Consider the following 54736-nt stretch of genomic DNA (forward strand, 5'->3'; position numbering starts at 1 on the left):
ACCGGGATGCGGTGGTTGGTGAGACCTGGAACCGCTCGGCGGCCCGCCGCACGCTCCAGCCGTCCTCAACGACGCAGCGGGCCAGACGCAGACGACCGGTCTCGGTCAGCGGGGCATTACGGTGGTGCATGAGGGCCTTCTGATCGCTCGGTGGAGATGTCGCAATCCACACCGAACCCGGAAGGCCCTCACCCGTTCAAGAACCCCAGCCGAGACCTACATCACCGTCCACAACCTCCCGAGACAGAACACCTAGGGCGGCCGTGGCCCGCCGGACGGGAAGTCCGGCGGGCCACGGGCCGCAGGGGCGGCGGCGTTGGGGCCCCCGGCACCGTGATAGCCTTACGGCACAACGACGCGGGGTGGAGCAGCTCGGTAGCTCGCTGGGCTCATAACCCAGAGGTCGCAGGTTCAAATCCTGTCCCCGCTACCAACTCAGGCCCGGCTTCCCCAGGGAAGCCGGGCCTGAACGCGTGCGCAGACCTGGACGCGTCATCCGGGACGGCGCCGCCGAGGTTCCTGACGCGGCCTCACGGGGCGGCCGGAGCGGATGTGTCGGGCGTGTGTTCTTGAGGTCATTGTTTTGGGGGTTGTGGACGTGACAAGGTTTGATGAGTCGTTGTGTCGGGAAGTCGACAAACCGCTGAAGTGACCTTCCTGGCTGCGGTATACCAGGTGTACGCGGGTTGCAGGTGGTGCGACGATGGACCTCATGGGGGACGAGGCAAGGGTGTTGGACGCCCGTAGGACAGGGGGCACCGGTGGCCAGGAGCGCAAGGCTCCCGCCGCCGCCGGTGAGTTGAGCGCTGCCCGCGGCCAGGATCCGGCCGTGGCACAGCTCAGCGCGCAGGGCGCCGCCCTGCTGCGCAAGGGGGATCTTGACGGCGCGGAGCCGGTGTTGCGCGCCGCGACCGCCGAGGGCGACCGGGCGGCGGCGAACAACCTCGGCGTGCTGCTCTACCAGCGCGGCCAGGTGGACGAGGCGGCCGGCTGGTGGCGTATCGCCGCGGTCGGGGGCTCGCCCGCCGCCGCGCACGCGCTGGGGCGCTACTACCGGGAGAACGGCGACGAGCCCGGCGCCGAGTACTGGCTGCGCCAGTCCGCCGAGGCCGGGCACGCGCTGGGCGCGTACGCGCTCGCCGACCTGCTGGAGCACCGCAGCGACGTGGGCGCGGAGCGCTGGTTCCGGATCGCCGCGGACAAGGGCCACCGCGAGGCGGCGTACCGCCTGGCACGCATCCTCGACACCGGTACCCGGGCGCGGTCCGGCAGCGGCGTCGAGACGGGTACGCGGCTGGCGCCGCCGGCGTCGCGGGGTGCGGTGAGCCTCGTCCGCGGCGTGGCCGGTGCCGGCGACGACCCGGTCGCCGAGGCCGAGCAGTGGTACCGGCAGGCCGCGGCGCGCGGGCACGTGCGCGCCGCGCTGCACCTCGGCACGCTCCTGGAGGAGCGTGCCGAGGTGCAGGAGGCCGGCCGGTGGTACGTGATCTCGGCGCGGGGCGGTGAGCCGCGTGCGGCCTGCGCGCTGGGCTTCCTGTTGCGCGACGCCGGCGACGACGCCAGCGCGGCCGTGTGGTGGCGCCAGGCGGCCAAGGAGGGCGACGGCAACGCGGCGAACGCGCTCGGCGCGCTGTACGCGGACCGCGGCGAGCCGCAGGAGGCGGAGCGGTGGTACCGCGCGGCGCTCGACGCGGGCGACGTCAACGGTGCGTACAACCTCGCGCTGCTGTGTGCCGGCGGGAACCGGATGGAGCAGGCCGAGCAGTGGTACCGGCAGGCCGCGTACACCGGGCACTGCGAGGCGGCCAACGCGCTGGCCGTGCTGCTGCTGCAGCGCGGCGACGCCGCGGGCGCCGAGCCGTGGTTCTCGAAGGCCGCGGAGGCGGGAAGCGTCGACGCGGCGTTCAACCTCGGCATCATTCACGCGGGCCGGGAGGACGAGACGGGCGCGCGGCAGTGGTACGAGCGCGCCGCGTCGGCCGGGCACGTGGAGGCCGCGCTGCAGGTGGGCATCGCGCTGCTGCGCGACGGCGAGGAGAAGGAGGCGGAGCACCGGCTGCGGACGGCCGCCGAGGGCGGCAGCCCCGAGGGGGCGTTCCGGCTGGCGGCGCTGCTGGACGACCGGCGGCCCGGGCCCGGAGCAGGGCCGGACGCCGCGGGGCCGCGCAGTGCGCGGGCGTGGGGCGACGCGGGGTCCGCGGGGTCCGCGGGTTCCGCCGGCGGTCCGGGCGGGTCCGACGCCGACGCCGAGTGCGAGCGGTGGTACGAGCAGGCCGCGCGGCAGGGGCATCGGCGTGCCCAGGTGCGGCTGGGCATGCGCGCGGCCGGCCGGGGCGACACGGAGGCCGCCCGCCGGTGGTACCAGGCCGCCGCGGAGGCGGGCAGCCGCAACGGCGCGTTCAACCTGGGCCTGCTGCTGGCCCGGGAGGGCAGCGCCCCGGAGGCGGCGATCTGGTGGCGCCGGGCAGCGGAGCACGGCCACGGCCGTGCGGCGCTGCGGCTCGCGCTGCTCGCGGCCCGGCGGGGCGACCTGCCGGAGAGCCAGCACTGGTCGTCGCGGGCGGTGGAGCTGGGCCCCGCCGAGGTCGCCGAGCGCGCGGCGCGGCTGCGTGACGCGCTCGCGCAGGAACTCACCGCCTGAGCGGCACGGGCGCCGCCCGCGATACGTCCGGGCCGGCGTCCGTGCCCCTGCCGGCGGCACGGGCGCCGGCCGCACGCGAGGACGAGGGGCAGCGGACGGGGAGCCGCGGAGCGAGCGGTGCCGGGGCCGGCCGGGACCCGCGCGCCCGGGAAAGACGACGACAGAGGCCCGGACCATGTGGTCCGGGCCTCTGTCACTGGTAGCGGGGACAGGATTTGAACCTGCGACCTCTGGGTTATGAGCCCAGCGAGCTACCGAGCTGCTCCACCCCGCGTCGGTGAAACCAACACTACCCCCGGCCGATCGACCAGCGCAAATTACTTCCCGCGGCGTTCCGCGCAGTCCGGGCAGATGCCGCGATACGTGACCTCCGCGCCGGAGACCCGGAAGCCGAAGCGCTCTCCCTCGGGCAGTGTCGACACCAGGTCCCCCTCGGGGCGCACGTCGCGGATGGAGCCGCAGACGCTGCACACCAGGTGCTGGTGCGCACTGTGCGCGTTCGGGTCATAGCGCTTGGCGCGGCCGTCCGTGCTCACTTCGAGCACTTCGCCGAGCGCGACCAGTTCGCCCAGCGTGTTGTAGACCGTCGCCCGGGAGATCTCGGGGAGCCGGGCGGTGGCACGCGCGAGTACTTCGTCGGCGGTGTAGTGCACGTGGTCGCCGTCCAGGACCTCGGCCACGACTCGCCGCTGTGCGGTGAGCCGGAAGCCACGGCCGCGCAGTCGCTCCAGGAGGTCACTCATGCATTCAGGGTAGCAGCGCACGGCTCTATGGCCAGAACCTATACGAACTTCATGTGGATCTTGACTTGGACTATGTCTAATGTAGTCTTCCCCCGAAGACTGCGGTGATCGGTCCCGGGGTGGCACTCCAGGCCCTGTGCGGCCACGGGTCGGTTGCCGTGTACGGACAGGGGGGTCGGGGTGCCGGTCGGGCCCCCGGCCCCTCTGGTGCGTCCGGTGGCGCTACGCGAGGGCTGTCTCGCGGCGCTCCGGCTCCTGCCGCTCCGTGGTCCAGCAGCGGATGATGTCGCGCACGGATACGACGCCGACCGGCTCCGCGTCGTCGAGGACGATCAGATGGCGGAAGCTGCCGCGGGTCATGGCGCCGGCGGCGTCGTCGAGGGTCCAGCCGGGTGCGGCGAAGACGACGTCCGTGGTCGTGTGGGCGTCGGCCTTCTCCCGGTCCGGATCCTGGCCGGCGCCGACCGAGTCGAGGATGTCGCGCTCGGTCAGGATGCCGAGCCCGCTGGTGTCGGGGTCGAGGACGATCGCCGCCCCGACGCGCCGCGCCGACATCAGCCGGGCGGCCTGGCGGAGGGTGTGAGCGGGGCCGATGGTGAGGACCACCGTGCTCATGGCGTCACGGACGAGCATGGGGTGGAGCCACCTCCTAGGCGTTACGGGCCCCTTGTGCACCTGTGAAGAGTTTCACAAATTCACAAGGTCTGTCTCTGTCAGACTGGCACGCTCAGGAGAGAGCAACAAGGGGCGCGTGAAGCCCGGGCCTCGGCGGCCGCGCCCCGGGACGCGGGTTTCCGCCGGGCCGGCATGCGCGCGGCTACGGGCCGAGGTACTTCAGCAGTTCCTGGTGGAGCAGCCCGTTGGACGCCGCCGCGTTGCCGCTGTGCGGCCCGGGCTCGCCGTCCAGGCCCGTGAACGTGCCGCCGGCCTCCGCCACGATCGCCGCGCAGGCCGCCATGTCCCACAGCGACAGCTCCGGCTCGGCGCAGATGTCGACCGTCCCCTCGGCGACCATCATGTACGGCCAGAAGTCCCCGTACCCCCGGCTGCGCCAGCAGTCGCGGGTCAGGTGCAGGAAGCCGTCGAGCCTGCCGCGCTCGTCCCAGCCGTGCAGTGAGGAGTACGCGAACGAGGCGTCCTCGATGCGGTGCACGCCCGACACCCGCAGGGGGGTCGCCTTCGCCAGGCTGCGGCCGGTGTACGCGCCGCCGCCCTGCACCGCCCACCACCGGCGGCCGAGGGCCGGCGCCGACACCACGCCGACGACCGGCTGGTTGCCCTCCGCGCCCGGTGCCATCAGCGCGATGAGCGTCGCCCAGACGGGGACGCCGCGGACGTAGTTCTTCGTGCCGTCGATGGGGTCGATGATCCAGCGCCGCGGGCCGGTGCCGTCGGTGCCGTACTCCTCGCCCATCACGGCATCGCGTGGCCGGGCGCGCCGCAGTGAGGAGCGGATCAGCTCCTCCGCCGATCTGTCCGCCTCCGACACCGGAGTCAGGTCCGGCTTCGTCTCGACCTTCAGGTCGAGGGCCTTGAACCGCTCCATCGTGGTGGCGTCGGCGGCGTCCGCCAGGACGTGGGCGAGACGCAGATCATCATGAAAACCGGCCATGCAACGAACAGTAACCCCAAAGGTGCACCGCCAACCTTCCTCCGCGCCCGTGGCGGTCTGCGGGCCCCTCGTACGGACCCTTGACAGCACCTGGCGGTGCGTCAATTCTGAGCGCACGGTCGCCCTCTGGAGGCCACGATGCCTACAGCGCGAGAAGGACTCCTCGACGCCGCCTTCGCGGCGCTCAGGAGCCGGCCCTGGGCAGCGGTGCGGATGGTCGACGTCGCCGCCGCGGCCGGCGTGTCCCGCCAGACTCTCTACAACGAGTTCGGCAGCAAGGAGGGCCTCGCCCAGGCCCTCGTCAGACGCGAGATCGACGGCTATCTCGCGGGCGTGGAACGGACGCTGGCCGGCGCCCGCAGATCCGGTGCCGACGCCGGCGGCCGGCTGCTCGCCCTGGTCGCCTGGACACTGCGCGCCGCGCGCGGCAACCCGCTGGTGCGCGCCGCGCTCAGCGGGTGCTGGGGGGAGCACTTGCCGACCCCCGCGACGCGCGCGCCCGCCCGAGGCGGGGCGCCGGGGACGCGGCGCGCGGACCCGCGCGTGGAGTCGCCGGCGGAGCTGGTCGAGGAGGTACGCGACCGGGTACTGCGGGCGCTGGAGGAGCAGTTGCCGGGGTCGGCGGGGGAGCGCCGCCGGGTCTGCGAGGCGGTGACCCGGCTGACGCTGTCGTACGTGGTCGCGCCCGCGGCGCAGGGCGAGGACATGGAGCGGACGGTCCGCGGACTGCTGGCGGTCACTGCGCCGAGCCGGACAACTGCAGGCCGATGACGCCGACGATCACCAGCGAGATGGAGACGATCTTCAGCGTGGAGACCACGTCGCCGAGGAAGACCATGCCGTAGACCGCGGTGCCCGCGGCACCGATGCCCGTCCACACCGCGTACGCCGGGCCGACGTCCAGCCTCTTCAGCGACAGCGTCAGCAGGCCGAAGCTGCCGAGTGCGAAGACGCAGAAGGCGACCGTCGGCCAGAGCCGGGAGAAGCCGTGGGAGAGCTTGAGGCAGACGGCGAAGCCGGTTTCGAGGAATCCGGCCACGACGACCAGCAGCCACGCCATCGTGTAGTGCCTCCCGTTCGGTTGACGCTCCAGCGATTATGCCCAACGCCCGTCCGAGGGGGGCGGTGGACGTCGCCGGACCGCTTCGGCCCGTGATCCGAGCCCCCGTCAGTCTCCCTCGCGGCGCTCGCGGGTGGCGAGCAGGCGGCGCAGCGAAGCGAGGCGCGCGGGGTCGGCGTGTCCCTCGGTGACCCAGGCGTCGAGGGCACAGTCCGGCTCGTCGTGGCTGCAGCTGCGCGGGCACTCCGCCGTCCCGGGTTCCAGGTCGGGGAAGGCGTGGATGACGCGCGACGGGTCGACGTGCGCCAGGCCGAACGACCGCACGCCCGGGGTGTCGATGACCCAGCCCTTGTCGTCGGGCAGCGGCAGGGCGAGCGCGGACGTCGTGGTGTGCCGGCCGCGGCCGGTGACGAGGTTCACCTCGCCCGTGGCCCGCTGGCGCTCCGGCACGAGCGCGTTGACCAGGGTGGTCTTGCCCACGCCGCTGTGGCCCACGAAGGCGGTGACACGGTCGGTCAGCAGATCCAGCACGCGGGCGGCGCCCGCGCCGGTGGCCAGCTCGTCCCGGTTGCAGGCGACGGCCCGGACGCCCAGCGGGGCGTACGACTCCAGCAGCTCGTCCGCGGGCGCCAGGTCCGACTTCGTCAGCACCAGCAGCGGGTCGAGCCCGCCGTCGTAGGCGGCGACCAGGCAGCGGTCCACCAGCCGGGGGCGGGGCGGGGGGTCGGCGAGGGCGGTGACGATGGCCAACTGGTCGGCGTTGGCCACGACCACACGCTCGTACGGATCGTCGTCGTCCGCCGTCCGGCGCAACACGGACGTGCGCTCCTCGACCCGGACGATGCGCGCCAGCGTCCCGGGGTCGCCGGAGACGTCCCCCACGACGGCGACCCGGTCGCCGACGACGATGCCCTTGCGGCCCAGCTCACGCGCCTTCATGGCGGTGACCGTGCGCTCCCCCACCAGGCAGGTGATGCGGCCGCGGTCGACGGTCAGGACGAAGCCCTCGGTGGCGTCCTCGTGCTTGGGCCGGTTACGGCTGCGCGGCCGGCTGCCCCGGCGGTCCGGGCGCACGCGGACGTCGTCCTCGTCGGGGTTCTTGCCGTAGCGCCGCATCCGCGGATCAGTCTCTCCGGACGGCGGCGGGCGTGCCGGCTCCGGGCCCGCTCTCCGCTCCGGCGAGGAGGCCGGTCCACATCCGGGGGAAGCCGGGCAGGGTCTTGGCGGTCGTCTCCACGTTCTCCACCGCAACACCCTTCACCAGCAGGCCCAGGACCGCGCCCGCGGTGGCCATCCGGTGGTCGTCGTACGTGTGGAAGACGCCGCCGTGCAGCGGGCGCGGGCGGATCTCCAGCCCGTCCTCGGTCTCGGTGACGTCGCCCCCCAGTCCGTTGATCTCCTCGGTCAGCGCGGCGAGCCGGTCCGTCTCGTGCAGCCGCAGGTGGCCGACGCCGCGCAGCCGGGACGGCGAATCCGCCAGCGCCGCCACCGCGGCGATGCCGGGCGTCAGCTCACCCACCTCGGAGAGGTCGATGTCGATGCCGCGGACGCCCCCGCCCGGGGAGCCGGCGGAGGCGCCGGTGAAGACCAGGTCCGTGCCCTCCTCGGTGGTCACCAGCTCGCAGGAGCCGCCCATCTCCGTGAAGATCGCGCGCAGCGCGTCCCCGGGCTGTGTCGTCCGCAGGGGCCAGTCACGGATCGTGACCCGGCCGCCGGTGAGGAGCGCGGCGGCCAGGAACGGCTGTGCGTTCGACAGGTCCGGCTCCACCGTCAGCTCCCGGCCCCGCAGGGCGCCCGGCGCCACCCGCCACACGTGCGGCTCGCCGCCGTCCTCCGGCGCGTCCACCGCGGCGCCGGCCGCGCGCAGCATCTCCACGGTCATCCGGATGTGCGGCAGCGAGGGCAGCCGGTGGCCCGTGTGGCGCAGCTCCACGCCCTTGTCGAAGCGCGGTGCGGACAGCAGCAGCGCGCTGACGAACTGGGACGACGAGGAGGCGTCGACCTCGACCGGGCCGCCGCGCAGCGCGCCCGTGCCGTACACCGTCAGGGGCAGGGCGCCGTGGCTGCCCTGCGCGGTGTCGTCGATCCGGGCGCCGAGCGTGCGGAGCGCGTCGATGACGCCGTGCAGCGGGCGCTCGTGGCTGCGCGGGTCGCCGTCGAAGCGGACCGGGCCGTCGGCGACGGCCGCGACGGGAGGCAGGAAGCGCATGACCGTCCCCGCGTTGCCCACGTCCACCGCGGCGTCGCCCCGCAGCCCGCCGCCGGGGGTGACGCGCCACACCTCGGCGCCGTCCGGGCCCGCGCCCTCCTCGATGCCGACGCCCAGGGCCCGCAGGCCCCCGGCCATCAGGGCGCTGTCACGCGAGCGCAGCGGCCGGCGCAGCCGGCCGGGCTCCGCGGCGAGCGCGGCGAGCACCAGCGCCCGGTTTGTGACCGACTTCGAGCCGGGCACGGTGACGGCACCGCTCACCGGGCCGGAGGCGGTCGGCGCGGGCCAGGGGCTGCTCTGCGAAGCGGTCATGGCCCTCACCCTATGCGGGCCGGGCCGTCCCTCGCAGGGTCCGCCCGCCGCCCTGTGGACAACCCGCGGACAGTGGCCGCCCGGGGCGGAGCGCACGGGCCGAAGGCGCAGTACCGGGCGGTCCGGCGAGTGGGCGGATCAGAGGTCGAGCAGCCAGCGGCCGCCGCCGGCGAGGGCGCAGAGCGCGACGACGTAGAACAGGAACACCCACAGGCCGGCGGGGGTGTGCGTCAGCCGCCCCAGCTGGTCGGCGTCGGACTGCGGCGCCTGGCCGCGGCGCCGCTTGCGCTGCAGCTCGAAGACCGGCCGTACCCCGCCGAGCAGCAGGAACCACACCGCCCCGTACGCGAACGCCGCCTGCACCTCCGGCTCGGTCAGCCAGGAGACCAGGAAGAACGCGGCCCCGGTCAGGACCACGGTCAGCACCCCGTAGGCGTTCCGGATCATCAGCAGCATCGCCGCGAGCAGGGCTATCGCGCCCCACAGCGCCGCCGTGATGCGGCCGTCGGCCAGCAGCCAGGCACCGGCGAGGCCGAGCAGCGGCGGGGCGGTGTAGCCGGAGGCGGCGGTGAGGACCATGCCGAGGCCGGAGGGCTTGCCGCGGCTGACGGTCAGGCCCGAGGTGTCGGAATGCAGCCGTATGCCCTCCAGACGGCGCCCGGTCAGCACTGCGACGAGGCCGTGGCCGCCCTCGTGCGCGATGGTGACGGCGTTGCGCGCCACCCGCCATATGCCCCAGGGCAGCACGGCGGAGAGCGCCACGAGCCCCGTCACCGCGACCAGCCACTGAGAGGGGTCCGGCTGCGTGCCGACGACGCGGTCCCACAGTTCGCCGAGGCTGGTTCCTTCCATGTGCCCTCCCGGTGCTCGGACGAGCAGGGTAGCCAAGGAGGCGTGTGCGGACTGTCAGAGGGGCGTGGCAGGCTTGTCACCCATGTGCGGACGGTACGCGGCGAGCAGGAAACCCGAGGACCTCGTCGACCTCTTCGAGGTGGAGAAGTGGGACGCGGAGGAGACCCTCGCGCCCGACTACAACGTGGCGCCGACGAAGAACGTGTACGCGGTCCTGGAGCGCCCCGAGCGGGACTCCGACGACCCCCGGCCGGTCCGGCAGTTGCGCGCGCTGCGCTGGGGCCTCGTGCCGTCCTGGGCGAAGAACCCCGACCTCGGCGTGAAGTTGATCAATGCCAGGGCCGAGACCGTCCACGAGAAGCCGGCCTACCGCCGTGCGTTCGCCTCCCGGCGCTGCCTGCTGCCGGCCGACGGCTACTTCGAGTGGCTGACGTTCAGGGGCGAGCGGCAGCTCGAGGAGCAGGGCAGGAAGAAGCGGCCCCGCAAGCAGCCGTACTTCGTCACCCCCGCGGACGGCTCGGTCTTCGCGATGGCCGGGCTTTTCGAGTTCTGGCGGGACAAGACCCTGCCGGACGACGATCCGCGCGCGTGGTGGGTGACGTGCACGGTGGTGACGACGGAGGCGGAGACCACGGAGCTCGCGGGCGGTCCCGCGGGGGAGTCGGGACCGCACACCCTCTCCGAGATCCACCCGCGGATGCCGCTGATGCTCACCCCCGACCGCTGGGACGCCTGGCTCGACCCGGCCGCCAAGGACCCGGAGGCGCTGCGCGAGCTGCTGACGCCGCCGCCCGCGGGGCTGCTGCGGGCGTTCCCTGTGTCGACGAAGGTGAGCGACGTGCGGAACAACGGCGCCGAGCTGGTGGAGGAGATGGCGGCACCGGAAGAGGAGACGCTGTTCTAGGGATCCGCGGGTCCTGCGCGCGGGGTGCGGGCCGGCGCCTGTCGCTCGCCTAGATTGAGGCGTGTGAAGCCCACCACCGAGACCGTCGCCACCCCGCCCGGCGACGCCCGCATCACCTGGCACTGGGCCGCCCGCCCCCGGCTCGTGCTCGCCCTGAGCCACGGCGCCGGCGGCGGCATCGAGGCCCGCGACCTGCGGGCGCTGGCCGACGCACTGCCCGCCCGGCAGGTCACCGTCGCGCTCGTCGAGCAGCCCTGGCGGGTCGCCGGACGCAAGCTGGCGCCCGCGCCCAGGACGCTCGACGCCGGCTGGACGGCGCTGTGGCCCGCCCTGGAGAAGCCCGGCGTGCCGGTCGTCGCGGGCGGCCGGAGCGCCGGCGCACGGGTGGCGTGCCGTACGGCGAGGGCGCTCGGGGCCCGGGCGGTTCTCGCCCTGGCCTTCCCCCTGCATCCGCCGGGCAAGCCGGAGAAGTCGCGGCTGACGGAGCTGCTGGACGCCGGGGTGCCGACCCGGGTGGTGCAGGGTGAGCGTGACCCCTTCGGCGCTCCCGCGGAGTTCCCCGGGGACGTCGACGTCGTGCCCGTGCCGTACGCGGACCACGGCTTCGCCGTGGCCAAGAGCGCGCCGGCCGACGACGCGGGGACCGCCGCGACGATCACCGCCGCGGCGGCCGACTGGCTCGCCGGCCTGCGCTGACGCCCCGGCACGGCGCGTCCCGCGCCGCGGCGGCCCCGCGGGCGGGCGGGGGAATGCGGCACCCGGGGCGTGCGTTCTCCACGATGTACGTACGTGCGATCGACGAAGGGACACGCATGACCGGGGTTGCATGCCCGTCGCGCCCGCAGCCGGCGGCAGCGGAGAAGTACTGGGCGGCGGATGTGCACGGACGTCGTCTATCCTCCGAACCGTACGGGGCCACCGGAGGCTCCACCACGGTGCTGGAGGAGGTGGGTCTCGTCACTGGGACCGACACGGGCAAGGGCGGGCCGGCGGAGGAGCCGGCGGCGCCCGAGGAGACGTCCACCGAGCGGAACGCACGCTTCGAGCGTGACGCGCTCCAGTTCCTCGATCAGATGTACTCGGCCGCGCTGCGCATGACGCGCAACCCCGCCGACGCGGAGGACCTGGTGCAGGAGACCTATGCCAAGGCGTACGCCTCCTTCCACCAGTTCCGCGAGGGTACGAACCTGAAGGCATGGCTCTACCGCATCCTCACGAACACGTTCATCAACTCGTACCGCAAGAAGCAGCGTGAGCCGCAGCGCAGCGCGGCGGAGGAGATCGAGGACTGGCAGCTCGCGCGCGCCGAGTCGCACATGTCGACCGGTCTGCGCTCCGCCGAGGCCCAGGCGCTCGACCACCTGCCGGACTCGGACGTGAAGGAAGCCCTCCAGGCGATCCCGGAGGAGTTCCGCATCGCGGTCTATCTGGCGGATGTCGAGGGCTTTGCCTATAAGGAGATCGCGGACATCATGGGGACACCGATCGGTACGGTCATGTCCCGGCTGCACCGCGGTCGCCGCCAGTTGCGCGGTCTCCTGGAGGACTACGCGCAGGAGCGGGGCCTGATGCCGGCGGGAGCCGGACCGGAGTCGGCCGGGTCGCACACGGGAAAGGGTTCGGGATCATGAGCTGCGGAGAGCCGCACGAGACGGATTGCTCAGAGGTCCTCGACCACCTCTACGAGTATCTCGACAAGGAGATGCCGGAGGGTGACTGCGAGAAGTTCCAGGTGCACTTCGACGAGTGCAGCCCGTGCCTGGAGAAGTACGGCCTGGAGCAGGCGGTGAAGAAGCTCGTCAAGCGCTGCTGCGGACAGGACGACGTGCCGTCGGACCTGCGCGCGAAGGTGATGGGCCGGATCGACACCATCAGGTCCGGCGAGGAGGTACCGGAGCAGCCGGTGCTCGACGGCGGGGACGAGGGCCGCCCCACATCACTCGAAGGTGCGAATCCACCCGGCTCGTAGTGTTCTTTTTCGTCACTGAGCCCCATTCGGCCGTAGGTGCGGCCCTATGCTCCCCAACTCGTACGGAGTACAGCGCGGACGAGGAGCGTGGGGCCGATGGGGCAGGTGGCGCGAGTCTCTGCGGCCGGGCGCGTCTGTCTGCTCTCCGCCCTGCTCGCCACGGCGGCGTGTGCCGCTCCGGCGCTGCGGCCCGGTGCGGCGACTCCGTGGGCGGCGCTGGCGCTGCTCGCCGCCGTCTACGCGGCCGGTGAACACCTCTGGCGTGTCCCGCCGCTCGCCGGCGGGCTGCCCGGCGGCATCGGCGCGTTCTTCCCGCTCCTGCTTGCAGGAGCGTTTCTGCTGCCGCCCTCCGCGGCGGCCCTCGTCCCCCTTCCGGGCGCGCTGACGGCCCGGATCGCCGAGCAGCCCGCCCTCCCGCGGCGGCTGTGGCGGGCCGCGGAACTGGCGCTCGCCGGCTGGGCGGCCGCGTACGCCGCCGGGCACGTGCCCGGCGGCGCCGGGCTCGGCGAGGCCGGATTCCCCGAGCTGCTGCCCGCCGCGCTGGTCGCGGTCGCGGCCTTCTGGACCGTGCTCACCTGCCTGGGCGCCCTGATGCAGGCCGCCGCGGAGCGCCGCCCGCCGCGCGCGGCGCTCGCCGGAGCGCCCGCGGCGGCGGGCACGTACCTCGTCCACGGTCTCGCCGGGCTCATGATGGCGATGCTCTGGCACAGCCCGCACGGCCCCGCCAGCGGGCTGCTCGTGCTGCTGCCGATGGCCATGTCCTGCTGGGCGTTCGCCCAGGCCAACCGCGAACGCGCGGCGCACCAGGCGACGATCCGCGCGCTGGTGCAGGCCGTCGACATCAAGGACCGGTACACCCGCGGGCACAGCGAACGGGTCGGCCGCGCCTCGGTGCTCATCGCGCGCGAACTGGGCATGAACGAGCGGCGGCAGGAGGTGCTGCGGTTCGCCGGGATCCTGCACGACGTGGGCAAGCTCGGCGTGCCGACGCGCATCCTGCGCAAGGAGGGGCCGCTGACGCCGGAGGAGCGGCGGGTCATCGAACTGCACCCGGAGTACGGGCACGAGATCGTCCGCGGCATCGGCTTCCTGGAGGAGGTGCGTTCGGCGATCCTGCACCACCACGAGCGGATGGACGGCCGCGGTTACCCGTACGGTCTCACCGGCGAGCGGATTCCGGAATACGCCCGGGTGGTGGCGGTGGCCGACGCCTTCGACGCCATGACGTCGACCCGCTCCTACCGCCGCGCGCGCGAGGTGCCCGCGGCGCTGGCGGAGCTGCGGCGGTGCGCGGGCACGCAGTTCGATCCCCGGATGGTGCGCGCGCTGACCGGTGCGGTCGAGCGCCGCGGCTGGCACGCCGAGGTCACCGCGGACGAGCCCGTGACGGTCCCCGCGCCGCTGCGCGGCGGGGCGGCGGACGGTACGGCCGCCGCCGAGGCCGTCGTACGCAGCGGCGGCGCCCCGTGAGCGAATCGGTTCTCCGCTCCCGGCACCCGGCCCCGCCCGAGGTGCGCGTGGCGGTCGGGACCGCGGGGGCGGTGACCGCGGCCGGGTTCTGCTGGACGCTGTGGCACGGCCTCGCCCAGCCCGGGGCCGCGCTCGCCTTCGGCCTGCTCATCGTGGTCGGCGAAGTGGCGGGCGACCACCGGGCGGGCGCCTCCCCGCGCATCCCCGCGCCGCTGGCGACCGCCGGTGCGCTCGGGTACGCGCTGCTCTGCATCCCCGCGGACACCGCGGGCGGCGCCGTACTGGAGATCGCCGCCGTATCCTTCACCGCCACCGTCGTCGGCACCGTCCCGCACGTCGCCCGGGGCTGCGGTCCCACCGCGGAGCACCTGGTCCGCCGGGTCCTCGGCACCGCCTTCGCCGCCGCCTGCTGCCGCCCCCTGTGCGCCGGCGCCCCCGACGACCGCGCCGGCGGCCCGGTCGCCGGCCTCTCCGCGGGCCCCGGCTACGTTCTGGCGCTGCTCGGCGTCCTGGCCCTGACCGCGCTCTGTGACGCCGCGCTCGCCGCCTGTCTCGCCCGGGCCCGCACCGGCTGGCCGTACGGCCCTCTGCTGCGCGAAGAACTGCGTGCGCTGCCCGGCGTCGGCTCCGCGATGTGCGCCACCGGCGTCGTCATCGCGCTCGCCGCCCAGGTGACCGGGCCGTGGGCGCTGCCCGTGCTGAGCCTGCCGCTGCTCCTCACCCAGGTCTCCTTCCGCCGCTACGCCGCCGTACGGCGCACGTACCGCCAGACCATCGCCTCCCTGGCCCGCGCCACCGAGATGGCCGGGTACCACCCCCAGGGGCACGCCCACCGCGTCGCCTCCCTCAGCCGCGCGACCGGCCGGGTGCTCGGGCTCTCCGAGCGGGAGCTGGACGTGCTGGAGCAGGCGGCGCTCATGCGCGACCTCGGCAAGCTGTCGCTGGCCGACCCCGTGCCGGCCGGCGGCACCTCGGAGCCGGCGGGATCGGCCGGCCTCGCCGACCGGCGGCGCATCGCCCTGCTGGGCGGTGCCGTGGTGCGGCAGACCGGCGTGGCCGCCGAGGTGGCGGTCGTCGTGGAGCGGCAGGCGGAGCCGTACCGTGACCAGCCGGTCGCTGCCCGTATCGTGCGCGTGGCGGCTGCATACGACGTACTGGTGACGGGGAACGCGAAGGGTGAGGGCGCGGAAGCCGCCGGGCCGCTCGCTGCCCTGGAGCGGCTGCGGCTGGCGACCGCGGAGGAGTACGACCCGGCCGTGGTGGACGCGCTGCGGGAGGTGCTGGCGAGTGGCGTGTGCGCGAACTGACCGGTAAGAAGCGGGTGTACGGCACCGCGTGGTTGGATGCGGGCATAGCCCGGCACCCGAGCGGACAGGAAGTTGCGGGGAGCAACGGCACCCCCGGGAGAGCACGCCGTGCGGACGGGCCGCACAGTGGTCATCCTGGAGTCAAAGACGGCAGGCAGGAATCGTGAAGATCTTCGGCAGAACACGGCATCGGCCCTCCGCCTCGTGGCGGCAGGCGACCGACCGCGCGTTCACGTTGATCGGCGACGGCCGGTACGACGACGCGGGCGCGCTGCTCACCCGTGCCGCGGGCCTGGAGCCCTGGCTGTCGGAGTCGTGGTTCAACCTTGCGCTGCTGCACAAGTTCCGGCACGACTGGGAGCAGGCGCGCACCGCGGGGCTGCGGGCCGTCGCGCTGCTCGACCGCGAGGCGGGCGCGCCGGACTGGTGGAACGTCGGCATCGCCGCCACCGCGCTGCAGGACTGGCCGCTGGCGCGGCGGGCCTGGCAGGCGTACGGGCTGAACGTGCCCGGAGGCGCCACGCACCAGGGGGCGGGCGACCCGCCGGAGGACATGGAGCTGGGCAGCGCCGCGGTGCGGCTGTCACCCGAGGGCGAGGCGGAGGTCGTCTGGGGCCGTCGCCTGGACCCGGCGCGGATCGAGGTGCAGAGCATCCCGCTGCCGTCGTCGGGGCGGCGCTGGGGCGAGGTGGTGCTGCACGACGGGGTGCCGCACGGCGAGCGGGCGACGCTTGCGGGCCCCTCGTACCCGGTCTTCGACGAGATAGAACTGTGGGCGCCGTCGCCGGTGCCGACGTGGGTGGTGCTGCTGGAGGCGGCCACCGAGGCGGACCGGGACGCCGTCGAGCTGCTGGCCGCCGAGGCGGGGTACGCGGCCGAGGACTGGTCGTCGTCGGTGCGGCTGCTCTGCCGCACCTGCTCGGAGAGCTGCATGCCCAGCGCCGAGGGCTCGCTGCAGGCGACCCTCGACCCGCACGACCACAGCGAGCCGGGTCAGCCGGGGCCGCTGGTGCACCGCACCGAGGACGGTCTGTGGGTGCCGGAGCGGGAGTGCGGGATAGCCGCGCCCGCGTCGCTGGTGCGCGGCCTGCTGGAGAGCTGGGCCGCGGACAGCCCGGACACCCGGGACTGGCGGGATCTGGAAGAAGTCGTCTGAGGCTGTCGCCGCCTGGCCGTACCCTGGACTCCGGTCTTGACGCAAAGCTCGTGTGGGCGGGAACCAGGAAGGCGTACGGCGAGGATGACGCAGCAGGCGGAACAGCAGCAGGTGGGGCGGGAAGCGGAGTCGCCGGACGTGTTCCTCGACGACGTGACGGACGCCGAGGCGCGTGAGCGGGCGGCCCGCGAGCGGGGGACGGTCAGGCCGATCACGGTGGTGGGCAATCCGGTGCTGCACCGCGAGTGCCAGGACGTCACCGAGTTCGACGACACGCTGCGGCAGCTCGTGGACGACATGTTCGCCAGCCAGCGGGCGGCGGAGGGCGTGGGACTGGCGGCCAACCAGATCGGCGTGGACCTCAAGGTCTTCGTCTACGACTGCCCGGACGACGACGGCGTACGACACGTGGGCGCCCTGTGCAACCCCGTGCTGGAGGAGCTGCCCGCCGACCGCCGCCAGCTCGACGACGGCAACGAGGGGTGCCTGTCCGTGCCCGGTGCGTACATGTCGCTGGCGCGCCCGGACTACGCGGTGGTGAGCGGCCGCGACCTCGACGGCAACTCCGTCCGCGTGCACGGCACGGGCTACTTCGCCCGCTGCCTGCAGCACGAGACGGACCATCTGCACGGGCGGCTCTACATCGACCGGCTCTCCAAGCGCGAGCGCAAGGACGTCATGCAGCAGATGGCGGAGAACACCCCGCGCTACGAGACGGTCCCGAACGACTGACGCCCCCGGCCTGCCGGGCAGGCCGCCGGCCGGCGCGCCACTGCCGTCACCGCCGCCCCTTGCGCGGCGGTTACGGCAGTGGTCGAGACCACTGGCGCCCGGACAGCGCGTTGACCGCGCGCCCGGCGCACGCGAGGCTCGGAGCCCCCCATTCGTACGGTACGGAGGCCCGATGCTCAGACGTACGGTCAGACTCATCCTCAGCATTGCCATGATCGCGGCGGCAGGTGTCGTCGGCACGGTCGCGACCGCCGGCACCGCGCAGGCGGACTCGTGCTACACCTGGAACCGCACGCTCTCGGAAGGCGCGTCCGGCTCCGACGTCACCCAGTTGCAGATCCGGGTGGCGGGCCACGTGACGTCCGGTGAGACCCTCGCCATCGACGGCAACTTCGGCCCCCGCACCAAGGCCGCCGTCGCCAAGTTCCAAAGTGCGTACGGGCTCGCCTCGGACGGCGTCGCGGGCCCCAACACGTTCAGCAAGATCTACAGCCTGCAGGACGCCGACTGCACGCCGGTGCACTTCACCTTCCCCGAACTGAACAAGTGCAACTCCACCTGGGGCGGTGGTGCGGTCTCCGCGGCGACGGCCAAGGAGAACGCCAAGCGCACCATGTGGAAGCTGGAGGCGATGCGGCACGCCCTGGGCGACGTGCCGATCAACATCAGCAGCGGCTTCCGTTCCGTCTCGTGCAACAACGCGGTCGGTGGCGCCTCGAACAGCCAGCATCTGTACGGCACGGCGGCCGACCTCGTCGGCTCCCCGTCGTTCTGCAGGCTCGCCCAGCAGGCGCGTACCCACGGCTTCGGCGGGATCCTCGGTCCCGGCTACCCGGGCCACAACGACCACACGCACGTGGACGGCCGGTCTTCGCGCTACTGGTCCGCTCCCTCCTGCGGCATCTGACCGCCGGAGACCGCAGCAGCGCGGCAACGGCGCCGCAGCAGCGGGCAGTCGCCGGCCGGATCCGCCCCGCGGGTCCGGCCGGCGCGCTGCGTCCCGGGAGGCCGTCTCCCCGAAGACCGCCCCTACTCCAGGCCGTCGTCTCAGAACTCGTCGTCGAAGGCGACCGAGCCCTCCACCGCCACCTGGTACGCGGACGGGCGGCGCTCGAAGAAGTTCGTCAGCTCCTGCACGTCCTGCAGCTCCATGAACGCGAACGGGTTCTGCGATCCGTACACGGGCGCGAAGCCCAGCCGGACGAGCCGCTGGTCGGCCACGCACTCCAGATACGCGCGCATCGAGTCGGTGTTCATCCCCGGCAGGCCCTCGCCGCACAGGTCCCGCGCGAACTGCAGCTCCGCCCGCACCGCCTCGTCGAGCATGTCGCGCACCTGCCGTCCCAGCTCCTCGTCGAAGAGGCCGGGCTCCTCCTCGCGGACCGTGTCGACCACGGAGAAGGCGAAGTTCATGTGCATGCTCTCGTCCCGGAACACCCAGTTGGTGCCGGTCGCGAGACCGTGCAGCAGGCCGCGGGAGCGCAGCCAGTAGACGTAGGCGAACGCGCCGTAGAAGAACAGGCCCTCGATGCAGGCGGCGAAGCAGATGAGGTTGAGCAGGAAGCGGCGGCGGTCCTCCCTGGTCTCCAGCCGCTCGATGTTCTCCACGGAGTCCATCCAGCGGAAGCAGAACTGCGCCTTCTCACGGATCGACGGGATGTTCTCCACGGCGGCGAAGGCCGCGGCCCGCTCGTCCGGGTCGGGGAGGTAGGTGTCGAGCAGCGTCAGATAGAACTGGACGTGCACGGCCTCCTCGAAGAGCTGGCGGGAGAGGTAGAGGCGGGCCTCCGGCGAGTTGATGTGCTTGTAGAGCGTGAGCACCAGGTTGTTCGCCACGATCGAGTCGCCGGTCGCGAAGAACGCCACCAGCCGGCCGATGAGGTGCTGTTCGCCCGGAGAGAGCTTGGCGAGGTCGGAGACGTCGGAGTGGAGGTCGACCTCCTCGACGGTCCAGGTGTTCTTGATGGCGTCCCGGTAGCGCTCGTAGAAGTCCGGGTAGCGCATGGGGCGCAGGGTCAGCTCGAAGCCGGGGTCGAGCAGGTTCTTCTCCTCGGCGGCGGTGGTCACTGGCATGCCTCGCAGGTCTCGGGGTTCTCCAGGGAGCAGGCGACGGCGTCGTCGGCGTGCGGCTGCTGCACGGGCAGGGGTACGGGGACGGGGCCCGCGGGTACGCCGGCGGGCCCGGCGGCGCGGGCCGAGCGGGCGATCCGGGTGGCCGGGCGCGAGCGCAGGTAGTACGTCGTCTTGAGCCCGGAGCGCCAGGCGTAGGCGTACATCGAGCTGAGCTTGCCGATGGTCGGCGCGGCCATGAAGAGGTTGAGAGACTGGGCCTGGTCGAGGTAGGGCGTACGGGCCGCGGCCATGTCGATCAGCGCGCGCTGCGGCAGCTCCCACGCCGTGCGGTACCGCGAGCGGACCTCCTCGGGGATCCAGGTCAGCTCCTGGACGGACCCCTCGTGCTCGCGCAGCGCCTCGCGGGTCTGCGCGTCCCATACCCCGAGCTCCTTCAGCTCGGCCACGAGGTAGGAGTTGACCTGGAGGAACTCGCCGCTCAGCGTCTCGCGCTTGAAGAGGTTGGAGACCTGCGGCTCGATGCACTCGTAGACGCCGGCGATGGAGGCGATCGTCGCGGTCGGCGCGATGGCCAGCAGCAGCGAGTTGCGCAGACCGCTCGCGGCGATCCGGGCACGCAGCGCGGTCCAGCGCTCCGGCCAGGTCACGTCGGCCTCGGGGTAGTGGTCGGGGTGCAGCACGCCGCGGGCCGCGCGGGTGCGCGACCAGGCCGGGTGCGCGCCGTGCCGCTCGGCGAGGCCGGCGGACGTGGCGTACGCGGCGAGCATGATGCGCTCGGCGATCCGTGTGGACAGCGCGCGTGCCGCGGGGGAGTCGAACGGCAGCCGCAGCCGGAAGAAGACGTCCTGCAGGCCCATCACGCCCAGGCCCACGGGCCGCCAGCGGGAGTTGGACGCGGCGGCCTGCCCGGTGGGGTAGAAGTTGATGTCCACGACGCGGTCGAGGAACGTCACGGCGGTACGGACCGTCGCGTCCAGCTTCTCCCAGTCCATCGCCTCCTCCCAGCCGCCGGCGGGGTCGCCCAGATGGGCGGCGAGGTTGACCGAACCCAGGTTGCACACCGCGGTCTCGCCGTCGTCGGAGACCTCCAGGATCTCGGTGCACAGGTTCGAGGAGTGCACGACGGCACCGGGCTCGGCCGTCTGGTTGGCGGTGCGGTTGGCGGCGTCCTTGAACGTCATCCAGCCGTTGCCGGTCTGGGCGAGGGTACGCATCATCCGGCCGTACAACTGCCGTGCGGGGACCTGCCTGACGTACCGGCCTTCGGCCTCCGCGCGCGCGTACGCCGCGTCGAACGTCTCGCCGTACAGGTCGGTCAGCTCGGGTACGTCGGCGGGCGAGAAGAGCGACCAGAGGCCGTCGGCCTCGACGCGGCGCATGAACTCGTCCGGGATCCAGTGCGCGAGGTTGAGGTTGTGGGTACGGCGCGCCTCCTCGCCGGTGTTGTCCCGCAGCTCCAGGAACTCCTCGACGTCGGCGTGCCAGGGCTCCAGGTAGACGCAGGCGGCGCCCTTGCGCTTGCCGCCCTGGTTCACGGCGGCGACGGAGGCGTCCAGGGTGCGCAGGAACGGGACGATGCCGTTGGAGTGGCCGTTGGTGCCGCGGATCAGCGACCCGCGGGCGCGGACGCGGGTGAAGGGGATGCCGATGCCGCCGGAGTGCTTGGAGAGCCGGGCGACCTGGTGGTAGCGCTCGTAGATGGAGTCCAGCTCGTCGCGCGGGGAGTCCAGCAGGTAGCAGGACGACATCTGCGGGTGGCGGGTGCCGGAGTTGAAGAGCGTGGGGGAGGAGGGCAGGTAGCCCAGGCGGCTCATCAGCCCGTACAGCTCGGCGACTTCGCCCAGAGCGGCGTCGGACTCGTCGGCGGCCAGACCGCAGGCGACGCGCAGGAAGAAGTGCTGGGCGGTTTCGATGACGGCGCGTTCGGTCGGGTGGCGCAGCAGATAGCGGGTGTACACGGTACGCAGGCCGAAGTAGCCGAAGAGGTCGTCGCGGCCCTCGGCGGCGGCCTCGTCCACCAGGGCGTCGAGGCGGGCGGCGTGCCGCCGGACGAAGGCGGCGGTGCCGTCGGCGACGAGGCCTTCGCGGTGGCCCACGGCGATCGAGGCGGAGAAGCTCGTGGCGCCCTGGCCGGCGGCCTCCTCGGCGACGGCCCGGGTCAGCAGCCGGGCGGCCAGCCGCGCGTACTCGGGCTCCTCGGCGATCAGCGCCGCCGCCGCCTCGGTGGCCAGCTCCCGCAGCTCCGCCTCGCCGGAGCCCGGGTGCCGGCCCCGCAGCGCGCCGGCCGCGACCCGGTCCGGGGCGGTGGCGGGCAGGTCCGCGGTCAGCTCGGCGAGGGTGCGGGCGAGCGCGGCGGCGGGGCCGTCGTCCGCTCGGGGGGTGGCTGAGGCGGGCTCCGTGAGCGCGGCCGGTGGTGCGATCGTCAAGGTGCTGCTCTCCCTCGCTCGGCGGGGCCGCGCGGGAGAGAGGCGGTACGGGCGCACGCGGGGTCCCCGCAGCGCGCAGGGCGCGCGTGCACCGTGCCCCCATCCGAACACCGCCGGGAGCGGACCCGCTTGCGTCCGTGAGCCCAATCCGCGAGACCCGGACGTCATCGACAGCCGCCGGAGGTGTTCGGGCTCGCGACGTACCGACCCGCCGGCGCGCGGCGGGGCAGGGCGCTACGTCGCTTACCGTTGCGGGACAGCTCCGGACTTCCACCGGATTCCCCTGCGTCGGCAGCTAGGAAGAGCATACATCTAGTGGCTCGTCAGGGAAGTGCCCCTATATGTTGTGTCGCCTGCCGGTCGGGCGTCAGAGGTCCGCGACGAAGGCCCAGAGCGGCAGACCGGGCAGCGGCATCCAGTCGCGCTCCGGTGTGCGGACGAACCCCAGCCGCCCGTACAGCCGGTGGGCCGTCGCCATCTCCGGGGTGCTGGACAGCACCATCCGGTGCGCGCCCAGCTCCCGGGCGCGGTCCAGACAGGCCCGTACGAGCGCCTCGCCCACGCCCCGGCCGCGCGCCTCCCGGGAGACCGCCAGCATCCGGAACTCGCCCTCCGCGGGCCCGCTCAGCTCCGCGAACGGCGACCCCGCCGTCACGAAGGTCACACTGCCGAGTATCCGCCCGCCGTCCGGCCGGCCGTCGCCGTCGACCGCGACCAGCACCTCCGCGTGCTCCGCCGTCGCCCGGCGGGCCACGTCGCGCAGCTCGTGCACGTACTCGTCGGCCTCGCCGAACGTCAGCAGCCCGTCCGCCAGATACGCCTCGGCGACCAGGTCGCCCGCCCGCTCGTACTCCCCCGGCCGTACCGGCCGCACCGTGAAGTCCATCCTCCGAGTCTGCCCTGTGCCACCGACAACGGGCCGCCGCCCCCGGAAGCCGGGGACGGCGGCCCGTCCGTCTGCGGCATCGGCCGCACCGCTCTCAGCAGCAGCGGAAGCCCTTGCGCGGGTCGTCGCCCGCGTCCGTGCGCATCCGCTCGAACGCGCGCCGGGTGGGCACCTCCGCCTCGGGGTCGTGCGCGCGCAGGTGCGCGACGTAGCGCTCGTAGGCCGTGTCGCCGATCACCTCGCGGACGTACCACCAGACCTTGCGCCCGGCCGCGGCCAGCGTCGCCGTCCCCGTCACGAGCCGCCTCCGTCGCGCGCACCGGCAGCGGCACCGGCGCCGGCGCCCGGTCCCGTGCCCGGCTTGAAGCCGCCGCCGCTGCCCAGCCCGGCCGCGGCCAGCTCCTCCTTCTCCTCCTTGGTCGCGATCAGTTGCGCCGGCGCGATGATCGACGACTCGTGGTACGGCTCCTCGTGGCTGACCACGGACTCCGGGTTACGCAGCGCCTTCACACACACCCGGGCCGCGTCCAGGATCACGACGACCACCAGCAGCGCGAAGACCGCGGAGAGCACCCCGTCGACCGTCGTGTTGGTGACGATCGTCTCGGCGTCCTCCAGCTCCTGCCCGGACAGCTTGCCGGAGTCGATGCCCTCCTGCGCCACGTCGCCCTGGGCGAAGAAGCCGACTCGCGGGTCGTCGGAGAACACCTTCTGCCAGCTCGCCGTGAGCGTGACCACCGCGACCCAGGCCAGCGGGATCCCCGTCACCCACGCCCACTTCAGCCGCCCCGACTTGATCAGCAGCGTGGTGCAGATCGTCAGCGCGACCGCGCCGAGCAACTGGTTGGTGATGCCGAAGAGCGGGAAGAGCTGGTTGATGCCGCCGAGCGGGTCGTTGACGCCGACCCACAGGAAGTAGCCCCACAGCCCCACCACGACCGCGCTGGTGCCGATGAGCCCCGGCCACCAGCTCACGCGCTTGAGCGGCTTGTAGACGTTGCCGAGGGTGTCCTGGAGCATGAAGCGGCCCACCCGGGTACCCGCGTCGAGCGCGGTGAGGATGAACAGCGCCTCGAACATGATCGCAAAGTGGTACCAGAACGCCTTGAGACTGTCCCCGGTCACGCTGGAGAAGATCTCCGAGACCCCCAGGGCGAACGTCGGTGCGCCGCCGGTACGGGAGAGCAGCGACGGCTCCTCGACGGAGTCGGCCGCCGCCTGCAGGGCCGCCGGCGTGATCTCCCAGCCGAGGCCCTGGATCGCCTCCGAGGCCGACTGGGCGGTGTCGCCGATCACCGTGGGCGCGGAGTTCATCGCGAAGTAGAGCCCCGGGTCCAGCACGCACGCGGCGATCATCGCCACGATCGCCACGGAGGACTCCATCAGCATGGACCCGTAGCCGATCATCCGCACCTGCGTCTCCTTCTGCACCATCTTGGGTGTGGTGCCGGAGGAGATGAGGGCGTGGAAGCCCGACAGGGCGCCGCAGGCGATGGTGATGAAGACGAACGGGAAGAGCGAGCCGGCGAAGACCGGTCCGGTGCCGTCCTTGGCGAAGTCGGTGACGCCCTCCATCTTCAGCGTCGGCGCGGCCACGAGCACGCCGATGAAGAGCAGCGCGATGGTGCCGAGCTTCATGAACGTCGACAGGTAGTCGCGGGGCGCGAGCAGAGTCCACACCGGCAGCACCGAGGCGATGAAGGCGTAGATCACCATCCAGATGACCAGCGACTCCTTGCTCAGCGTGAACGTGTCCGCGAGCGAGGACTCGGCCACCCACCGGCCCGCGATCAGCGCGAGCAGCAGCAGCGCGATGCCGATCAGCGACACCTCGGCGACCCGGCCCGGCCGGATCATCCGCAGGTAGAAGCCCATGAACAGGGCGATCGGGATCGTCATGCCGATCGAGAAGGTGCCCCAGGGGGACTCCGCCAGCGCGTTGACGACGACCAGCGCCAGCACCGCCAGCAGGATGATCATGATCGCGAAGACGGCGAGCAGCGCGGCGGCACCGCCCACCGGGCCGATCTCCTCGCGCGCCATCTGGCCCAGGGACCGGCCGTTGCGCCGGGTGGAGAAGAACAGCACCACCATGTCCTGGACCGCGCCGGCGAAGATCACGCCCGCGACGATCCAGATCGTGCCCGGCAGGAAGCCCATCTGCGCCGCCAGCACCGGACCGACCAGCGGACCGGCGCCGGAGATCGCGGCGAAGTGGTGGCCGAGGAGCACCCGGCGGTCCGTGGGCTGGAAGTCGATGCCGTTGTCGAGCCGCTCGGCGGGGGTGGCGCGCGTCCTGTCGGCCTTGAGCACGCGGTAGGCGATGAACTTGGAGTAGAAGCGGTAGCCGATGGCGTACGAGCCGAGGGCCGCGGCCACCATCCAGGCCGCGGAGACCTCCTCGCCCCGGGAGAGCGCCAGAACCGTCCACCCGAGGGCGCCCACCAGGGCGACGACGGTCCAGAGGATCACGCTCTTCGGATCCGGGCGCGGCCTTCGCGGCGCGTCCGGGGGTGCTTGCACAGTCATGGCGGCTCCGTCCCCTGAGCTCTCACTCTTTTGCAATGCGCTCGAAATGTAGAGCAGGGGCAGGCTGCCGTCACTAGGGTGCGCCGTCGCTATCCGATCACGAAAGTCCCCGGCCGGGGCGCTGCCGGCCGCCGGAGGCCGCGGCGGACCCGGCCCGGCGCCGGGTCCGCCGCCGCGAGGCCGCTCAGCCCACCGGGCGGCGCAGGCGGGCGACGAACTTGTACCGGTCGCCCCGGTAGACCGACCGGACCCACTCCACCGGCTCGCCCTGGGTGTCGACGGAGTGGCGCGAGAGCATCAGCATCGGCAGGCCCGTGTCCGTGCCCAGCAGCCCGGCCTCGCGGGGCGTGGCGAGCGAGGTCTCGATGGTCTCCTCGGCCTCGGCCAGGTGGACGTCGTAGACCTCGGCGAGCGCGGTGTAGAGCGAGGAGTGCTTGACCAGGCTGCGGCGCAGCGCGGGGAAGCGCTTGGCCGACAGGTGGGTGGTCTCGATGGCCATCGGCTCGCCGTTGGCCAGGCGCAGCCGCTCGATGCGCAGCACGCGCCCGCCGGCGGTGATGTCGAGCCGCTCGGCGAGCTGGTCGCCCGCGGTGACGTAGCCGATGTCCAGGAGCTGCGAGGTGGGTTCGAGACCCTGGGCACGCATGTCCTCGGTGTACGAGGTCAGTTGGAGGGCCTGCGAGACCTTGGGCTTGGCCACGAACGTGCCCTTGCCCTGGATCCGCTCCAGCCGCCCCTCCACGACCAGCTCCTGCAGCGCCTGGCGCACGGTCGTACGGGAGGTGTCGAACTCGGAGGCGAGCGTACGCTCCGGCGGCACGGGCGTGCCGGGAGGAAGGGTCTCGGTCATCTCCAGCAAATGCCGCTTGAGCCGGTAGTACTTGGGCACACGGGTGGTCCGCCCGGTGTTCCCCCCGGCACGTCCCGGCTCGTCGGCTGCCGGTACCGTCGCAGCCGGCGTTCCCTCGGCCGGTCCGGCGTTCGTCCTCATGACTCCTCCGTCTGGTAGCGGCTCACATCCTGGCACGGCTCGTCACCCGTCGGTGCCTCGCGGGGTGACGGGATGGCTCACATGTCGGTCCGGTAACGGAAGCCGGACCGGCAGGCCGCACACCCTTGACACCCTCATTGGTCTAGGCCAGGCTTCGTTCCACGATTGGTCCAGACCAAGACCGTCAACCTGGTCTAAACCATTAAAGACCACAAGTCCACTCCACGGGCAGGGTCCGGGAGCAAGGACTTTTCGGTGGCGAATCGCCGGCGAAAGACGGCAGCGGGGGCGTGGGCCGGCATGTTGAGGAGGGTGACGTGAAGCGCACGGCGGTAGCGGTGCTGGCGGCGGCTGGCCTGGTGGCAAGCCTCGCCGCCTGCGGTTCTGACGATGGTGGCGACGACGGCTCCCAGGGGAGCGGCCCCGGGTCGTTCAAGGGCGAGACGCTCACCTTCTGGGCCATGGACGGCTCCACACCGGACGACTGGCTGAAGGACGTCGAGGCCGAGTTCGAGAAGAAGACGGGCGCCACGCTCGCATACAAGGTGCAGCAGTGGAACGGCATTCAGCAGAAGCTGACCACCGCCCTGTCCGAGGAGAGCCCGCCCGACGTCATCGAGGTCGGCAACACCCAGACGCCCGCCTATGCGGCGACCGGCGGTCTGGCCGATCTGACAGAGCTTAAGGACGAGATCGGCACCGAGTGGACCGAGTCCCTCAACGAGTCGTCGATCTACGAGGGCAAGCAGTACGCCGTGCCGTGGTACTTCGCCAACCGCGTGGTGCTGTACAACAAGTCGATCTTCAAGGAAGCCGGTATCAAGGAGCTTCCCCGGACCCGTGACAACCTCTTCGCCGCGTTCGACAAGATCGAGAAGAACACCGACGCCGAGCCGATCTACATGCCCGGCCAGAACTGGTACTTCTTCGACGGCCTGCTCATCGGCCAGGACGCCGAGCTGGTGAAGCAGGACGGCGACACGTGGGTCTCCAACCTCTCCGACCCCAAGGTCGGGCAGGCCATGGAGATCTACAAGCAGTACGCCGACTACTCCACGGCGCCCAAGGACAAGGACGAGGCCACCCCGCAGCAGGGCGAGGTCTTCGGCAAGGGCAGGACCGGCGCGATCATCGGCATGGGCTGGGAGTCCGGCATCGCGATCGAGGCCAGCAAGGACAAGAACTTCGAGAAGGAGATCGGCTACTTCACCATCCCCGGTGAGACCGCCGACACCCCCGAGAGCGTCTTCCTCGGCGGCTCCAACCTGGCCGTCGCCGCGGGCAGCGAGAAGCAGGAACTCGCCCGGGAGTTCCTGAAGATCGTGCTCTCCGACAAGCATGAGGGCGCCCTCGCGGCGGCCAACGGCGTGATCCCCAACAAGGACGCGCTGCTGGCGAAGCTGGAGGGCAACGAGGCGGCCGAGGCCGCCGCGCCGGCCGCCGCCGTCGGCGGCACCACGCCGCTCATCCCCGAGTGGGGCGCGGTGGAGAACACCCCCAACCCCATCAAGTCCTACATGACCGCCTTCCTCAACGGCGACTCCCACGAGGAAGCCGCCGAATCGGTCGAGGGCGATCTCAACGAGCGCCTGGCACAGGAGTAAGCGTCATCGGGCGGGCGGGACCGGGAACGACCCGGCCCCGCCCGCACCCGCGGGTCCGAAACCACCTCGTCCCGAAGAGATCGCCGCATCATGACAGTGCAGACACCGAGGCCGGCCACCGAGAAGGCCCCAGGCCGCGCCCGTACGACACCGCCCCCACCGCCCGGACGCCACCCCAAGGCCCAGGGAACCGCCGGCACCCTCCCGTACCTGCTCCTGCTGCCCGCGCTGGTGCTCACCGTGGTGCTGCTCGGCTGGCCGCTGGTCAAGAACGGCATCCTGTCGTTCCAGCAGCTCGGCATGAAGGAGCTGATCCAGCACCTCACCGTATGGAACGGCGTCGACAACTACACCGACGCCCTCGGCGGCGAGGACTTCTGGCGCGTCACGCTCCGCACGATCGTCTTCACCGCGGTCAACGTCTCGCTCATCATGGTGCTCGGCACCCTGGTCGGGCTGCTGCTCGCCCGGCTCGGCCGCAGGATGCGGCTCACGCTGATGATGGCGCTCGTGCTCGCCTGGGCGATGCCCATCATCGCGGCCACCACCGTCTACCAGTGGCTGTTCGCGGAGCGCTACGGCGTCGTCAACTGGGTCCTGGACAAGCTCGGCTGGCACGCGATGGCCGACCACTCCTGGACCAGCAGCCAGTTCTCCACCTTCTTCGTGATCACGGTGATGCTCGTCTGGACGTCGGTCCCGTTCGTGGCGATCAACCTCTACGCCGCCACGACCACGATCGCCAAGGAGCTGTACGAGGCCGCTGGGCTCGACGGCGCCGGCGCGTGGCGCACCTTCACGTCGGTGACCCTCCCGTTCATCAGGCCGTTCCTGCTCGCCACCACGTTCCTGGAGATCATCTGGATCTTCAAGGCGTTCCCGCACGTCTACGCGATCAACGGCGGCGGGCCCGACCGGCTCACGGAGACGCTGCCCGTCTACGCCTTCGTCGAGGGCGTCGGCAACCAGCACTACGGCATGGGCGCGGCCATCTCCGTCCTCACCATCCTGGTCCTGATGGGGCTGACGTCGTACTACATCCGCTTGCTCATGAAGCAGGAGAGGGAAGACTCGTGAGGCGCTCGCTCTTCGGCCGCTTCTGGCCCAACGCGACGGCCCTGGTGCTGTTCGTCATCTTCCTCTTCCCCGTGTACTGGATGTTCGCCACGTCCCTCAAGCCGACCGGCGACATCATCAGTGAGGACCCGGTCTGGTTCCCCGTGGACCCGACCTTCGAGCACTACCGCACGGCCTTCGACGCCGACAACTTCTGGAACTTCTGGAGGAACTCGCTCACCGTGACCCTGCTGGCGGTCGGCTTCTCGCTGCTCATCGCGCTGCTGGCGGCCTTCGCCATCGCGCGGATGCGCTTCCGGGGCCGGACAAGCCTCATCCTGGTGTTCATGTTCGCGCAGATGGCGCCCTGGGAGGTCATGGTCATCTCGGTGTACATGCTGGTGCGCGACGCGGACATGCTGAACAGCCTGGTGCCGCTCACGCTCTTCTACACCGTGATGGTGCTGCCGCTGACCATCCTGACCCTGCGCAACTTCGTGGCAGCGGTGCCCAAGGACCTGGAGGAGGCGGCCATGGTCGACGGCGCCACCCGCACCCAGGCGTTCCGCAAGGTGATCTTCCCGCTGCTGGCGCCGGGCCTGATGGCCACCTCGCTCTTCGGCTTCATCACCGCCTGGAACGAGTTCCCGATGGTGCTGGTCCTCAACAAGGAGGCCGAGGCGCAGACCCTGCCGCTGTGGCTGTCGCAGTTCCAGACCCAGTTCGGCGACGACTGGGGCGCCACCATGGCCGCCGCGTCGCTGTTCGCCCTGCCCATCCTGCTGCTCTTCCTCTACCTCCAGCGCAAGGTCACCGCGGGCCTGACGGCCGGTGCCGTGAAGGGCTGACGTACCACCTCGTAAGCTGCGGCGGGACCACCCGTCGCGGGAAGGGACAGCACGACGGCCATGACGACACTCGCAGGGACCACCGACACCCTGACCCGGGACGCCCTCGCCGTACTGCAGCCGAGCTTCCTGGGCACCAAGCCCCCGGACTGGGTGCTGCGCCGCCTCGACGAGGGCCTGACCGGCGTCGGGCTCTTCGGCCGCAACATCGAAAATCCCGAGCAGGTCGCCCGGCTCACCGCCCGGCTGCGCGCCGTCCGGCCCGACGTGCTGGTGGCGATGGACGAGGAGGGCGGCGACGTCACCCGGCTCGAGGTGCGCACCGGCTCCTCGTTCCCCGGCAACCTCGCCCTCGGCGCCGTCGACGACCCCGGGCTGACCCGGGCCGTCGCCCGGGAACTGGGCCGCCGGCTCGCCGAGGTCGGCGTGAACCTGGACTGGGCACCGTCGGCCGACGTCAACTCCAACCCGGACAACCCGGTCATCGGTGTGCGTTCCTTCGGCACCGACCCCGCGCTCGTCGCCCGGCACACCGCCGCGTACATCGAGGGCCTGCAGGACGCGGGCGTCAGCGCCTGCGCGAAGCACTTCCCCGGTCACGGCGACACCAACGTCGACTCCCACCACGCCATGCCGCGCATCGACGTCCCCGTCGACGTGCTGCGCGAGCGCGAGCTGGTGCCGTTCCGGGCCGCCGTCGCCGCCGGCACCAAGGCGGTGATGAGCGCGCACATCCTGCTGCCCGCGCTGCGGACGGACGTGCCCGCCACGGTCAGCCCCGCGGTGCTCAGCGGCCTGCTGCGCGCCCCGGTGGCCGACGGCGGGCTCGGCTTCACCGGCCTGATCATCACGGACGCACTGGAGATGCAGGCCATCGCCGCGACGTACGGCATCGAAGGCGGTGCGGTACGGGCCGTCGCGGCCGGCGCCGACGCGATGTGCATCGGGGCCCGCGGCGACGAGGAGATCGTGCTGCGCACCCGCGACGCCCTGGTGGCCGCGGTGCGCGGCGGGGACCTGCCCGAGGAACGGCTCGCGGACGCCGCCGCCCGGGTACGGGCGCTGGCCGCCTGGTCGGCGGCGGCGTCCGGCGCGGTGGAGGGGATCGCGCCGGACCCCGGCGTCGGCCAGGCCGCGGCCCGCAGGGCGCTGCGCGTCACCGGCGCCGCCGGATACGAGCCGCCGGCCGGCCCGGTGTACGTGGCCGGGTTCACGCCGGTGGCCAGCATCGCGGTGGGCCAGGAGACCCCGTGGGGGGTCGGCGCGGAGCTGGAGCGCGAGTTGCCCGGCACCGAGTCCGCGGTCTTCGACGGCTCGGCGGCGGGCGCCGACGGCGGCGGCAGCGGGGCCACGGCGAGCCGGGAGGGTTTGTCGGCGCTGACCGCAAATGTACTCGCGGCGGCGGGTGATCGTAGGATCGTCGCAGTGGTGCGCGACGTCCACCGTCACCCCTGGATGGCGGATGCGCTCGACGCCCTGCTCACCGCCCGTCCCGACACCGTCGTGGTGGAGATGGGCGTGCCGCAGGCGCCGCCGCGCGGGGCGCCGCACATCGCGACACACGGTGCCGCCCGCGTCTGCGGACGCGCCGCCGCGGAGGTCATCACCGGCAAGGGCGCCGGGGCCTGACCGCCACCCGCCCCACCACCTGACACCGCACTACGGAGGCACTCCGCATGACTGCCGCCCAGCCGGGCCGGATCATGGCCGGCGAGATGGCCGAACAGCCCGAGGCCCTGCGCCGCGTCCTGGCGCACGGCGCCCCGGAGATCCGCAGGGTCGCCGAGGCGATCGCGGCCCGCGCGCCGCGCTTCGTCCTGCTCACCGCGCGGGGCACGTCGGACAACGCCGCGCTGTACGCCAAGTACCTGATGGAGATCCAGCTCGGACTGCCCTGCGGGCTGACGTCGATGTCCACCACGACGGCGTACGAGGCCAAGCAGGACCTCACCGACGTGCTGGTCATCACCGTGAGCCAGTCCGGCGGCTCGCCCGACCTCGTCGCCTCCACCCGGGCCGCCCGCGAGGTCGGCGCCATCACCCTGGCGGTGACGAACAACCCGGACTCGCCGCTGGCCGGGGTGAGCGAATACCACATCGACGTGCAGGCCGGCCCGGAGAAGGCGCTGCCGGCGACCAAGACGTACACCGCCTCCCTGCTGGCGCTCTACCTCTTCGTCGAGGGCATGCGCGGCGGGCGCGGCGAGGCCGCCGCGATGCTGCCGGAGCTGGCCGAGCAGATCCTCGCCCGGCAGGACGAGGTGAAGGCCCTGGCCCAGCGCTACCGCTTCGCCGAGCGGATGGTCCTCACCTCGCGCGGCTTCGGCTATCCGACGGCCAAGGAGGCGGCGCTGAAGCTGATGGAGACGTCGTACATCCCGGCGCTGTCCTACTCCGGCGCCGACCTGCTGCACGGTCCGCTGGCCATGGTCGACAACGTCTCGCCGGTCATCGCGATCGTCACCGACGGCCGCGGCGGCGAGGCGCTGCAGCCGGTGCTGGACCGGCTGCGCGACCGTGGCGCGGACCTCGTCGTCATCGGCCCCGGGGCGCAGGTCGACGCCGCCGCGGGGGGCTTCGCGCTGCCGACCGCCGGGGTGGCGGAGGAGGTCCAGCCGATCCTGGAGATCCTGCCGCTCCAACTGCTCGCGTACGAGGTCACCATCGCCCGCGGCCAGGACCCGGACGCGCCGCGTTCGCTGGCGAAGGTCACCCAGACGCGCTGAGCGCCCGGCCGGGACCGACCACGGCCCCGGCCCCCTCGCGGGGGCCGGGGCCGCTCGGTGTCCTGGACGGGGCTAGAGCAGCACGCCGCCGGAGACGTCGACGTACGTACCGGTGAGCGCCTTGGCGTCGCCGGAGACCAGGAACGCCACCGTGTCCGCGACCTCGCTGACGTCCGGGATCCGGCCGAGCGGCGACATCGCCGCCACGCCCGCCTTGGCGTCGTCGTTGTCGCGCAGCCAGGCCGCGTTCATGTCGGTGTCCAGGGCACCGGGCGCGACCGCGTTGACGGTGATGCCCCGCTCGCCCACGGACTTCGACAGGAACTTGGTGAAGGCGTCCACCGCGCTCTTCGACATCGTGTACGCCAGGAGCGTGGGCATCATCGCGGCGTGTGTGGCCACCGTGGAGACGTTGACGATGCGCCCGCCGTCCCGCAGCCGGGGCAGGCCCAGCTTGGTGACGAAGAACGGCGCCTTGGTGTTCACCGCGAACAACCGGTCGAAGTCGGCCTCCTCGGTGTCCTCGATGAGCGCCTGCAGGGCGGCACCCGCGTTGTTGACGAGGATGTCGAGCCCGTCCGCGTGCCGGTCGAACTCCGCCCACAGCGCCGCCGCGTCCCCCGGCACGCCCAGCTCGGCCCTGATCGCGAACGCCTCGCCCCCGGCCTCCTCTATCGCGGCGACGGTCTCCTTCGCCGCCGTCTCGTTGCTCCCGTAGTGCACGGCGACGCGCGCGCCGTCCCGTCCCAGCCGCTCCGCGATCGCCCTGCCGATACCGCGGCTTGCGCCCGTGACCAGTGCCGTCTTGCCAGTGAGCGCGCCCATGGCCGCGCCCCCCTTTCTGTAAAGGTCGCTACAGAAAGGACCGTATCACATTAGCTAGCGGGCGCTATAGAATTGCTGCCATGGCCACCAAGCAGCGTGGACGCCCCCGCTCCTTCGACCGCGAGGAGGCGCTGGAGAAGGCCCTGCACGCCTTCTGGCAGCAGGGCTACGAGGCCACGTCCGTCGCCGACCTCACCCGCCTCCTCGGCATCGGAGCGCCGAGCCTGTACGCCGCCTTCGGCGACAAGAAGGCGCTCTTCGACGCGGCGGTCGAGGCGTACGTGCGTACCGACAACGGCACGTTCATCGACCGCGCGATGGCCGAGGAGCCCACCGCCGTCGCCGCCTTCACGCGCATCCTGCGCGAGGCCGCGGTGGGCTACACCGCTCCGGGCCGCCCGCGCGGCTGCATGGTCCTCAGCGTCGGCGTGAGCGCCACCACGCCGGAGGTGGTGGAGAAGATGCGCGAGTTGCGGGAGCTGAACCTCGCCGCCATGACCGCGCGCGTCCAGGCCGACGTGACCGCCGGCGTGCTGCCTCCAGAGACCGACGCCGAGATGCTCGCCGGGTACGCCGGAGCCGTGCTCCAGGGCCTGTCGACGCAGGCCAGGGACGGTGCCCCCCGGGAGTTGCTGCTGCGGGTGGCGGAGGTCGCCGCGGCGGGGTTCGCGGCGAGCGCCGAGGGCCGCCAAGTCGGTACGTCAGGGGCGTAGACAGCCGGGAGTGGTCTAGTCCACAATGCTTGTCAGGCTTCCGCCCCTTCCGCACGACGGGGCGGAACGAGGCCCGAGACGTTCTCTGCCCTGACTGCGTCCCGGCCTCTTCACCGGCTGCGACGCCGCGGGGCCGCACACTCCGCGACGTGCGCACCGGTGCTTGGCTCCGGGCCGCGGTGCCGGACGGGTTGAGGGTCCCGGTCCAGGCATCGCGGCCCGAAGTGCGTTCCGGCTCCCGCCCGCGCCGCGGGTGCCGCGGCTGCCGGCGGCCGCGTCGTGACCTCGCCGGTAGGCTCCAGGTGTGCCGTCCATGAACGAACTCGTCCGCCGGCACACGGCGCTGAGCGAGACCGACCTGGAGTGGCTGCACCTCCTCGTTTCGGAGTGGCAGTTGCTCGCCGACCTGTCCTTCGCCGACCTCGTGCTGTGGGTCCCCACCGTCGACGGCGCCCGCTACGTCTCCGTGGCGCAGATGCGCCCGAACACCGGCCCCACCTCGTACCAGGACGACATGGTCGGCCACACCGTCCCGCGCGGCCGGCGTCCCATGCTCGACGCGGCCCTCGACGAGGGCCGGATCGTGCGCGAGGGCGACCCGGAGTGGCGCGAGGAGGTGCCCGTACGGATCGAGTCCATCCCCGTGCGCCGGGAGAGCCGTGTCCTGGGCGTCATCGCCCGCAACACCAACCTGCTGACCGTGCGCACCCCCAGCCGGCTGGAGCTGACCTATCTGCAGAGCGCCTCCGATCTCGCGCAGATGATCGCCGCGGGCGCGTTCCCCTACCCCGGCCAGCAGGGCGACACGGAGACCTCACCCCGGGTCGGCGACGGGCTCATCCGGCTCGACGCGGACGGCATCGTCCAGTACGCCTCGCCCAACGCACTCTCCGCCTACCACCGGCTCGGCCAGGCCGCCGACCTCGTCGGCCGCCACCTCGGCCAGGCGACCTCGGAACTGGCGGTCAGCAAGGAGCCGGTGGACGAGGCGCTGGTCAAGCTCGCCAGCGGGTGGGCGCCGCGGGAGGCGGAGGTGGAGGGCAACGGCGGCGTGATCCAGTTGCGGGCGATCCCGCTGAAGCCGCGCGGGACGCGCATCGGGTCGCTGGTGCTGCTGCGCGACGTCACCGAGATCCGGCGGCGCGAGCGCGAGCTGATGACCAAGGACGCCACCATCCGTGAGATCCACCACCGGGTGAAGAACAACCTGCAGACCGTCGCCGCCCTGCTGCGGCTGCAGTCGCGCCGGCTGGCCGCCGAGGACCCCGACGGGCGGGCGCGGGCGGCGCTCGACGAGGCGGTACGACGGGTCGGGTCGATCGCCATCGTGCACGAGACGCTGTCGCAGAACCTCGACGAGACCGTGGAGTTCGACGAGATCGCCGACCGGGTGGTGGCGATGGTGGCGGAGATCAGCCCCGGCCGGGTGACGGGGCACCGCACCGGACGCTTCGGTGTGCTGCAGGCGGAAGTCGCCACGCCGCTGTCCATGGTGCTGACCGAGGTGCTGCAGAACGCCCTGGAACACGGCTTCGGGCCGGGGGAGTCGGGGCGCGTGGAGGTCGCCGCGCTGCGCTCCAGCGGACGGCGGGACAGCCGGCTGCTGGTCACCGTGCAGGACGACGGGCGAGGGCTGCCGGAGGGGTTCGACCCGGTGACGTCCGGAAGCCTGGGGCTGCAGATCGTACGCACGCTCGTCGAGGGCGAGTTGGCGGGCACGTTCTCGATGGCGCGGGCCCCGGAGGGGGGCACCCGGGTGGTGTTCGACATTCCCGTGCAACCCGAGAAGCGCTGACGCGCCGGGGACCGGCCGTACGCGGGTGGACGGCACGGGTGGACGGCCGCGGGCGCCGCCCGCGGCACCACGCGCCGGGACGGGCGGAAAAGCCGGATCAACGGGGAGTCGGATCAACGGGGGAGCCAGGGGTGTCAGGCAGCAAAAAGCCCCGGGCCGTCGGCTCCGGGGCTCTCAGGTGACTCGTGGTGCGGCTGCTGCGCTGCGGCTCGGGGAGAGCGGCGCCGTGGGTCCCACGGCGCCTTCGCGCATCCGGGGGGTGTCGGGTCAGGCGCTTGCCCTGCGCGCCCGGTTGCGGGCGGCGCGGCGCTTCATCGCGCGGCGCTCGTCCTCGCTGAGGCCACCCCAGACACCGGAGTCCTGACCGGACTCCAGCGCCCACTGCAGGCACTGCTCCATCACGGGGCAGCGACGGCAGACGGCCTTGGCTTCCTCGATCTGCAGCAGCGCAGGACCGGTGTTGCCGATCGGGAAGAAGAGCTCGGGGTCTTCCTCGCGGCAAACGGCGCTGTGACGCCAGTCCATGACTGCTCCATCTCTTCGCGTTGCTGTCGGTTGCTTGTGAATGTGAACGCTTTCACGAATCCTCCGACAAGTGAAGGGGTCCGACCAGATTTCCGGTGTGACCTTCAACATGTGGAGGGGGCGAGTGCGCCGGAGGGAGGTCCCTGAGGGGAGGCGTTCCGGCCGCCATGAAGAGGTTCGCAAACCTCAGCTTCGGATACAACCCCTTCCGGGAAGTTTCTTTGGATTCCTTGGTCTCAGTTGACTAAGGGCCCCACTTCCAGGGGGTGAGGCGCAGCCTAAACGTTCGACTGGAAGGACTTTCGGGTCTTCCACTCACACAATCACACGCAGTGCGCGCCGTACGCCTGTGAAGGTCACGCTCGTACGCAGTCCCAGGTGGTCACCGTCCATCTGGAAGGGCAGTGGCACCTGTGATTCCAAGGTGAAGTCGGTGAGATCGTGCAGGGACACCGCGTGCTTGCCGTGGGGCCCGCGCTCCGGCGAGGAGGTCAGCAACTGGGTCCCGTAGCGCAGCAGGGAGGGGGTGGAGAGGCGGGCGAGCCCCAGCACGTCGAGGGCGGTGTCAAAGGAGGCGCCGGGGGTCGCGTAGAGGGGACGGTTGCCCAGGTAGCTCCACGGCGAGGTGTTGCAGACGAGCGAGAGCACCAGGCCCTCGACGGGCTCCTGGGCCGGGCGCCGCAGCGTGATCGAGCCGTGCCGGCGGTCGCCCTCGCCGAGCCACTGGCGCAGCAACTGCCGGACGTAGAGCGGGTGCGTGGACTTCTTGCCGCGCTCGCGCTTCTGCTCGACGCGGCCGACGACGCCCGCGTCGAACCCCATGCCCGCGCAGAACGTGAACCAGCGCGCCGGCGCGCCCTCGTCGTCGGTGTCCGGGGTGCCGGAGGCGAGCCCGAGGCCGACGGTGCGTTCGCTGCCGGAGTGCATGGCGTCGAGCAGCGCGCCGGTGGCCTCGACCGCGTCGTTGGGCAGGCCGAGGGCGCGGGCGAAGACGTTCGTGGAGCCGCCGGGGACGACGGCGAGACGGGGCAGTTCCTCGGGCGCGGGGCCGTGGTGCAGCAGGCCGTTGACGACCTCGTTGACGGTGCCGTCGCCGCCGAGGGCGACGACGACGTCGATCCCGCCGCTGTCCGCCGCGTGCCGCGCGACGTCGCGGGCGTGGCCCCGGTATTCGGTGGTGACCGTCTCCAGCTTCAGATCGCTGGCGAGTGCGTGGATCAGCACGTCGCGGGTCCGGGCACTGGTGTCGGTGGCGGCGGGGTTCACCACGAGGAGCGCGCGCATGGCATGCAGGTTACCTACGGAAAAGTAGCCGGGCCCAGCCCCGGCACGGCGGGCGGCCGGCCCCCAGTAGGCTGGGGCGCATGAGCGGAACGCAGGGCCGGGGCGGGCGGAAGCAGGCGGCCCGGTCCGGGCGGGAGAAGACGGCCGGTCCGGGACGGAAGAAGGCTGCCGCCGCCGCCGCGGCCGATGCGGGTGCCGCGGCCGGGGCGCCGGGCGCTACGTCCGCCGAGCGCGGGAGCGCGGGGGACGCCGCCGGGAGCGGGACGGCCGGGCGTGCGCCGGGTAAGCGCGGCACGCAGCCGGCCACGGGGGAGACCCCCGGGCGGAAGCCGGCGGCGCCGAAGGACTCCGGGGCCGGCAAGGCCGCGGCGGACGGGGCGGAGACGTCCGCCGAGGAGCGGGGGCCACGACCGCCGCGGGTGACCGTGGCAGCCTTCCTGACCGCGATCGAAGGGCTCGTCATCGCCGTCCTCGGAGGCTACGAGCTGCTGCTCGGGATCGTCGGCGAACCGGACAGCACCCGTCAGGCCGTCTTCGGCGGACTCACCGTGCTGGCCCTCGGTGCGCTGCCGCTGGCCGCGGCGCACGGGCTGTGGCGGCAGCGCCGCTGGAGCCGTGGTCCTTCGATGATCACGCAGATCCTGGCGCTGCCGGTGGCCGTGGCGATGGCCTCCACGGGCGGCGTGATGCTGCCGCTGGGCCTCGCGGTGGGCGCGGTCGCGATGGCGGCGCTCGTCTGCGTGCTCAGCCCGAGCACGGCAGAGGCGCTGGGCGTGGGTCCGGGCCGGACGGCGTAGCACCGCGGCGCGGGAGGGGCGCAGGAGCGCGTACGGCCCGCCGCACGGCCCGTTCGGTACGAAGACCTCCCGTCCCCCCGCGGCAGGGCATCCGGGCGGCGGAGAACGGCGTACGGCGCCTCACGGGTCACGGCGGGGCGCACGCGCCCCGCCGCTCACTCCTCGACGAGCAGCCGCTCGCGCAACTGCGCCAGCGTGCGTGCCAGTAGCCGGGAGACGTGCATCTGCGAGATGCCGACCTCTTGGGCGATCTGGGACTGGGTCATGTTCCCGAAGAAGCGAAGCAGGAGGATCTTCTTCTCCCGCGGCGGCAGCTCCTCCAGCAGCGGCTTGAGCGACTCGCGGTACTCGACGCCCTCCAGGGCGTCGTCCTCCGCGCCGAGGGTGTCGGCGACGGCCGGAGACTCGTCGTCGGTGTCGGGGACGTCGAGGGAGAGCGTGGAGTACGCGTTCGCCGACTCCAGGCCCTCCAGGACCTCTTCCTCGGAGATGTTGAGTTTCTGCGCCAGTTCGTGCACCGTCGGCGCCCGGCCGTGCAACTGGGACAGCTCGGCGGTCGCGGAGGTCAGTGACAGCCGCAGCTCCTGCAGCCGCCGCGGCACCCGCACCGCCCAGCCCTTGTCGCGGAAGTGCCGCTTGATCTCGCCGACGACCGTGGGGGTCGCGTACGTCGAGAACTCCACGCCGCGGTCGGGGTCGAAGCGGTCCACGGACTTGATCAGGCCGATGGTGGCGACCTGGGTGAGGTCGTCCAGCGGCTCGCCGCGGTTGCGGAAGCGCCGGGCCAGATGCTCCACCAGCGGCAGGTGCATCTGCACGAGGGCGTTCCGCAGCTCGGCGTGCTCGGGGGAGTCCGCGGGCAGCTTGCGCAGCTCGTGGAACATCGCCCGCGCGCCGCTGCGGTCCTGCGGTTCACGCCTGTCGTGCTGCTGCAGTCCGTCCATGTGGTCCGCCCGCTCTCGCTCCGCCGCGGCCAGCCGGCCCTCGTCTCGCATCGGAACGCCCCTGACGTACGTCACGTCAGCCCCGGCGCCGCGCCGCGCTCCTTGAGCAGGCTGATCGTGACCGTGCGGTCGTCCCCCACGGTCGCGTCCACCCTGCCGGCGAGTGCGGACAGCACGGTCCACGCGAAAGTGTCGCGCTCGGGCGCCCGGCCGTCGGTGGTCGGCGCGGACACCGTCACCAGCAGCGCATCGTCCCCGAGCTGGAAGACGCACGTGAGAACGGAGCCGGGAACGGCCTGTTGGAGGAGGATGGCGCAGGCCTCGTCGACCGCGATGCGCAGATCCTCGATCTCGTCGAGCGTGAAGTCCAGGCGGGCAGCGAGCCCTGCCGTGGCGGTGCGGAGCACCGATAGGTACGCCCCCGCAGCCGGCAGCCGGACTTCGACGAAGTCCTTCGGACTGGGCTCGCCTTCGAACTGGGACACCCTCACCTCCAAGGTGCGTGGCGACTCTCTGCCATGGGAACGCCGGCCTGCCCTCCGTCACCGAGAGTAACGGACCGGCGTGGCAAATCGTTCGCCTGCGACGCTACCGCGTGCGATGAGCTGCTGTCTCCTGGACCGGAGAAGGCCACCCCATCCCGCGGCTGTCACTAATAGTAAACCCTCGTTACGCTCCGTGGCTAGGGCTTTCTCGTCCCAATTCCCGTGCGGTCACTCCGGGTTGCCATTATGTCAGGGCCCGCCGACAACTGCCGACCGGCTTCCCTCGTCCGGGCGACAACCGGGTCAGCCGGTGACGACCGCCGCGACCGTGGAGCCGGGCGGGAACGCGCCGTCGGCCGCGAGGGCGACGACGGCGTAGAGCATCTTCGCGACGTACACGGGTTCGGGGGTGAGTCCGTGGCGGGCGCTGAAGTCGGCGGCGAAGGCATCGAGTTCGGGGGAGCGGCGGGCGAAGCCGCCGAAGTGGAAGCCGTCCGCGAGGCGCCAGTCGCCGCGCCTGCCCCCGAACGCGGCGGTCTGCAGCCGTACGACGTCGGCACCGAGGAAGCCGCCCTTGAGCACCGGTATGCCGATCGCCCGCGCTCCCGCGGGCAGCCCGGCGGCCAGACCCGCGAGCGTGCCGCCCGTACCGCACGCGACCACCGCCGTCTGCGCCACGCCCGCGAGCTCGCGGCCGAGTCCGGCGCAGCCGCGGACCGCCGCCGCGTTGCTGCCGCCCTCCGGGATGAGCTGGAAGTCGCCGAACTCCGCGCGTAGTCCGGCGTGGAAGGCGGGGTCGGTGCGCCTCCGGTACGCCGCGCGCGAGACGAAGTGCAGCCGCATGCCGTCCGCCGCCGCCTGCGCGAGGGACGCGTTGAGCGGGCGCTCCGCCAGCTCGGCGCCCCGGACCACCCCGACCGTGCCGATGCCGAGCAGCCGGCCGGCGGCGGCGGTGGCCCGCAGGTGGTTGGAGTACGCGCCGCCGAACGTGAGCAGCGGCCTGCCGTCCCCGCCGGGGCAGCCGGCCGCGCGCCGCTCCAGGTTCGGCATCAGCTTGCGCCACTTGTTGCCCGGCAGTGCCGGGTGGATCAGGTCGTCCCGCTTGAGCAGCAGCCGTACGCCGCGGGCGGCGAGGCGGTCGTCCGCCACCTCTTCCAGCGGCGAGGGCAGCCGGGGGCTGAGCGCCGCAAGCCCGCCGGGCGGGCCGGCGGGCGGCGGGTCGCCGGACGGCGGAGTCGCGGGTCCGGAAGGCTTGGGCGCGTGCATGGAACGCTGCTCGCTGGCCGGCGGGGCCGGTGCCGGGCCTGCGGCCCGGCCCGCCCCGGGCTCAGCCGCGGGTGAGGAATCCGTCGCCGTGCTGGGCGACGTGTGCATGGACCGCCTGCAGGGCGTCCTGCACCTCCTGCGGTGAGCCGCTGCCGCGCTGCTCGTTGAAGTAGGCCGCGCCGAGCCGGCGCAGGAGGGCCTGGCCCTCGCGCTGCGCCTGCACCTCCCCGACCTTCTCCTTGCCCTGGTTGAGCGCGGTCTCCGCCTTCTCCTTCGCGCGGTCGATGAAGCTTGCCATGTCTGTCTCCTGACGAAGTCGCCTGACGTGCTGGGGTGGATTCTTCCGCTTCTACCGCTATGTTCCCAAGTATCCCGCGCGCCACTTTATGGATCAACGGTTCCCCGGGTCCGCCGGTTCCTGGGCGGGTTCCCGGCGACCGGGTGCGCAAGCATCCCGGCAGCGCGGGAACCGCGGGGGTGGCCCGGCAGGTCCCGCCGCGCGGGCGCCACGGGGACGGCCTGCGCTCGCGGCCGGCGGGACGCGGGCAACCGAGTGAGGGCGGTGCGTCCGCGCGGTGGCCGCGGCGGTGACACCGGCGCTACGCACGGCGGAGATCGCGGCATGCCGTGCATTTCACGCGCGGGCCCCGCCCTCGTAGCGTGGGGGCGTGACGTCCCAGAGCTCCGTCCCCGTCCCCGCCGCCGCCTCCGCTTCCGAGGGTTCCCCCGCAGCGTCCCTGCCCGTCGGGGCCGCCGCCGCGGACGTACGGGCCGGGCGGCTCGGCGGTGTCGTGCTGGTGGTGACCGGCTCGCTGTCCACGCAGTTCGGTGCCGCGGTCGCCGCGCTGCTGTTCCCGCGGGCGGGCGCGCTGGGCGTGGTGACGCTGCGGCTGACGCTCGCTGCGGTCTTGCTGATGCTCGTCTTCCGGCCACGGCTGAGGGGCCACGCGCGGGGCGACTGGGCGGTGCTGTGCGGCTTCGGCGTCGCGCTCGGCAGCATGAACATGGTCTTCTACCAGGCCGTCGACCGGATCCCGCTGGGCCCCGCGGTCACGTTCGAGGTGCTCGGGCCGCTGACCCTGTCCGTGCTCGCCGGCCGGCGGCTGGCGAGCCTGCTGTGGGCGGCGCTGGCGCTGGGCGGGGTGGTGCTGCTGAGCGGCGGCGGGTTCGGCGGGCTGGACCCGCTGGGCATCGCCTTCGCGCTCGGCGCGGGCACCATGTGGGCGACGTACATCCTGCTGAGCGCGCGGGCCGGGATGCGCTTCCCGCGGGCCGACGGGCTGGCGATAGCGATGTCGGTGGCCGCGGTGATCAGCCTGCCGGTCGGGGTGGCGAGCGCGGGAAGCCGGCTGGTGGAGCCGGCGACCCTGGGGCTGGGCCTGGCGGTGGCGGTGATGTCCTCCGGACTGCCGTACGCGCTGGACCAGTTCGCTCTGCGCCGCCTGCCGGCGGCGACGTTCGCGCTGATGATGAGCCTGGCGCCGGCGCTCGCGGCGCTCGCCGGATACCTGGTGCTGGACCAGGGGCTCACGCCGGTGCAGTGCGTGGCGATCGCCATGGTGATCGCGGCGAGCATCGGCGCGGTACGGACCCCGTCGCGCCCTCCGGCGCGGGGGGCGAGCGGCTGACGGGGGCCGTGCGGCACCGGTACGGCGGGGCGCGGCCGGGCCGGCGGCGGATCACGGGGTGGCATGCTCGTACACCTGCACGACGAAGGGAACGCGCATGACCTCGCCCGGCACCGTTCTCGACGCCCGCGCGCTGGGCCGCGCCCTGCTCAGCCGGCAGTGGCTCCTCCAGCGGCGCGAGGCGCCGCCGCTGGATGCCGTGGAGCACCTCGTCGCGCTCCAGGCGCAGTCCGGCGACGCCCCGTACTACCAGCTCTGGAGCCGGCTCGCGGGCTTCACCACCCGCGATCTGTCGACGCTGCTGACCGGGCGCCGGGCGGTGCGCCTGGTGATGATGCGCGGCACGATCCACCTCGTCAGCGCCCGCGACGCGCTGCGGCTGCGGGCCGTGGTGCAGCCCTCCCTCGACAGGACGCTGTCCGCCACCACCGCAGGCCGCCGGGTCCCCGGTCTCGACCCGGCCGCACTCGCCGACGCCGCCCGGGCGGCGCTGGCCGCCGGCCCTCTGCACAACCACGACCTCGGCGCCCGGCTCGCCGCCCGCTGGCCCGACGCCGGACCGAACGACCTGGCCTACCTCGCCCGCTCGCTGCTGCCGCTGGTGCAGGTGCCCCCGCGCGGCGTGTGGGGCGCGAGCGGCGGGCTGGTCTACGCGCACGCCGACCAGTGGCTCGGCGCCCCCTCCGCCACCGACCCCGCCGCGGACGAGACGGTGCTGCGCTACCTCGCCGCGTACGGCCCCGCGTCGGTCGCCGACGCGCAGAAGTGGCTGTCGCTGACCCGGCTCAAGCCGGTCTTCGACCGGCTGCGCCCGCGACTGGCGGCGTACCGGGACGCGGCGGGGCGGGAGCTGTTCGACCTCGCCGGCACCGAACTGCCCGACCCCGCCGCCCCGGTGCCGCCGCTGCTCCTGGGCCCCTTCGACAACGTGCTGCTCGCACACGCGGACCGTACGCGGATCATCGACAAGGCCGACGAGCGGCGGGTGTTCACGGCGAACGGCATCGTGCGCGGCACGATGCTGCTGGACGGCCGGGTCGCCGGCGTGTGGCGGCCGGAGCTGAAGCGCGCCTCGGCCGCGGTCGAACTCAGGCCGTTCTCCGCCCTGTCCGGCTCCGACAGGGACCGGCTGGCGGCGGCGGCCGCGGATCTGCTGGCCTTCGCCGCACCGGAGGCGGAGAAGACGGAGGTCAGATTCGCCCCTCCCGGCTAGGCCGGTGAAGCCGCGCCGTCCCCCGTCTCATACGGTCGTGAACTCCTCGCGCACGACCCCGCCCGCCGTCGCACACCACGTGGCCACGTCCATCGCGCCCGTCGCCTGCAGCCCGTGCAGCTCCTGCATCTCGGCCACCGCGGCGGTCGTCGCCGCGTCGTAGCGGCCCGTGGCCTGCTCCAGGTGCAGCTTGCGCACCAGCATCTGCTGCACCGCGAGCACCGCCTCCCCGCTGTGGCCCGTGCTCACCGGCACGGTCAGGGCCTCCCACGTGGCGTTGTCGAGCGTGCCGTCCTCCGCGGTCGGCAGCCCCATCGTGCGCTGGAAGGTGTGCACCACCTCCAGCGTCACCGGCCCGTACACGCCGTCCGCCTGGAGTTCGTACCCGTAGGCGCGCAGCAGCCGCTGCACCATCTCGACCGTCCCGCCCTTGCTCGACGAGTACGTGTCGGGCCAGGTGCGCGCCGCGATCTCGTCCGGGCTCTGGCCGAGCACCTGCGCCACCTGCCGGCGCAGCGCCGGGAACTCGCGGTAGAAGAGCGCGCCCGGGCACTGCGTGTCGTTGAAGTCCCAGTGGCCGAAGATGCGGTCCGCGCCGAAGCCGTACTTCGTGCCGATCGTCACGCAGAGCCGCCGGAGCGAGAACAGCAGCGCGGACGGCGGGGTGTCGTTGACGTAGTGGCCGTCGTTCTCGATGCCTATGCCGCGGGTGTTCTCGCCGACCGCGTGTGCGCTGACGACCTGGTAGCCGCCGTCGGACAGGGCCTCCAGGCTGCCGTGCCGGCCCTCCAGGACATGGCCGCCGCGGCTGATCGTGAAGTGCTGGCCGCTGTCGATCCAGCCGTTGTCGTCCATGTGCAGATCCTGGATCTCGCGTGCCATGAAGACGGCGGCCTCGTACGAGTAGTCCGTGCTGTTCGGGAACGCGGTGTGGTGGACGACGATCTTGGTGGTCGTCCCGGACGAGACCGAGACGTTCCCGGCGGGCGGCCGGGCGCCCCAGTCCGCGGTGCCGATCACGTACGAGGGGTCGTCCGCCGTCCGGCGCAGGGACGCGCCGCTGTCGGCCGCGGCGCTGCCGCCGAGCACCAGCGCGCCGCCTCCGCCGACGGTGAGTGCGGCGCCGGCGCCGGCTTTGAGCGCGGTTCGCCGGGAGACATACACGGGCCCAGATCGCATGGCGGTCCTTTCACGGTTCGGCACGCTGCTCCGTGTACGCATGTGCGACGGACACCCTGTTTATCCGACCGCGTGTGCCAATGTCCAGACCACCCAGGCCAGTTGACGTCGGCTCAGGACCCCCGCGGCCCGCTCCGCTCTCCCGGCCCGCCGGCCCCGCCCGCGACGGCTCACCCGCCCGGTGTGTCCTCGCTCATGTCCCGTCCTCCGTCCCGTCCCCCGGGTCCCGTCCTGGCGGGCTGGGCGGTGCCCCGTTCGACGGCGCGGTCTGCGCCGGGCGGTCCGGCCCCTGGGCCCGTACGTGCCGCACGTGTTCCAGCGAGTCCCGCAGCTCCCGCAGCCAGTCGTCGGCGTGGCTCTCCACCAGCCGTACGCACCAGCCCAGTGCCTCGCTCCGGCTGCGCGCCACACCTGCCGCGACGAGGGTGTCGAGCACCTGCCGCTGCGGCTGCCGCAGCCGGGTCATCACGGGAGCGGAGACGTTGGTGAAGATCTCCCGCCGGCCGCCGCACTCGGCGCCCCAGGAGACCTTCCTGCGGTAGCGCCGCTCCGCCGCCCGTGCCACCGCCATCCGCTCCTCGCGCGTGCGCTCGCGGAACTCGGCGATGCGGCCGTCCAGCGCCGCGTCGCGCTCGGCGCCGGTCACGTCCGCGGCGAGCTCCGCGGGCTCGGGGACCGTGCCGACGACGCAGATCTCCTCCCGGTCGACCGTGACCTCGACCGGTGAGGCGAACAGCCCGTCGGGCAGCCGCCCGGTGAGCCACCCGCGGATCTCCTCCGTGTCCTGGGATGTAATCATGTAATCGACATTACGCCGTCGCCTGTGGAGAGAGAACGGGCGGGCCGGCGGAAATCCCGTGAAAATCTTTGGCGGAGCATGTCGAGAACCGCCGTCCGGCCCCGACGTCTCCTGTGAGAGGCGCCCGCGGCGGGTGCCGGTAACACGGGAAGAAGTGAGAACCATGAAGTACCTGGTGATGATCTACGGTTCGCAGGCCGACTACGACGCCATGAACGGCAACGGCTCCGAGGGCCACCCTGCCTGGACCGAGAAGGACCTCCAGGCGATGTTCCAGCACATGGAGTCGATCAACAACGACCTCGCCGAGACCGGGGAGGTCCTCGAAGGCAACGGGCTGTCCGCGCCCAAGCAGGCCATCGTCGTCACCGGCGGCCCCGACGGCGCGCCCGTCGTCTCCGACGGTCCGTTCGGCGAGACCAAGGAGGTCCTCGCGGGCTACTGGGTGCTGGACTGCGCCAGTGACGAGCGGGTCACCGAGATCGCCAAGCGCGTCCACCAGTGCCCCGCCCCGGCCGGCTCCCCGGTCTCCGACGTGGTGATCCGGCCCATCCTGCAAGCGGCGCCGGGCCAGTGAGCGCCCCTGTCGAGGACCTGCTGCGCCGTCACGCGCCGCAGGTCCTCGGCGCCCTCGTGCGCCGCTACGGCCACTTCGACGCCGCCGAGGACGCCGTACAGGAGGCGCTGCTGGCCGCGTCCGGGCAGTGGCCGAAGCACGGGGTGCCGGACAATCCGCGCGGCTGGCTGATCCGCGTCGCCTCCCGCCGGCTGACGGACGAGCTGCGCAGCGAGGGGGCCCGGCGACGCCGTGAGGAGTCCGCCGCCGCGCTGACGCCGCGCGACGACTTCCGCATGCCGCCGCCGGGGGAGGCGCGCCACCCCTCCGAGGACGACACGCTCACCCTGCTGTTCCTGTGCTGCCACCCGGTCCTCACCCAGCCGTCCCGCATCGCGCTGACCCTGCGCGCGGTCGGCGGTCTGACCACGGCGGAGATCGCCCGCGCCTTTCTGGTGCCGGAGGCGACGATGGCGCAGCGGATCAGCCGGGCGAAGAAGACGCTGAAGGACGCGGGCGCCCGCTTCCGCCGGCCGGAGCCCGCGGAGCTGCCGGGCCGCTTCAGTGCCGTGCTGCACGTGCTGTACCTGATCTTCAACGAGGGCTACACCGCCACCTCCGGTGCCACCCTCCGCCGTGCCGACCTGGCCGCCGAGGCGATCCGCCTCGCCCGCGCCGTGCACGCCCTGACGCCCGGCAGCGGCGAGGCCGCGGGGCTGCTGTCGCTGATGCTGCTCACCGACGCCCGGCGCGACGCCCGCAGCGGGCCCGGCGGCGCGCTCGTGCCGCTGGACGAGCAGGACCGCGACCGCTGGGACCGCAAGCAGATCGAGGAGGGCGTGGCTCTGGTCGGCCACGCGCTGACGACCACCGCGCTCGGCCCGTATCAGGTGCAGGCCGCCATCGCCGCCGTGCACGACGAGGCGGAGCGCGCCGAGGACACCGACTGGCGGCAGATCCTCGGGCTGTACGACCTGCTGGAGCGCCTCGCCCCGAGCCCTGTCGTCAGCCTCAACCGCGCGGTCGCGGTCGCCATGGCCGACGGCCCGCGCGCCGGACTCGACCTGCTGGCCGGGCTCGCGGACGACCCCCGGCTCGCGGAGCACCACCGTCTCGACGCCGTACGGGCACACCTGCTGGAGCTCGCGGGGGAGACTGGGGCGGCGCGGGAGGCGTACGGGCGCGCGGCGGAGCGCACGCTGAGCGTGCCCGAGCAGCGTTATCTCCAATTGCGGGCGGCCCGGCTGCGCTGACGGACGGCGCCCGGCCGGCGGAGGAACCCGGGAAGGAGCCCGTCGCCCGGAGCCTTCCGGTCCGCGGCCCGCCGTCGCCGCCAGGCGGTACATTGCGCACATGTCGATACCGCCGGGCCCGCCGCCGAATCCGTACCAGCAGAACAACCCCAACCCCTACGCGCAACAGCAGCCCCAGGGCTCGGTGCCGCAGCAGTATCCCTACGCACAGCCGACGATGCCGGCCGGCGTCCCGATCACGAGCCAGCCCTCCGGCGGCCCGCCGGGCCAGCCGCCGGCCGCACCGGGCTTCGGCGCCGCGGAGAAGAAGGGCGTGCCGGCCTGGCTGTGGGGTCTCGGGGGCGTCGTGGTCGCCTCCGCGGTGTGGGCGGGCGCCCTCTTCGCCACCGGCGGCTTCGACTCGTCCGGCGACCCCGAGCCGGTCCTCGGCCACCGCTTCGAGAAGGACCTCTGCGAGAGCACGGGGCTGAAGGCGTTCGACGAGCGCTACGACGTCGCGGACTCCGCCGACGACGGCACCGGCTGGGGCTCGCAGCGGAAGGGGCTGGATCAGAGCTTCTGCAGCTGGAGCCTGACGGACCGTGAGGCGGACCCGGACGACTACGCGAGTACGTACGTCTCCGTCAGCGCCGTCTGGCACGAGGCGTCGGACCCCACCGGGGAGTTCGCCCCCACGTACAAGGGCTTCGAGGACCGCTCGAACGACGACTACGAGTATGTGACCGAGCCCGTCGAGGGCTTCGGCGACGAGGCGTACCTCGTCAGGGAGAACGGCGAGGGCGACAGCAGCAGCCGCTCGATGAGCCTCGCGGTGCGCGCCGGCTGGTTCACCTACGAGATGGACTGGAGCTACTACGGAGGCACCGACTCCGGCGATCCGCCGTCGACCGAAGAGGTGGAGAAGATGCTGAAAGACGAGACGAAGACCGCGCTCACCGACCTCGAGAAGTAGGAAGGACGACGTGCGCGCGGCGAACGGACGCCGCCGGCGCGCGGAGGTAGCAGAGAACTGCCACGGCGGCGGGGCCCGCGCGCGGGGGGACGGAGGACGGGCGCGCCCGTACCGTACGCGACGGTACGGGCACGCGGATGTCCGAAGGCGGCGAAGGGCTCAGCCCCGCTTGGTCTCCCAGAAGATCTTGTCGACCTGGGCGATGTAGTCCAGCGCCTTCTGGCCCGAGGCCGGGTCGGTGGACCCCTTGGCGGCGCTGAGAGCCTTGAGCGTGTCGTTGACGAGCTGGTGCAGCTCAGGGTACTTCTCGAAGTGCGGGGGCTTGAAGTAATCGCTCCACAGCACCGAAACGTGGTGCTTGGCAAGCTCCGCGCGCTGCTCCTTGATGGTGGTGGCCCGCGCCTGGAAGTGCGGGTCGTCGTTGCCCTGCATCTTCTCCTGGATGGCCTTGACCGATTCGGCCTCGATACGGGCCTGGGCCGGGTCGTAGACGCCGCAGGGGAGGTCACAGTGGGCACTGACCGTCACCTTGGGGGCGAACAGGCGAGAAAACATGGAAAGCAGCCGTCCTTCCTCGTGATCGTCTTCCAGGTGGGACATTACTCCGTGGGGAACGAAAATTCGCGAGTGCCCCGGAGGGCTTAGGTCAAAAGTCCAGTGGAAGGCTGGGCCTTGTGGACGACAGGCCGGAGGTGCATGCCCGATGCAGGGCCAGGTGAACGAGCGCAGGCACGACGCCGGACGCCGAGGACTGCAGAGCCTCGGCCTCGCGGCGGTCGACGGTCCGTCGATGGTGCCGACGCTGCGTCCGGGGGATCAACTGATCGTGCAGTACGGGGCGGCGGTGCGGCCGGGTGACGTGGCGGTGCTGCGCCACCCGTTCCAGCAGGATCTGCTGATCGTGAAACGGGTGGTGGAGCGCCGCGACGGCGGCTGGTGGGTGCTGGGCGACAACCGGTTCGTCGAGAACGACAGCAGGGAGTTCGGCGCCGTACCGGACGAACTGGTCGTCGCCCGCGCCTTCCTGCGGCTGCGCCCCCCGCGGGGGCTTCAGCGCTCGGTGCGCTCGGTGCCGGCGGCGGTGTGGTGGGCGGCGTCCGCGGTGCGGCCGCTGGCCTGGCGTTTCCGGGCGCGGTAGGCCGCGACGTTCGCGCGTGTCGCGCAGCGGTCGGAGCAGTAGCGCCGGGAGCGGTTCGTCGAGGTGTCGAGGAAGACGTTGCGGCACGGCGCGGCCGTGCACAGGCCCAGGCGGTCGACGCCGTAGTCCGTGAGGTGGACGGCCAGCCCCATGCACGCCGCGGCGGCGAAGCCGGCGCCGGAGCTGGCCGACTGCTCGGCGACGTGCAGGTGCCACTTGGGGCGGCCGTCCTCGTCGCGGAAGTCGTGCCCGCTGATCTGCGGGCTGACGGGGAAGTCGATGAGCAGCGCGTTGAGCATGTCCACGGCGCGTACCTCGTCGCCCTCGTCGGCCGCCTCGAAGATCCCCCGCAGCCGCCCGCGCACCTGGCGCAGCCGGCTGACGTCGGCGTCGGTGGCGCGCCGGGTGAAGTTGCCGCTGTCCCGGAAGAGCTCCTTGGCCGCGTCCAGCGAGGTCAGCGAGTCGGTGCCGCGCTCAGGCTCCTCGGTGTTGACGAGGCGCACGGCCATATCGGAGTAATAGGCCAGTTCCACTTGTAGTCCTTACGAGCTCGGCTTATGCTGACGCGGCGGGGTCGTAATGGACGATCCCCTGTAGAGGGTATTACGCCGCGGAGGCAGGGAGGCAGCAATGGCCGGAACGACCGACGCCGGGACGCCCGTGGGTGCCGACTGGCAGGGGTGGCAGGCGAGCTGGGACCGCCAGCAGGAGTGGTACATGCCGGATCGCGAGGAGCGCTTCCGGGCGGTGCTCGACGCGGTCGAGGCCCTGGTGGGGTCCGAGCCGCGCGTGCTGGACCTGGCCTGCGGTACGGGCAGCATCAGCGTCCGGCTGCTGCGCCGGTTCCCCGGCGCGCGTACCACCGGAGTCGACCTCGACCCCGCTCTGCTCACCATCGCGCGCGGCACCTTCGCGGACGACCCGCGCGCGGAGTTCGTCACCGCCGACCTCTCCAGGCCCGACTGGACGGCGTACCTGCCGCACGGTTCGTACGACGCGGTGCTCACCTCCACCGCGCTGCACTGGCTCTTCTCCGACCAGCTCGCCACGCTCTACGGGCAGATCGCCGGCGTCGTCCGCGAGGGCGGGATCTTCGTCAACGCCGACCACATGCCCGACCCGGCCACGCCGGGCATCAACGAGGCGGTGCGCAACTGGAGCAAGGTGCGCCAGGACCGCGAGCGGGCCGAAGGGGTGCCGGACTGGGCGGACTGGTGGCGCCTGGTCGCCGCGGACCCCGTGCTCGCCGGGCCCGCGGCCGAGCGCTTCGCGATCTTCGGCAACCCGAACGACCCGAACGGGGGTCACGCCGACGGCGACGTGCAGCCGCCCGCGTGGCACGCCGAGACGCTGCGCGCCGCGGGCTTCGCCGAGGCCCGGACCATCTGGGCCTCCGCGCGGGACGCGGCGGTGCTCGCGCTGCGCTGACCGCCCGCGCCGGCGGGCGCCGTCAGACGCGGTGGCGGAGCCCGTCGGCGAGCAGCGCGATCATGCGCCGCGTGTACTCCGGGTCGTCCGGGTCGATGATGCTGCTGAGCGCCTGCAGCAGGTCGTCCGGGGTCACGTCGGAGCGGATGTCACCGGCCGCCGCGGCGGCGTCCAGCAGGCCGGTCAGGGCGGGGACGAAGCGCTCCTGGAAGTACCCGGGCAGGCTCTCGTACGCGCAGTCGCCGGAGTGCAGGGCGGCCTTCAGGCCCTGCTTGGCGGCGATGAACTGCGTGAAGCGGTGCAGCCACCGCGTCAGCGCCTCCCACGGCTCGTACTGCGCGGCCAGCTCCGGGGCGGCCGCCGCGCAGGCGTCGACCTCCTTGCGGAAGACGGCCGTGATGAGGTCCGAGCGCTGCGGGAAGTGCCGGTAGAGCGTCCCCGCCCCGACCCCGGCCTTCGCCGTGATGCGGCGTACGGGCGCGTCCACGCCCTCCGTCTCGAAGACCTCCGCCGCCGCGGTCAGCAGCGCGTCCAGGCTGCGCCGGACGTCCGGCCGCATGCGGCGGCCGGCGGCCGGCTGCCCCGTGGTGCTGCGCTCAGGCATGCTCGGACCCCTTGCAAATGCGGAACAATGTTCCGTATTCTCGGACTGAACGGCGTTCCGTATTGAGCCTACCGGGACGCCCGACCCGCAGTCCACGCAGGAGGAGAGCCATGCAGTACCGCACGCTGGGCCGGACCGGGATCAAGGTCAGCCCCTACTGCCTGGGCGCGATGATGTTCGGCGCCCAGGGCAACCCCGACCACGACGAGTCCGTCCGCATGATCCACAAGGCGCTGGACGCGGGCGTCAACTTCGTCGACACCGCCGACATCTACAGCCACGGGGAGTCCGAGGAGATCGTCGGCAAGGCCCTCAAGGGCCGCCGCGACGACGTCGTGCTCGCCACCAAGGCGCACCTGCCCATGGGTGACGACCCCAACCGGCAGGGCAACTCCCGCCGCTGGCTCGTCCGCGCCCTGGAGGACTCCCTGCGCCGGCTCGGCACCGACCACGTCGACCTGTACCAGATCCACCGGCCCGCGCCGGACACCGACATCGAGGAGACCCTGTCCGCGCTCACCGACCTGGTGCGCGCCGGAAAGGTGCGGGCCGTCGGCACCTCCGCCTTCCCCGCCTCCGACCTGGTCGAGGCGCAGTGGGTCGCCGAACGGCGCGGCCTGGTGCGGTTCCGTACCGAGCAGCCGAACTACTCCCTCCTGGACCGCGGCATCGAGCGCGAGGTGCTGCCCGTCTGCGAGCGGTACGGGACGGGCACGCTGGTGTGGAGCCCGCTGGCCGGCGGCATGCTCACCGGCCGCTACCGCAAGGGTCAGGAGCCCGGGACCTTCCGCGGCGGCTACGGCTTCAAGTACCTCGCCGACGAGCGCCGGCTCGACGCCGTCGAACGGCTGCTTCCGCTCGCCGCCGAGGCCGGCATGCCGCTGACGCACATGGCGCTGGCCTTCGTGATCTCCCACCCGGGCGTCACGTCCGCGATCATCGGTCCGCGCACCATGGAGCAGTTGGACGACCTGCTCGCGGGCGCCGGGGCGACGCTCACCGACGAGGTGCTGGACGGGATCGACGCGATCGTGCCGCCGGGCACCGACGTCGGGCGGCTGGACATGGCGTACGACCCGCCGGCGATCCTGCGCGCCGGGCTGCGGCGCAGGCCCCCGGAGGAGCGCGTGGCGGCCTGAGGGCGACGGACGGCGGCGTACGGCGGCGTACGCCGCCGTCCGTCCAACGAGAGAGCGGGGCCGCCCGGTGCACTGCCGGGCGGCCCCGCCGCGGGTCCTTCGCGGGCCGTACGTGCGCCGCCCGCCGGGCTGCGCCGTACGGCCCGCGCGGAGGTCTACCGCCGCGCCACGCCCTCCGCGCGGGCCGCCGCGGCGACCGCGCGCGTGATCGCCGGCGCCACCCGCTCGTCGAACGGCGACGGAATCACGCAGTCCGGGCTCAGCTCGTCCGCCACCACGTCCGCCAGCGCCTCCGCCGCCGCCAGCTTCATGCCCTCGGTGATCCGCGAGGCGCGCACCTGCAGCGCCCCGGCGAAGATGCCGGGGAACGCGAGCACGTTGTTGATCTGGTTCGGGTAGTCGCTGCGGCCCGTGGCCACGACCGCCGCGTACCTGTGCGCGACGTCCGGGTGGATCTCCGGGTTCGGGTTGGCCATGGCGAAGATGAACGCGCCCTCCGCCATCGTCGCCACCGCCTGCTCCGGCACCGTGCCGCCGGAGACGCCGATGAAGACGTCCGCGCCCGCGAGCGCCGACTCCAGCGAGCCCGTACGCCCCCCGTGGTTCGTCAGCTCCGCCAGCTCCCGCTTGGCGTCGGTCAGGTCCTCGCGGTCCACGGAGACGATGCCCTTGCGGTCGGTGGCGACCACGTCCCCGATGCCGGCCTCCACCAGGATCTTGGCGATCGCCGCACCGGCCGCGCCCGCCCCGGAGATGACCGCGCGCAGCTCGCCGAGCGGCCGGCCGCTGAGCTTCGCGGCGTTGCGCAGCGCGGCCAGCGTGACGACGGCGGTGCCGTGCTGATCGTCGTGGAAGATCGGGATGTCCAGGCGCTCCTGCAGCCTGCGCTCGATCTCGAAGCAGCGCGGGGCGGAGATGTCCTCCAGGTTCACCCCGCCGAAGGAGGGCGCCAGCCGCGCCACGGTCTCGACGATCTCGTCGACCTCCCGGCAGTCCAGCGCGACCGGGACCGCGTCCACGCCACCGAACTGCTTGAAGAGGATGGCCTTGCCCTCCATCACCGGAAGGGATGCCTCCGGGCCGATGTCGCCGAGGCCGAGGACCGCGCTGCCGTCCGTGACGACGGCGACGACCTGGGACTTCCAGGTGTAGTCGTGGACGAGCTCGGGCTGTTCCGCGATGGCGGTGCACACCTTGGCGACGCCGGGTGTGTAGGCGAGCGACAGGTCGTCCCTGTCGTCCACCGGTACGGTCGCCTGGACGGCCATCTTGCCGCCCCGGTGGAGGGCGAAGGCCGGATCGAAGTAGTCGTCGTCTGGGCTGTCGGACGTATCCGTCGCGCTCGGAGGGTTGACGATCTCCGCTGCCACGTTGTTGACCCCTTAGTCGCAGTCATAGAAAGAGGAACCACCCCTCTCGGTCGAGGGGTGGGCGGGCACGTGTCCGGCCGCCTGGCCGCGGAGTGAGCGCCATGGCCACGGTGAGGCCCGGACACCGGGCGCGCCGCACTCGCGCCCTGGGCCCCGGATTTGGGGTGTAAGTGTCCGTTGTACAGGAAGCCGAGCGCTCCGTGCGAGCTACTTGCTAGAGAGCGGGCGGAGACGAAACGTATGGGCATACGAGAATTCGCATACTGCGAAAAGTCGCGAATCGCAGGGTTTGCCAGGTTTGTATAAGCGTGAGCTACGTCTCATTACCGAACCTGTTATCGGATTTTGACCCGGCAGCCTTTCTGAGGCGTGTCTTCCGGATGCAAAGATGCCGTCGTCGGCAGTCGCCGACATCCGCCCCAGGCGCACCAAACTGCCGCGTCCGGGGCCGTGAACTCCCGACCCCCGTTCACCCCCCGCAGGAGGATCCCGCAATGAGCCCTCGCACCACCCGGCGCACCGGAGCAGCCAAGTCACGACTGGTGGCCGTCGGGGCACTCGCTGCCGCGGGGGCCCTCGTGCTCTCGTCCTGCGGCGACCAGACGGACGACGGGGGCGACGGCGGCGACGGCGGTGGCTCCGAGACCTCGGCGAACGCGGCGCCCGGCGCGCTGCCCAAGGCCATCGCGGACGCCGGCGTGATCAAGGTCGGCTCGGACATCGCGTACGCCCCGATG

At 72.7% G+C, this 54736-nt stretch carries 54 protein-coding genes, 2 tRNA genes, 1 pseudogene and 1 riboswitch (1 of these 58 cut by a window edge); of the genes and pseudogenes, 29 read left to right on the forward strand and 28 right to left on the reverse strand.

Features of this window, described 5'->3' with window-relative positions; translation table 11 throughout:
* Positions 1 to 130: pseudogene (locus tag I003_RS35085) on the reverse strand (leucine zipper domain-containing protein); the annotation flags it as partial.
* Between the two features lie 226 nt (positions 131 to 356).
* Here I003_RS35085 and I003_RS0123105 point away from each other — a divergent pair.
* A tRNA-Met gene (locus tag I003_RS0123105) sits at positions 357 to 433 on the forward strand.
* Between the two features lie 396 nt (positions 434 to 829).
* Positions 830 to 2641 carry a tetratricopeptide repeat protein gene (locus I003_RS0123110; protein ID WP_027773684.1) on the forward strand — a complete coding sequence of 604 codons (1812 nt, stop codon included), beginning with the start codon at positions 830 to 832 and terminating at the stop codon, positions 2639 to 2641.
* A gap of 197 nt (positions 2642 to 2838) precedes the next feature.
* Here the strand turns inward: I003_RS0123110 and I003_RS0123115 are convergent.
* The 4 genes from I003_RS0123115 to hisN all read right to left on the reverse strand — a co-directional run bounded on the left by I003_RS0123115 (position 2839) and on the right by hisN (position 4996).
* Positions 2839 to 2915 (reverse strand) — tRNA-Met (locus I003_RS0123115).
* Positions 2916 to 2958: 43 nt separating this feature from the next.
* Positions 2959 to 3384: a Fur family transcriptional regulator gene (locus tag I003_RS0123120; RefSeq protein WP_027773685.1), complete on the reverse strand. Its 426-nt coding sequence runs from the start codon at positions 3382 to 3384 to the stop codon at positions 2959 to 2961.
* 222 nt (positions 3385 to 3606) lie between these two features.
* The gene (locus I003_RS0123125; RefSeq protein WP_027773686.1) at positions 3607 to 4017 is read right to left on the reverse strand and encodes a CBS domain-containing protein; all 411 of its coding nucleotides are present in this window, start codon (positions 4015 to 4017) and stop codon (positions 3607 to 3609) included.
* Between the two features lie 184 nt (positions 4018 to 4201).
* Positions 4202 to 4996, reverse strand: coding sequence for a histidinol-phosphatase (hisN, locus tag I003_RS0123130; RefSeq protein ID WP_027773687.1), 795 nt, complete (start codon positions 4994 to 4996; stop codon positions 4202 to 4204).
* 138 nt (positions 4997 to 5134) lie between these two features.
* Between hisN and I003_RS0123135 the strand changes: the two genes are divergently transcribed.
* A complete protein-coding gene (locus tag I003_RS0123135) occupies positions 5135 to 5767 on the forward strand; it encodes a TetR family transcriptional regulator (protein ID WP_078564286.1) in 633 nt (210 codons plus the stop codon).
* Here the strand turns inward: I003_RS0123135 and I003_RS0123140 are convergent.
* The 4 genes from I003_RS0123140 to I003_RS0123155 form a co-directional block, all read right to left on the reverse strand.
* Positions 5733 to 6056 (reverse strand): DMT family transporter, encoded by a 324-nt coding sequence (locus tag I003_RS0123140; RefSeq protein WP_027773689.1) that lies wholly within the window; start codon positions 6054 to 6056, stop codon positions 5733 to 5735. The two genes, I003_RS0123135 and I003_RS0123140, sit on opposite strands and share 35 nt — an antisense overlap.
* Positions 6057 to 6164: 108 nt before the next feature.
* Positions 6165 to 7172 carry a ribosome small subunit-dependent GTPase A gene (gene rsgA / locus I003_RS0123145; RefSeq protein ID WP_027773690.1) on the reverse strand — a complete coding sequence of 336 codons (1008 nt, stop codon included), beginning with the start codon at positions 7170 to 7172 and terminating at the stop codon, positions 6165 to 6167.
* A gap of 7 nt (positions 7173 to 7179) precedes the next feature.
* Positions 7180 to 8577, reverse strand: coding sequence for a 3-phosphoshikimate 1-carboxyvinyltransferase (aroA, locus tag I003_RS0123150; RefSeq protein WP_051368391.1), 1398 nt, complete (start codon positions 8575 to 8577; stop codon positions 7180 to 7182).
* A 138-nt stretch (positions 8578 to 8715) separates the two neighbouring features.
* Entirely contained in the window at positions 8716 to 9429 is a 714-nt protein-coding gene (locus tag I003_RS0123155; RefSeq protein ID WP_027773692.1) for a M50 family metallopeptidase, read from the reverse strand.
* An 82-nt stretch (positions 9430 to 9511) separates the two neighbouring features.
* Between I003_RS0123155 and I003_RS0123160 the strand changes: the two genes are divergently transcribed.
* From I003_RS0123160 to I003_RS0123200, 9 genes are all read left to right on the forward strand, one after another.
* Positions 9512 to 10333, forward strand: coding sequence for an SOS response-associated peptidase (locus tag I003_RS0123160; protein ID WP_027773693.1), 822 nt, complete (start codon positions 9512 to 9514; stop codon positions 10331 to 10333).
* Between the two features lie 63 nt (positions 10334 to 10396).
* Positions 10397 to 11029: an alpha/beta family hydrolase gene (locus I003_RS0123165; protein ID WP_027773694.1), complete on the forward strand. Its 633-nt coding sequence runs from the start codon at positions 10397 to 10399 to the stop codon at positions 11027 to 11029.
* 251 nt (positions 11030 to 11280) lie between these two features.
* Entirely contained in the window at positions 11281 to 11964 is a 684-nt protein-coding gene (locus I003_RS0123170; RefSeq protein ID WP_027773695.1) for a sigma-70 family RNA polymerase sigma factor, read from the forward strand.
* The gene (rsrA, locus tag I003_RS0123175; RefSeq protein WP_027773696.1) at positions 11961 to 12302 is read left to right on the forward strand and encodes a mycothiol system anti-sigma-R factor; all 342 of its coding nucleotides are present in this window, start codon (positions 11961 to 11963) and stop codon (positions 12300 to 12302) included. Before I003_RS0123170 ends, rsrA begins: the two co-directional genes overlap by 4 nt.
* A 105-nt stretch (positions 12303 to 12407) precedes the next feature.
* Entirely contained in the window at positions 12408 to 13772 is a 1365-nt protein-coding gene (locus tag I003_RS0123180; RefSeq protein ID WP_486584348.1) for an HD-GYP domain-containing protein, read from the forward strand.
* Positions 13769 to 15079 (forward strand): metal-dependent phosphohydrolase, encoded by a 1311-nt coding sequence (locus tag I003_RS0123185; RefSeq protein ID WP_027773698.1) that lies wholly within the window; start codon positions 13769 to 13771, stop codon positions 15077 to 15079. Before I003_RS0123180 ends, I003_RS0123185 begins: the two co-directional genes overlap by 4 nt.
* A 163-nt stretch (positions 15080 to 15242) precedes the next feature.
* Entirely contained in the window at positions 15243 to 16235 is a 993-nt protein-coding gene (locus I003_RS0123190) for a hypothetical protein (protein ID WP_027773699.1), read from the forward strand.
* 84 nt (positions 16236 to 16319) lie between these two features.
* The gene (gene def / locus I003_RS0123195) at positions 16320 to 16967 is read left to right on the forward strand and encodes a peptide deformylase (protein WP_027773700.1); all 648 of its coding nucleotides are present in this window, start codon (positions 16320 to 16322) and stop codon (positions 16965 to 16967) included.
* A 172-nt stretch (positions 16968 to 17139) separates the two neighbouring features.
* Positions 17140 to 17874: a D-Ala-D-Ala carboxypeptidase family metallohydrolase gene (locus I003_RS0123200; protein ID WP_027773701.1), complete on the forward strand. Its 735-nt coding sequence runs from the start codon at positions 17140 to 17142 to the stop codon at positions 17872 to 17874.
* A 140-nt stretch (positions 17875 to 18014) separates the two neighbouring features.
* Here the strand turns inward: I003_RS0123200 and I003_RS0123205 are convergent, their stop codons facing one another.
* From I003_RS0123205 to I003_RS0123230, 6 genes are all read right to left on the reverse strand, one after another.
* Positions 18015 to 19040: a ribonucleotide-diphosphate reductase subunit beta gene (locus tag I003_RS0123205; RefSeq protein WP_037721511.1), complete on the reverse strand. Its 1026-nt coding sequence runs from the start codon at positions 19038 to 19040 to the stop codon at positions 18015 to 18017.
* Positions 19031 to 21466, reverse strand: coding sequence for a ribonucleoside-diphosphate reductase subunit alpha (locus I003_RS0123210; protein WP_027773703.1), 2436 nt, complete (start codon positions 21464 to 21466; stop codon positions 19031 to 19033). The genes I003_RS0123205 and I003_RS0123210 overlap by 10 nt, the downstream gene beginning before the upstream one ends.
* Positions 21467 to 21627: 161 nt before the next feature.
* Positions 21628 to 21775, reverse strand: a riboswitch (cobalamin riboswitch).
* Between the two features lie 58 nt (positions 21776 to 21833).
* A complete protein-coding gene (locus I003_RS0123215) occupies positions 21834 to 22352 on the reverse strand; it encodes a GNAT family N-acetyltransferase (protein WP_027773704.1) in 519 nt (172 codons plus the stop codon).
* Positions 22353 to 22446: 94 nt separating this feature from the next.
* Positions 22447 to 22650: a YbdD/YjiX family protein gene (locus tag I003_RS0123220; RefSeq protein WP_027773705.1), complete on the reverse strand. Its 204-nt coding sequence runs from the start codon at positions 22648 to 22650 to the stop codon at positions 22447 to 22449.
* Entirely contained in the window at positions 22647 to 24881 is a 2235-nt protein-coding gene (locus tag I003_RS0123225) for a carbon starvation CstA family protein (RefSeq protein WP_078564290.1), read from the reverse strand. The genes I003_RS0123220 and I003_RS0123225 overlap by 4 nt, the downstream gene beginning before the upstream one ends.
* 184 nt (positions 24882 to 25065) lie before the next feature.
* Entirely contained in the window at positions 25066 to 25872 is an 807-nt protein-coding gene (locus I003_RS0123230) for a GntR family transcriptional regulator (protein ID WP_027773707.1), read from the reverse strand.
* A gap of 317 nt (positions 25873 to 26189) precedes the next feature.
* Between I003_RS0123230 and I003_RS0123235 the strand changes: the two genes are divergently transcribed.
* The 5 genes from I003_RS0123235 to I003_RS0123255 all read left to right on the forward strand — a co-directional run bounded on the left by I003_RS0123235 (position 26190) and on the right by I003_RS0123255 (position 32106).
* Positions 26190 to 27476, forward strand: coding sequence for an extracellular solute-binding protein (locus I003_RS0123235; protein ID WP_027773708.1), 1287 nt, complete (start codon positions 26190 to 26192; stop codon positions 27474 to 27476).
* A gap of 90 nt (positions 27477 to 27566) precedes the next feature.
* A complete protein-coding gene (locus tag I003_RS0123240; protein ID WP_027773709.1) occupies positions 27567 to 28553 on the forward strand; it encodes a carbohydrate ABC transporter permease in 987 nt (328 codons plus the stop codon).
* Positions 28550 to 29380 (forward strand): carbohydrate ABC transporter permease, encoded by an 831-nt coding sequence (locus tag I003_RS0123245; protein WP_027773710.1) that lies wholly within the window; start codon positions 28550 to 28552, stop codon positions 29378 to 29380. The genes I003_RS0123240 and I003_RS0123245 overlap by 4 nt, the downstream gene beginning before the upstream one ends.
* 60 nt (positions 29381 to 29440) lie before the next feature.
* Positions 29441 to 31009 carry a glycoside hydrolase family 3 N-terminal domain-containing protein gene (locus tag I003_RS0123250; RefSeq protein WP_027773711.1) on the forward strand — a complete coding sequence of 523 codons (1569 nt, stop codon included), beginning with the start codon at positions 29441 to 29443 and terminating at the stop codon, positions 31007 to 31009.
* A gap of 47 nt (positions 31010 to 31056) precedes the next feature.
* Complete coding sequence (locus I003_RS0123255; RefSeq protein WP_027773712.1) at positions 31057 to 32106, forward strand: SIS domain-containing protein; 1050 nt, start codon at positions 31057 to 31059, stop codon at positions 32104 to 32106.
* A gap of 72 nt (positions 32107 to 32178) precedes the next feature.
* Here I003_RS0123255 and I003_RS0123260 read toward each other — a convergent pair whose 3' ends face one another.
* Positions 32179 to 32931 carry an SDR family oxidoreductase gene (locus I003_RS0123260; RefSeq protein ID WP_027773713.1) on the reverse strand — a complete coding sequence of 251 codons (753 nt, stop codon included), beginning with the start codon at positions 32929 to 32931 and terminating at the stop codon, positions 32179 to 32181.
* An 80-nt stretch (positions 32932 to 33011) separates the two neighbouring features.
* Between I003_RS0123260 and I003_RS0123265 the strand changes: the two genes are divergently transcribed.
* On the forward strand, positions 33012 to 33644 hold the full coding sequence (locus I003_RS0123265; protein WP_027773714.1) for a TetR/AcrR family transcriptional regulator: 633 nt from the start codon (positions 33012 to 33014) through the stop codon (positions 33642 to 33644).
* 313 nt (positions 33645 to 33957) lie between these two features.
* Positions 33958 to 35439, forward strand: a complete 1482-nt coding sequence (locus tag I003_RS0123270; RefSeq protein WP_027773715.1) for a PAS domain-containing sensor histidine kinase — start codon at positions 33958 to 33960, stop codon at positions 35437 to 35439.
* Between the two features lie 267 nt (positions 35440 to 35706).
* Here the strand turns inward: I003_RS0123270 and I003_RS0123275 are convergent, their stop codons facing one another.
* Both I003_RS0123275 and I003_RS0123280 read right to left on the reverse strand, forming a co-directional pair.
* Positions 35707 to 35964: a WhiB family transcriptional regulator gene (locus I003_RS0123275; protein ID WP_018835069.1), complete on the reverse strand. Its 258-nt coding sequence runs from the start codon at positions 35962 to 35964 to the stop codon at positions 35707 to 35709.
* Positions 35965 to 36279: 315 nt separating this feature from the next.
* A complete protein-coding gene (locus tag I003_RS0123280) occupies positions 36280 to 37248 on the reverse strand; it encodes a diacylglycerol kinase family protein (protein ID WP_027773716.1) in 969 nt (322 codons plus the stop codon).
* A gap of 80 nt (positions 37249 to 37328) precedes the next feature.
* Between I003_RS0123280 and I003_RS37015 the strand changes: the two genes are divergently transcribed.
* Positions 37329 to 38045, forward strand: a complete 717-nt coding sequence (locus I003_RS37015; RefSeq protein WP_027773717.1) for a hypothetical protein — start codon at positions 37329 to 37331, stop codon at positions 38043 to 38045.
* Positions 38046 to 38200: 155 nt separating this feature from the next.
* On the opposite strand, the gene I003_RS0123290 is transcribed toward I003_RS37015, so the two are convergent.
* From I003_RS0123290 to I003_RS0123305, 4 genes are all read right to left on the reverse strand, one after another.
* Complete coding sequence (locus I003_RS0123290; protein ID WP_486584346.1) at positions 38201 to 39172, reverse strand: RNA polymerase sigma factor SigF; 972 nt, start codon at positions 39170 to 39172, stop codon at positions 38201 to 38203.
* Entirely contained in the window at positions 39061 to 39474 is a 414-nt protein-coding gene (locus I003_RS0123295) for an ATP-binding protein (RefSeq protein WP_027753975.1), read from the reverse strand. The genes I003_RS0123290 and I003_RS0123295 overlap by 112 nt, the downstream gene beginning before the upstream one ends.
* A gap of 303 nt (positions 39475 to 39777) precedes the next feature.
* Positions 39778 to 40740 (reverse strand): pyridoxal-phosphate dependent enzyme, encoded by a 963-nt coding sequence (locus I003_RS0123300; RefSeq protein WP_027773719.1) that lies wholly within the window; start codon positions 40738 to 40740, stop codon positions 39778 to 39780.
* Positions 40741 to 40801: 61 nt separating this feature from the next.
* Entirely contained in the window at positions 40802 to 41038 is a 237-nt protein-coding gene (locus I003_RS0123305) for a hypothetical protein (RefSeq protein WP_027773720.1), read from the reverse strand.
* A gap of 370 nt (positions 41039 to 41408) precedes the next feature.
* Here I003_RS0123305 and I003_RS0123310 point away from each other — a divergent pair, with 370 nt between their 5' ends.
* Together I003_RS0123310 and I003_RS0123315 are read left to right on the forward strand one after the other, a co-directional pair.
* On the forward strand, positions 41409 to 42368 hold the full coding sequence (locus I003_RS0123310) for an EamA family transporter (protein WP_027773721.1): 960 nt from the start codon (positions 41409 to 41411) through the stop codon (positions 42366 to 42368).
* Positions 42369 to 42465: 97 nt separating this feature from the next.
* Positions 42466 to 43581, forward strand: coding sequence for a winged helix DNA-binding domain-containing protein (locus I003_RS0123315; protein ID WP_027773722.1), 1116 nt, complete (start codon positions 42466 to 42468; stop codon positions 43579 to 43581).
* Positions 43582 to 43608: 27 nt separating this feature from the next.
* Here I003_RS0123315 and I003_RS0123320 read toward each other — a convergent pair whose 3' ends face one another.
* Together I003_RS0123320 and I003_RS32970 are read right to left on the reverse strand one after the other, a co-directional pair.
* Positions 43609 to 44760: a peptidoglycan recognition protein family protein gene (locus I003_RS0123320; protein WP_486584347.1), complete on the reverse strand. Its 1152-nt coding sequence runs from the start codon at positions 44758 to 44760 to the stop codon at positions 43609 to 43611.
* A 193-nt stretch (positions 44761 to 44953) separates the two neighbouring features.
* Positions 44954 to 45559 (reverse strand): hypothetical protein, encoded by a 606-nt coding sequence (locus I003_RS32970; RefSeq protein WP_051368396.1) that lies wholly within the window; start codon positions 45557 to 45559, stop codon positions 44954 to 44956.
* A 163-nt stretch (positions 45560 to 45722) separates the two neighbouring features.
* Between I003_RS32970 and I003_RS0123330 the strand changes: the two genes are divergently transcribed.
* From I003_RS0123330 to I003_RS0123340, 3 genes are all read left to right on the forward strand, one after another.
* A complete protein-coding gene (locus I003_RS0123330; protein WP_027773724.1) occupies positions 45723 to 46136 on the forward strand; it encodes a YciI family protein in 414 nt (137 codons plus the stop codon).
* On the forward strand, positions 46133 to 47368 hold the full coding sequence (locus tag I003_RS0123335; protein WP_027773725.1) for a sigma-70 family RNA polymerase sigma factor: 1236 nt from the start codon (positions 46133 to 46135) through the stop codon (positions 47366 to 47368). Before I003_RS0123330 ends, I003_RS0123335 begins: the two co-directional genes overlap by 4 nt.
* 100 nt (positions 47369 to 47468) lie before the next feature.
* Positions 47469 to 48320 carry a hypothetical protein gene (locus tag I003_RS0123340; RefSeq protein WP_027773726.1) on the forward strand — a complete coding sequence of 284 codons (852 nt, stop codon included), beginning with the start codon at positions 47469 to 47471 and terminating at the stop codon, positions 48318 to 48320.
* A 159-nt stretch (positions 48321 to 48479) separates the two neighbouring features.
* On the opposite strand, the gene sodN is transcribed toward I003_RS0123340, so the two are convergent.
* The gene (gene sodN / locus I003_RS0123345; protein WP_027773727.1) at positions 48480 to 48875 is read right to left on the reverse strand and encodes a superoxide dismutase, Ni; all 396 of its coding nucleotides are present in this window, start codon (positions 48873 to 48875) and stop codon (positions 48480 to 48482) included.
* Positions 48876 to 49023: 148 nt separating this feature from the next.
* Here sodN and sodX point away from each other — a divergent pair, with 148 nt between their 5' ends.
* On the forward strand, positions 49024 to 49458 hold the full coding sequence (sodX, locus tag I003_RS0123350; protein WP_027773728.1) for a nickel-type superoxide dismutase maturation protease: 435 nt from the start codon (positions 49024 to 49026) through the stop codon (positions 49456 to 49458).
* Here the strand turns inward: sodX and I003_RS0123355 are convergent.
* On the reverse strand, positions 49371 to 49991 hold the full coding sequence (locus tag I003_RS0123355; protein ID WP_027773729.1) for a CGNR zinc finger domain-containing protein: 621 nt from the start codon (positions 49989 to 49991) through the stop codon (positions 49371 to 49373). The genes sodX and I003_RS0123355 overlap by 88 nt on opposite strands.
* Before the next feature lie 97 nt (positions 49992 to 50088).
* Between I003_RS0123355 and I003_RS0123360 the strand changes: the two genes are divergently transcribed.
* A complete protein-coding gene (locus tag I003_RS0123360; protein WP_027773730.1) occupies positions 50089 to 50886 on the forward strand; it encodes a class I SAM-dependent methyltransferase in 798 nt (265 codons plus the stop codon).
* 22 nt (positions 50887 to 50908) lie between these two features.
* Here I003_RS0123360 and I003_RS0123365 read toward each other — a convergent pair whose 3' ends face one another.
* A complete protein-coding gene (locus I003_RS0123365; RefSeq protein ID WP_027773731.1) occupies positions 50909 to 51490 on the reverse strand; it encodes a TetR/AcrR family transcriptional regulator in 582 nt (193 codons plus the stop codon).
* 110 nt (positions 51491 to 51600) lie between these two features.
* Here I003_RS0123365 and I003_RS0123370 point away from each other — a divergent pair, with 110 nt between their 5' ends.
* Positions 51601 to 52629 (forward strand): aldo/keto reductase, encoded by a 1029-nt coding sequence (locus tag I003_RS0123370; protein ID WP_027773732.1) that lies wholly within the window; start codon positions 51601 to 51603, stop codon positions 52627 to 52629.
* 155 nt (positions 52630 to 52784) lie between these two features.
* Here the strand turns inward: I003_RS0123370 and I003_RS0123375 are convergent, their stop codons facing one another.
* Positions 52785 to 53999, reverse strand: coding sequence for an NAD(P)-dependent malic enzyme (locus tag I003_RS0123375; protein ID WP_027773733.1), 1215 nt, complete (start codon positions 53997 to 53999; stop codon positions 52785 to 52787).
* 494 nt (positions 54000 to 54493) lie between these two features.
* Between I003_RS0123375 and I003_RS0123380 the strand changes: the two genes are divergently transcribed.
* On the forward strand, positions 54494 to 54736 hold the start of the coding sequence (locus tag I003_RS0123380; RefSeq protein WP_027773734.1) for an ABC transporter substrate-binding protein. 681 nt of this gene lie beyond the right edge of the window; 243 of the gene's 924 nt are visible here — the first part of the coding sequence; the start codon lies at positions 54494 to 54496; the stop codon falls past the right edge of the window.

The organism is Streptomyces sp. CNQ329 (assembly GCF_000482585.1).

Excerpts from the sequence above, each read along its gene's own strand:
- I003_RS0123120 (WP_027773685.1), bottom strand. The coding sequence starts at position 3,384 with ATGAGTGACCTCCTGGAGCGACTGCGCGGCCGTGGCTTCCGGCTCACC.
- I003_RS0123125 (WP_027773686.1), bottom strand. The coding sequence starts at position 4,017 with ATGCTCGTCCGTGACGCCATGAGCACGGTGGTCCTCACCATCGGCCCC.
- hisN (WP_027773687.1), bottom strand. The coding sequence starts at position 4,996 with ATGGCCGGTTTTCATGATGATCTGCGTCTCGCCCACGTCCTGGCGGAC.
- I003_RS0123135 (WP_078564286.1), top strand. The coding sequence starts at position 5,135 with ATGCCTACAGCGCGAGAAGGACTCCTCGACGCCGCCTTCGCGGCGCTC.
- I003_RS0123140 (WP_027773689.1), bottom strand. The coding sequence starts at position 6,056 with ATGGCGTGGCTGCTGGTCGTCGTGGCCGGATTCCTCGAAACCGGCTTC.
- rsgA (WP_027773690.1), bottom strand. The coding sequence starts at position 7,172 with ATGCGGCGCTACGGCAAGAACCCCGACGAGGACGACGTCCGCGTGCGC.
- aroA (WP_051368391.1), bottom strand. The coding sequence starts at position 8,577 with ATGACCGCTTCGCAGAGCAGCCCCTGGCCCGCGCCGACCGCCTCCGGC.
- I003_RS0123155 (WP_027773692.1), bottom strand. The coding sequence starts at position 9,429 with ATGGAAGGAACCAGCCTCGGCGAACTGTGGGACCGCGTCGTCGGCACG.
- I003_RS0123160 (WP_027773693.1), top strand. The coding sequence starts at position 9,512 with ATGTGCGGACGGTACGCGGCGAGCAGGAAACCCGAGGACCTCGTCGAC.
- rsrA (WP_027773696.1), top strand. The coding sequence starts at position 11,961 with ATGAGCTGCGGAGAGCCGCACGAGACGGATTGCTCAGAGGTCCTCGAC.
- def (WP_027773700.1), top strand. The coding sequence starts at position 16,320 with ATGACGCAGCAGGCGGAACAGCAGCAGGTGGGGCGGGAAGCGGAGTCG.
- I003_RS0123200 (WP_027773701.1), top strand. The coding sequence starts at position 17,140 with ATGCTCAGACGTACGGTCAGACTCATCCTCAGCATTGCCATGATCGCG.
- I003_RS0123205 (WP_037721511.1), bottom strand. The coding sequence starts at position 19,040 with ATGCCAGTGACCACCGCCGCCGAGGAGAAGAACCTGCTCGACCCCGGC.
- I003_RS0123215 (WP_027773704.1), bottom strand. The coding sequence starts at position 22,352 with ATGGACTTCACGGTGCGGCCGGTACGGCCGGGGGAGTACGAGCGGGCG.
- I003_RS0123225 (WP_078564290.1), bottom strand. The coding sequence starts at position 24,881 with ATGACTGTGCAAGCACCCCCGGACGCGCCGCGAAGGCCGCGCCCGGAT.
- I003_RS0123230 (WP_027773707.1), bottom strand. The coding sequence starts at position 25,872 with ATGAGGACGAACGCCGGACCGGCCGAGGGAACGCCGGCTGCGACGGTA.
- I003_RS0123240 (WP_027773709.1), top strand. The coding sequence starts at position 27,567 with ATGACAGTGCAGACACCGAGGCCGGCCACCGAGAAGGCCCCAGGCCGC.
- I003_RS0123250 (WP_027773711.1), top strand. The coding sequence starts at position 29,441 with ATGACGACACTCGCAGGGACCACCGACACCCTGACCCGGGACGCCCTC.
- I003_RS0123255 (WP_027773712.1), top strand. The coding sequence starts at position 31,057 with ATGACTGCCGCCCAGCCGGGCCGGATCATGGCCGGCGAGATGGCCGAA.
- I003_RS0123260 (WP_027773713.1), bottom strand. The coding sequence starts at position 32,931 with ATGGGCGCGCTCACTGGCAAGACGGCACTGGTCACGGGCGCAAGCCGC.
- I003_RS0123265 (WP_027773714.1), top strand. The coding sequence starts at position 33,012 with ATGGCCACCAAGCAGCGTGGACGCCCCCGCTCCTTCGACCGCGAGGAG.
- I003_RS0123270 (WP_027773715.1), top strand. The coding sequence starts at position 33,958 with ATGAACGAACTCGTCCGCCGGCACACGGCGCTGAGCGAGACCGACCTG.
- I003_RS0123275 (WP_018835069.1), bottom strand. The coding sequence starts at position 35,964 with ATGGACTGGCGTCACAGCGCCGTTTGCCGCGAGGAAGACCCCGAGCTC.
- I003_RS0123280 (WP_027773716.1), bottom strand. The coding sequence starts at position 37,248 with ATGCGCGCGCTCCTCGTGGTGAACCCCGCCGCCACCGACACCAGTGCC.
- I003_RS37015 (WP_027773717.1), top strand. The coding sequence starts at position 37,329 with ATGAGCGGAACGCAGGGCCGGGGCGGGCGGAAGCAGGCGGCCCGGTCC.
- I003_RS0123300 (WP_027773719.1), bottom strand. The coding sequence starts at position 40,740 with ATGCACGCGCCCAAGCCTTCCGGACCCGCGACTCCGCCGTCCGGCGAC.
- I003_RS0123305 (WP_027773720.1), bottom strand. The coding sequence starts at position 41,038 with ATGGCAAGCTTCATCGACCGCGCGAAGGAGAAGGCGGAGACCGCGCTC.
- I003_RS0123315 (WP_027773722.1), top strand. The coding sequence starts at position 42,466 with ATGACCTCGCCCGGCACCGTTCTCGACGCCCGCGCGCTGGGCCGCGCC.
- I003_RS0123320 (WP_486584347.1), bottom strand. The coding sequence starts at position 44,760 with ATGCGATCTGGGCCCGTGTATGTCTCCCGGCGAACCGCGCTCAAAGCC.
- I003_RS32970 (WP_051368396.1), bottom strand. The coding sequence starts at position 45,559 with ATGATTACATCCCAGGACACGGAGGAGATCCGCGGGTGGCTCACCGGG.
- I003_RS0123330 (WP_027773724.1), top strand. The coding sequence starts at position 45,723 with ATGAAGTACCTGGTGATGATCTACGGTTCGCAGGCCGACTACGACGCC.
- I003_RS0123340 (WP_027773726.1), top strand. The coding sequence starts at position 47,469 with ATGTCGATACCGCCGGGCCCGCCGCCGAATCCGTACCAGCAGAACAAC.
- sodN (WP_027773727.1), bottom strand. The coding sequence starts at position 48,875 with ATGTTTTCTCGCCTGTTCGCCCCCAAGGTGACGGTCAGTGCCCACTGT.
- sodX (WP_027773728.1), top strand. The coding sequence starts at position 49,024 with ATGCAGGGCCAGGTGAACGAGCGCAGGCACGACGCCGGACGCCGAGGA.
- I003_RS0123360 (WP_027773730.1), top strand. The coding sequence starts at position 50,089 with ATGGCCGGAACGACCGACGCCGGGACGCCCGTGGGTGCCGACTGGCAG.
- I003_RS0123365 (WP_027773731.1), bottom strand. The coding sequence starts at position 51,490 with ATGCCTGAGCGCAGCACCACGGGGCAGCCGGCCGCCGGCCGCCGCATG.
- I003_RS0123370 (WP_027773732.1), top strand. The coding sequence starts at position 51,601 with ATGCAGTACCGCACGCTGGGCCGGACCGGGATCAAGGTCAGCCCCTAC.